This is a genomic window from Streptomyces sp. SAS_272 (assembly GCF_052543235.1).
Genome location: NZ_JBMNDR010000033.1, coordinates 1 through 57,242 on the forward strand (window position 1 = coordinate 1; position 57,242 = coordinate 57,242).

45 protein-coding genes, 2 tRNA genes and 2 pseudogenes (1 of these 49 running past the window's edge) are annotated in these 57,242 nt (G+C 72.4%); 26 read left to right on the forward strand and 23 right to left on the reverse strand.

Features of this window, described 5'->3' with window-relative positions:
• Positions 1 to 44: 44 nt before the first annotated feature.
• From clpX to ACN6LD_RS19765, 5 genes are all read right to left on the reverse strand, one after another.
• Positions 45 to 1,334, reverse strand: coding sequence for an ATP-dependent Clp protease ATP-binding subunit ClpX (gene clpX / locus ACN6LD_RS19745; RefSeq protein ID WP_057574661.1), 1,290 nt, complete (start codon positions 1,332 to 1,334; stop codon positions 45 to 47).
• Between the two features lie 182 nt (positions 1,335 to 1,516).
• Positions 1,517 to 2,197, reverse strand: coding sequence for an ATP-dependent Clp protease proteolytic subunit (locus ACN6LD_RS19750; protein WP_057574660.1), 681 nt, complete (start codon positions 2,195 to 2,197; stop codon positions 1,517 to 1,519).
• Between the two features lie 234 nt (positions 2,198 to 2,431).
• The gene (locus ACN6LD_RS19755) at positions 2,432 to 3,040 is read right to left on the reverse strand and encodes an ATP-dependent Clp protease proteolytic subunit (RefSeq protein ID WP_057574659.1); all 609 of its coding nucleotides are present in this window, start codon (positions 3,038 to 3,040) and stop codon (positions 2,432 to 2,434) included.
• Between the two features lie 318 nt (positions 3,041 to 3,358).
• Entirely contained in the window at positions 3,359 to 4,750 is a 1,392-nt protein-coding gene (gene tig, locus ACN6LD_RS19760) for a trigger factor (RefSeq protein WP_319195788.1), read from the reverse strand.
• A 200-nt stretch (positions 4,751 to 4,950) separates the two neighbouring features.
• Positions 4,951 to 5,027 (reverse strand) — tRNA-Pro (locus tag ACN6LD_RS19765).
• A 166-nt stretch (positions 5,028 to 5,193) separates the two neighbouring features.
• On the opposite strand from ACN6LD_RS19765, the gene ACN6LD_RS19770 reads away from it, so the two are divergent.
• Positions 5,194 to 5,264 (forward strand) — tRNA-Gly (locus ACN6LD_RS19770).
• Between the two features lie 98 nt (positions 5,265 to 5,362).
• On the opposite strand, the gene ACN6LD_RS19775 is transcribed toward ACN6LD_RS19770, so the two are convergent.
• Entirely contained in the window at positions 5,363 to 5,557 is a 195-nt protein-coding gene (locus ACN6LD_RS19775) for a hypothetical protein (RefSeq protein ID WP_030779494.1), read from the reverse strand.
• Positions 5,558 to 5,968: 411 nt separating this feature from the next.
• On the opposite strand from ACN6LD_RS19775, the gene ACN6LD_RS19780 reads away from it, so the two are divergent.
• Entirely contained in the window at positions 5,969 to 7,225 is a 1,257-nt protein-coding gene (locus tag ACN6LD_RS19780) for an acyltransferase family protein (protein ID WP_445043869.1), read from the forward strand.
• A gap of 87 nt (positions 7,226 to 7,312) precedes the next feature.
• Here ACN6LD_RS19780 and ACN6LD_RS19785 read toward each other — a convergent pair whose 3' ends face one another.
• Both ACN6LD_RS19785 and ACN6LD_RS19790 read right to left on the reverse strand, forming a co-directional pair.
• Complete coding sequence (locus ACN6LD_RS19785) at positions 7,313 to 7,789, reverse strand: HD domain-containing protein (RefSeq protein ID WP_445043870.1); 477 nt, start codon at positions 7,787 to 7,789, stop codon at positions 7,313 to 7,315.
• A gap of 48 nt (positions 7,790 to 7,837) precedes the next feature.
• On the reverse strand, positions 7,838 to 9,022 hold the full coding sequence (locus ACN6LD_RS19790; protein WP_319195783.1) for a PP2C family protein-serine/threonine phosphatase: 1,185 nt from the start codon (positions 9,020 to 9,022) through the stop codon (positions 7,838 to 7,840).
• 163 nt (positions 9,023 to 9,185) lie between these two features.
• Between ACN6LD_RS19790 and ACN6LD_RS19795 the strand changes: the two genes are divergently transcribed.
• Entirely contained in the window at positions 9,186 to 10,454 is a 1,269-nt protein-coding gene (locus ACN6LD_RS19795; RefSeq protein ID WP_445043871.1) for a GNAT family N-acetyltransferase, read from the forward strand.
• Between the two features lie 233 nt (positions 10,455 to 10,687).
• Here the strand turns inward: ACN6LD_RS19795 and ACN6LD_RS19800 are convergent, their stop codons facing one another.
• Together ACN6LD_RS19800 and ACN6LD_RS19805 are read right to left on the reverse strand one after the other, a co-directional pair.
• Entirely contained in the window at positions 10,688 to 11,494 is an 807-nt protein-coding gene (locus tag ACN6LD_RS19800) for an Fpg/Nei family DNA glycosylase (RefSeq protein WP_319195780.1), read from the reverse strand.
• A gap of 98 nt (positions 11,495 to 11,592) precedes the next feature.
• Positions 11,593 to 12,078 carry a ribose-5-phosphate isomerase gene (locus ACN6LD_RS19805; RefSeq protein ID WP_445043872.1) on the reverse strand — a complete coding sequence of 162 codons (486 nt, stop codon included), beginning with the start codon at positions 12,076 to 12,078 and terminating at the stop codon, positions 11,593 to 11,595.
• A gap of 217 nt (positions 12,079 to 12,295) precedes the next feature.
• Here ACN6LD_RS19805 and ACN6LD_RS19810 point away from each other — a divergent pair, with 217 nt between their 5' ends.
• Positions 12,296 to 13,804, forward strand: a complete 1,509-nt coding sequence (locus tag ACN6LD_RS19810) for an amino acid permease (RefSeq protein WP_319198189.1) — start codon at positions 12,296 to 12,298, stop codon at positions 13,802 to 13,804.
• A gap of 194 nt (positions 13,805 to 13,998) precedes the next feature.
• Here ACN6LD_RS19810 and ACN6LD_RS19815 read toward each other — a convergent pair whose 3' ends face one another.
• A complete protein-coding gene (locus tag ACN6LD_RS19815; protein ID WP_445043893.1) occupies positions 13,999 to 15,720 on the reverse strand; it encodes a protein kinase domain-containing protein in 1,722 nt (573 codons plus the stop codon).
• A 338-nt stretch (positions 15,721 to 16,058) separates the two neighbouring features.
• Here ACN6LD_RS19815 and ACN6LD_RS19820 point away from each other — a divergent pair, with 338 nt between their 5' ends.
• Complete coding sequence (locus ACN6LD_RS19820; protein WP_319195711.1) at positions 16,059 to 16,781, forward strand: LPXTG cell wall anchor domain-containing protein; 723 nt, start codon at positions 16,059 to 16,061, stop codon at positions 16,779 to 16,781.
• Between the two features lie 118 nt (positions 16,782 to 16,899).
• Here ACN6LD_RS19820 and ACN6LD_RS19825 read toward each other — a convergent pair whose 3' ends face one another.
• Positions 16,900 to 17,478, reverse strand: a complete 579-nt coding sequence (locus ACN6LD_RS19825) for a biotin transporter BioY (protein ID WP_319195713.1) — start codon at positions 17,476 to 17,478, stop codon at positions 16,900 to 16,902.
• Between the two features lie 428 nt (positions 17,479 to 17,906).
• Between ACN6LD_RS19825 and ACN6LD_RS19830 the strand changes: the two genes are divergently transcribed.
• The 7 genes from ACN6LD_RS19830 (at position 17,907) to ACN6LD_RS19860 (ending at position 24,926) form a co-directional block, all read left to right on the forward strand.
• On the forward strand, positions 17,907 to 19,106 hold the full coding sequence (locus tag ACN6LD_RS19830) for an ROK family protein (protein WP_319195715.1): 1,200 nt from the start codon (positions 17,907 to 17,909) through the stop codon (positions 19,104 to 19,106).
• A 227-nt stretch (positions 19,107 to 19,333) separates the two neighbouring features.
• Positions 19,334 to 20,425: an ABC transporter substrate-binding protein gene (locus ACN6LD_RS19835; RefSeq protein ID WP_319195717.1), complete on the forward strand. Its 1,092-nt coding sequence runs from the start codon at positions 19,334 to 19,336 to the stop codon at positions 20,423 to 20,425.
• Between the two features lie 5 nt (positions 20,426 to 20,430).
• Positions 20,431 to 21,273, forward strand: coding sequence for an ABC transporter permease (locus tag ACN6LD_RS19840; RefSeq protein WP_319195718.1), 843 nt, complete (start codon positions 20,431 to 20,433; stop codon positions 21,271 to 21,273).
• Complete coding sequence (locus ACN6LD_RS19845; RefSeq protein ID WP_319195719.1) at positions 21,249 to 21,986, forward strand: ABC transporter ATP-binding protein; 738 nt, start codon at positions 21,249 to 21,251, stop codon at positions 21,984 to 21,986. The genes ACN6LD_RS19840 and ACN6LD_RS19845 overlap by 25 nt, the downstream gene beginning before the upstream one ends.
• A 162-nt stretch (positions 21,987 to 22,148) precedes the next feature.
• Positions 22,149 to 23,489, forward strand: a complete 1,341-nt coding sequence (locus ACN6LD_RS19850) for an LLM class flavin-dependent oxidoreductase (protein WP_319195721.1) — start codon at positions 22,149 to 22,151, stop codon at positions 23,487 to 23,489.
• A gap of 74 nt (positions 23,490 to 23,563) precedes the next feature.
• Positions 23,564 to 24,454, forward strand: coding sequence for a TauD/TfdA dioxygenase family protein (locus ACN6LD_RS19855; RefSeq protein ID WP_319195722.1), 891 nt, complete (start codon positions 23,564 to 23,566; stop codon positions 24,452 to 24,454).
• Between the two features lie 244 nt (positions 24,455 to 24,698).
• A complete protein-coding gene (locus ACN6LD_RS19860) occupies positions 24,699 to 24,926 on the forward strand; it encodes a hypothetical protein (RefSeq protein ID WP_319195723.1) in 228 nt (75 codons plus the stop codon).
• Positions 24,927 to 24,955: 29 nt separating this feature from the next.
• Here the strand turns inward: ACN6LD_RS19860 and ACN6LD_RS19865 are convergent, their stop codons facing one another.
• On the reverse strand, positions 24,956 to 25,600 hold the full coding sequence (locus tag ACN6LD_RS19865) for a DsbA family protein (protein ID WP_319195724.1): 645 nt from the start codon (positions 25,598 to 25,600) through the stop codon (positions 24,956 to 24,958).
• 150 nt (positions 25,601 to 25,750) lie between these two features.
• Here ACN6LD_RS19865 and pepN (ACN6LD_RS19870) point away from each other — a divergent pair, with 150 nt between their 5' ends.
• The gene (gene pepN, locus ACN6LD_RS19870; protein WP_445043873.1) at positions 25,751 to 28,342 is read left to right on the forward strand and encodes an aminopeptidase N; all 2,592 of its coding nucleotides are present in this window, start codon (positions 25,751 to 25,753) and stop codon (positions 28,340 to 28,342) included.
• 234 nt (positions 28,343 to 28,576) lie between these two features.
• The gene (locus ACN6LD_RS19875) at positions 28,577 to 29,635 is read left to right on the forward strand and encodes a hypothetical protein (RefSeq protein WP_445043874.1); all 1,059 of its coding nucleotides are present in this window, start codon (positions 28,577 to 28,579) and stop codon (positions 29,633 to 29,635) included.
• A 478-nt stretch (positions 29,636 to 30,113) separates the two neighbouring features.
• On the opposite strand, the pseudogene ACN6LD_RS19880 reads toward ACN6LD_RS19875, so the two are convergent.
• Positions 30,114 to 30,566: pseudogene (locus ACN6LD_RS19880) on the reverse strand (NUDIX hydrolase); the annotation flags it as partial.
• 250 nt (positions 30,567 to 30,816) lie between these two features.
• Here ACN6LD_RS19880 and ACN6LD_RS19885 point away from each other — a divergent pair.
• Positions 30,817 to 34,131, forward strand: coding sequence for a S8 family serine peptidase (locus ACN6LD_RS19885; RefSeq protein WP_445043875.1), 3,315 nt, complete (start codon positions 30,817 to 30,819; stop codon positions 34,129 to 34,131).
• 245 nt (positions 34,132 to 34,376) lie between these two features.
• Here ACN6LD_RS19885 and ACN6LD_RS19890 read toward each other — a convergent pair whose 3' ends face one another.
• Positions 34,377 to 35,210: a hypothetical protein gene (locus ACN6LD_RS19890; protein ID WP_319195940.1), complete on the reverse strand. Its 834-nt coding sequence runs from the start codon at positions 35,208 to 35,210 to the stop codon at positions 34,377 to 34,379.
• A 1-nt stretch (position 35,211) separates the two neighbouring features.
• Complete coding sequence (locus tag ACN6LD_RS19895; protein ID WP_307042973.1) at positions 35,212 to 35,754, reverse strand: sigma-70 family RNA polymerase sigma factor; 543 nt, start codon at positions 35,752 to 35,754, stop codon at positions 35,212 to 35,214.
• Between the two features lie 315 nt (positions 35,755 to 36,069).
• Between ACN6LD_RS19895 and ACN6LD_RS19900 the strand changes: the two genes are divergently transcribed.
• Positions 36,070 to 37,089 (forward strand): aspartate-semialdehyde dehydrogenase, encoded by a 1,020-nt coding sequence (locus ACN6LD_RS19900; protein WP_445043876.1) that lies wholly within the window; start codon positions 36,070 to 36,072, stop codon positions 37,087 to 37,089.
• On the opposite strand, the gene ACN6LD_RS19905 is transcribed toward ACN6LD_RS19900, so the two are convergent.
• Positions 37,076 to 37,672 (reverse strand): DUF1203 domain-containing protein, encoded by a 597-nt coding sequence (locus ACN6LD_RS19905; RefSeq protein ID WP_445043877.1) that lies wholly within the window; start codon positions 37,670 to 37,672, stop codon positions 37,076 to 37,078. The genes ACN6LD_RS19900 and ACN6LD_RS19905 overlap by 14 nt on opposite strands.
• A gap of 189 nt (positions 37,673 to 37,861) precedes the next feature.
• Here ACN6LD_RS19905 and pepN (ACN6LD_RS19910) point away from each other — a divergent pair, with 189 nt between their 5' ends.
• The gene (pepN, locus tag ACN6LD_RS19910) at positions 37,862 to 40,429 is read left to right on the forward strand and encodes an aminopeptidase N (protein ID WP_319195933.1); all 2,568 of its coding nucleotides are present in this window, start codon (positions 37,862 to 37,864) and stop codon (positions 40,427 to 40,429) included.
• A gap of 118 nt (positions 40,430 to 40,547) precedes the next feature.
• On the opposite strand, the gene ACN6LD_RS19915 is transcribed toward pepN (ACN6LD_RS19910), so the two are convergent.
• Positions 40,548 to 41,558, reverse strand: coding sequence for an EamA family transporter (locus tag ACN6LD_RS19915; protein WP_319195931.1), 1,011 nt, complete (start codon positions 41,556 to 41,558; stop codon positions 40,548 to 40,550).
• A 108-nt stretch (positions 41,559 to 41,666) separates the two neighbouring features.
• On the opposite strand from ACN6LD_RS19915, the gene ACN6LD_RS19920 reads away from it, so the two are divergent.
• On the forward strand, positions 41,667 to 42,218 hold the full coding sequence (locus ACN6LD_RS19920) for a MarR family winged helix-turn-helix transcriptional regulator (RefSeq protein WP_319195930.1): 552 nt from the start codon (positions 41,667 to 41,669) through the stop codon (positions 42,216 to 42,218).
• Positions 42,219 to 42,233: 15 nt separating this feature from the next.
• Here ACN6LD_RS19920 and ACN6LD_RS19925 read toward each other — a convergent pair whose 3' ends face one another.
• The 4 genes from ACN6LD_RS19925 to ACN6LD_RS19940 all read right to left on the reverse strand — a co-directional run bounded on the left by ACN6LD_RS19925 (position 42,234) and on the right by ACN6LD_RS19940 (position 47,104).
• Positions 42,234 to 44,159 carry a hypothetical protein gene (locus ACN6LD_RS19925; protein WP_445043878.1) on the reverse strand — a complete coding sequence of 642 codons (1,926 nt, stop codon included), beginning with the start codon at positions 44,157 to 44,159 and terminating at the stop codon, positions 42,234 to 42,236.
• Between the two features lie 200 nt (positions 44,160 to 44,359).
• Positions 44,360 to 44,644, reverse strand: coding sequence for a hypothetical protein (locus ACN6LD_RS19930; RefSeq protein WP_319195927.1), 285 nt, complete (start codon positions 44,642 to 44,644; stop codon positions 44,360 to 44,362).
• A gap of 69 nt (positions 44,645 to 44,713) precedes the next feature.
• Complete coding sequence (gene malQ / locus ACN6LD_RS19935; protein WP_445043879.1) at positions 44,714 to 46,912, reverse strand: 4-alpha-glucanotransferase; 2,199 nt, start codon at positions 46,910 to 46,912, stop codon at positions 44,714 to 44,716.
• Complete coding sequence (locus tag ACN6LD_RS19940; RefSeq protein WP_057574850.1) at positions 46,913 to 47,104, reverse strand: hypothetical protein; 192 nt, start codon at positions 47,102 to 47,104, stop codon at positions 46,913 to 46,915.
• Positions 47,105 to 47,472: 368 nt separating this feature from the next.
• Here ACN6LD_RS19940 and ACN6LD_RS19945 point away from each other — a divergent pair.
• From ACN6LD_RS19945 to ACN6LD_RS19965, 5 genes and pseudogenes are all read left to right on the forward strand, one after another.
• A pseudogene (locus ACN6LD_RS19945) lies at positions 47,473 to 48,045 on the forward strand (RNA polymerase sigma factor); the annotation flags it as partial.
• 236 nt (positions 48,046 to 48,281) lie between these two features.
• Entirely contained in the window at positions 48,282 to 49,232 is a 951-nt protein-coding gene (locus tag ACN6LD_RS19950; RefSeq protein WP_445043880.1) for a zf-HC2 domain-containing protein, read from the forward strand.
• A gap of 89 nt (positions 49,233 to 49,321) precedes the next feature.
• Positions 49,322 to 50,134 (forward strand): ABC transporter ATP-binding protein, encoded by an 813-nt coding sequence (locus ACN6LD_RS19955; protein ID WP_415925015.1) that lies wholly within the window; start codon positions 49,322 to 49,324, stop codon positions 50,132 to 50,134.
• Positions 50,131 to 51,471, forward strand: coding sequence for a hypothetical protein (locus ACN6LD_RS19960; protein ID WP_319197249.1), 1,341 nt, complete (start codon positions 50,131 to 50,133; stop codon positions 51,469 to 51,471). The genes ACN6LD_RS19955 and ACN6LD_RS19960 overlap by 4 nt, the downstream gene beginning before the upstream one ends.
• On the forward strand, positions 51,468 to 52,154 hold the full coding sequence (locus ACN6LD_RS19965) for a hypothetical protein (protein WP_319197247.1): 687 nt from the start codon (positions 51,468 to 51,470) through the stop codon (positions 52,152 to 52,154). The genes ACN6LD_RS19960 and ACN6LD_RS19965 overlap by 4 nt, the downstream gene beginning before the upstream one ends.
• Before the next feature lie 296 nt (positions 52,155 to 52,450).
• Here ACN6LD_RS19965 and ACN6LD_RS19970 read toward each other — a convergent pair whose 3' ends face one another.
• Positions 52,451 to 52,987, reverse strand: a complete 537-nt coding sequence (locus tag ACN6LD_RS19970) for an HNH endonuclease (protein WP_057574627.1) — start codon at positions 52,985 to 52,987, stop codon at positions 52,451 to 52,453.
• A gap of 325 nt (positions 52,988 to 53,312) precedes the next feature.
• On the opposite strand from ACN6LD_RS19970, the gene ACN6LD_RS19975 reads away from it, so the two are divergent.
• From ACN6LD_RS19975 to ACN6LD_RS19985, 3 genes are all read left to right on the forward strand, one after another.
• Positions 53,313 to 54,425 carry a mechanosensitive ion channel family protein gene (locus ACN6LD_RS19975; protein WP_319197246.1) on the forward strand — a complete coding sequence of 371 codons (1,113 nt, stop codon included), beginning with the start codon at positions 53,313 to 53,315 and terminating at the stop codon, positions 54,423 to 54,425.
• A 213-nt stretch (positions 54,426 to 54,638) separates the two neighbouring features.
• Positions 54,639 to 55,850 carry an ROK family transcriptional regulator gene (locus tag ACN6LD_RS19980; protein ID WP_445043881.1) on the forward strand — a complete coding sequence of 404 codons (1,212 nt, stop codon included), beginning with the start codon at positions 54,639 to 54,641 and terminating at the stop codon, positions 55,848 to 55,850.
• Positions 55,851 to 55,976: 126 nt separating this feature from the next.
• A protein-coding gene (locus ACN6LD_RS19985) for an ABC transporter substrate-binding protein (RefSeq protein ID WP_319194950.1) crosses the window boundary here: on the forward strand, positions 55,977 to 57,242 show its 5' portion. The gene runs 84 nt beyond the window's last position; 1,266 of the gene's 1,350 nt are visible here — the first part of the coding sequence; it begins with the start codon at positions 55,977 to 55,979; its stop codon lies off the right edge, out of view.

Here is a 57,242-nt window from a genome sequence, read left to right on the forward strand (position 1 = left end):
GCCCCGGTCGATCGACCGGGGCCCCTCCGTCGTACAGGTGCGGATCAGGCGGTCTTCTGCTCGCCCGGGCCACGACCGCCGCGGGCGTCCCGCGGGATCAGGGTCGGGTTGACGTTGGAGAGGACCACGTCCGCCGTGATGACCACACGGGCCACGTCCTTGCGGGAGGGCACCTCGTACATGACCGCCTGGAGGACTTCCTCCATGATGGCGCGCAGGCCGCGGGCGCCGGTCTGGCGCAGGATGGCCTGATCGGCGATGGCCTCCAGCGCCTCACGCTCGAAGTCCAGCTCCACGCCGTCGAGTTCGAAGAGCCGCTGGTACTGCTTCACCAGGGCGTTGCGCGGCTCGATCAGGATCTGCAGGAGCGCCTCACGGTCCAGGTTGTGGACCGAGGTGATCACGGGCAGACGGCCGATGAACTCGGGGATCATGCCGAACTTGACCAGGTCCTCGGGCATGACGGCCTCGAACTGGTCCTTGGACTCCAGCTCGCGCTTGGAGCGGATCGTCGCGCCGAAGCCGATGCCCTTGGCGCCGGCCCGGGTCTCGATGATCTTCTCCAGCCCCGAGAACGCGCCGCCCACGATGAACAGCACGTTGGTGGTGTCGATCTGGATGAACTCCTGGTGCGGGTGCTTGCGGCCGCCCTGCGGCGGCACCGAGGCGGTGGTGCCCTCCAGGATCTTCAGCAGGGCCTGCTGCACGCCCTCGCCCGACACGTCGCGCGTGATGGAGGGGTTTTCACTCTTGCGCGCGACCTTGTCGATCTCGTCGATGTAGATGATCCCGGTCTCGGCCTTCTTGACGTCGTAGTCGGCCGCCTGGATCAGCTTGAGCAGGATGTTCTCGACGTCCTCGCCGACGTATCCCGCCTCGGTCAGCGCCGTCGCGTCGGCGATGGCGAACGGGACGTTCAGCATGCGGGCGAGGGTCTGCGCGAGGAGCGTCTTGCCCGAGCCGGTGGGGCCGAGCAGGAGGATGTTGGACTTCGCCAACTCGATGGCGTCCTCACGGCCTTGGCCGCCGCCGTTCTCGCCGGCCTGGACGCGCTTGTAGTGGTTGTACACCGCGACCGACAGGGCCTTCTTCGCGGGCTCCTGGCCCACCACATAGCCCTCGAGGAACTCGTAGATCTCGCGAGGCTTGGGGAGTTCCTCCCAGCGGACCTCGCTCGTCTCGGCGAGCTCCTCCTCGATGATCTCGTTGCAGAGGTCGATGCACTCGTCGCAGATGTACACACCGGGCCCTGCGATGAGCTTCTTGACCTGCTTCTGGCTCTTGCCGCAGAACGAGCACTTGAGCAGATCGCCGCCGTCACCGATGCGTGCCACGGTGTGCTTCCCCTTCGCCTGGGAGACGACTGGACGCTTACGAATCCAGCGGCTCCTGGTGCTGCCTTATTCCGACGGTACCTTGCCTGGCCCCCCGTTCGGGCCCCCCTTGGCACGGTTCACTGCGACGTGGACCGTGTCACACCGTACCGAGGGGGGTCCGAACCGGACGACCTCGTGCGTCAACGCAGGTTGTCGTTGTTCATCTTCCGGGTGGAGATGATCTGGTCGATCAGGCCGTACGACAGCGCGTCCTCGGCCGTGAGGATCTTGTCGCGCTCGATGTCCTCGCGGATCTTCTCGATCGGCGTGGTCGAGTGCTTGGCCAGCATGTCCTCCAGCTGACCGCGCATCCGGAGGATCTCGTTGGCCGCGATCTCCAGGTCCGAGACCTGGCCGCGGCCGGTCTCGCTGTACGGCTGGTGGATCAGCACGCGCGCGTTCGGCAGCGCCATGCGCTTGCCCGGCGTGCCGGCGGCCAGCAGGATCGCGGCGGCGGAGGCCGCCTGGCCCATGCAGACCGTCTGGATGTCGGGCTTCACGAACTGCATGGTGTCGTAGATCGCGGTCAGCGCCGTGAAGGAGCCGCCGGGGCTGTTGATGTAGACGGAGATGTCCCGGTCCGGGTCCATCGACTCCAGGCACAGCAGCTGCGCCATGACGTCGTTGGCGGACGCGTCGTCGATCTGCACGCCGAGGAAGATCACGCGCTCCTCGAAGAGCTTCGCGTAAGGGTCGTACTCGCGGATGCCCTGGGAGGTGCGCTCGACGAAGCGCGGGATGACGTAGCGGGACTCGGCGCGGGGGCCGGTGTATTCGGCCTCGGTGCGGGCGTAGATGCCGCTGCCGGGGAAGTCGTTCACGGTGTCTCCTGGAGAGAGGGCTGGGGCGGTGGACTGAAGGGGCTGGAGAGGGGCGCCGACGGCTTCCGAGGGGCCCCGGGCCCCCGCTGGGAGGCTCCGGGTGGCCCGGGGGCCCCGAAGGGCTTCCCGGGCCTCCGGGAGGCCTCAGCGGGCTCCTGGAGCCTCGGAGGGGTCAGGGACTCAGGGGGCTCCGGGGAGCGCCCTGGACGGCCCTGCCGCCGTCAGCGGCGACCCTCAGGCCGCCCCGGTACCGCCGCCGCCCGGCATGCCGGCGGCCGTGGGGATGACGTCGTCGATGAGGCCGTACTCCTTGGCCTCGAAGGCGTCGAACCAGCGGTCGCGGTCCGAGTCGCGGGTGACCTGCTCGACCGTCTGGCCGGTGTGCTGCGAGGTCAGCTCGGCCATGCGCTTCTTGGTGTGCAGCAGCCGCTCGGCGTGGATCTTGATGTCCGAGGCCGACCCGGCCAGGCCCGCGGAGGGCTGGTGGATCAGGATCTCGGCGTTCGGCAGCGCGAAGCGCTTGCCGGGGGTGCCCGCACTGAGCAGGAACTGGCCCATCGAGGCGGCCAGGCCCATGGCGATGGTCACCACGTCGTTCTTGATGAACTGCATGGTGTCGTAGATCGCCATACCGGCCGTGATGGAGCCGCCGGGGCTGTTGATGTAGAGGTAGATGTCCTTGTCCGGGTCGGCGGCAAGGAGCAGAAGCTGTGCGGTGATCTTGTTGGCGATGTCGTCGTCGACCGGCTGGCCGAGGAAGATGATCCGCTCGCCGAGCAGCCGGTTGTAGACCTGGTCGCCGAGGCCACCACCGATGGAAGGCTCGCCGGCGGCGGAGGGCATCAGATTCGTCACGTATCCACCTGCTCGTCTTACGACGGCGCCGGGCCGTCTCACGTGTACTGCCGGGGGCAACGGGGACTCCCCTGCCCTCGTATTCATGGACCCTAACGCGCGGGTCCCTTCGGGGAATCCCGGAGAGCTGGGTGTTCGCCGGGGGCGTAGCCCGACGGCTTCGGCCACGAGGCGGGCACCGGTCGTGTTCCGGCCGCGCGCGGGCGTCGGGCGCTCGCGCGCTTCCCTCGCCCCCCGGGGAGGACGACGGGCCCCGGGACAGAAGTCCCGGGGCCCGTCGTGCCTGCTTCAGGAACGGCTCGAGGCTCAGGCCTCGGGCTTCTCCTCGGTCTCGGCAGCGGCCTCGACGGCCTCCGCGGTCTCCGGGGCGTCCTCGGCCTCGTCCTCGTCGTCCAGGTCGATGACCTCGCCGTTGGTGTCCTTCACCGTGGCGGACTCGACGACCGTGGCCAGCGCCTTGCCGCGGGCGACCTCGCCGACGAGGAGCGGAACCTGGCCGCCCTCGACGACCGCCTGCGCGAACTGGTCGGGCGACATGCCGGAGGAGGCGGCACGGCGCATGAGGTGCTCGGTGAGCTCCTCCTGGTTGACGTTCAGCTTCTCGCGCTTGACGAGCTCGTCGAGCACGAACTGGGTCTTGATGCCCTTGACCGCGGCCTCACGGGTCTCGGTCTCGAACTCCTCGGCGGTCTTGCCCTGGATCTCCAGGTACTTGTCGAGGTCGAGGCCCATCTGGCCGAGCTGGTGGTGCTCCAGGTTGTGCTTGCGGGTGTTGACCTCGTCCTCGAGCAGCTTCTCGGGGACGGGCACCTCGACGAGCTCCAGCAGCTTCTCGAGGACGCGCTCCTGGGCCTGCGTGGCCTGGTCGTACTGCTTCATGTTCTCGAGGCGCTTGCGGCTGTCCGCCTTGAGCTCGTCGAGGGTGTCGAACTCGGAGGCGAGCTGCGCGAACTCGTCGTCCAGCTCGGGGAGCTCGCGGGCGGCGACCTGGGTGACCTTGACGGTGACCTCGGCCTCCTTGCCGGCCGCCGAGCCGCCCTTCAGCTCGGAGGTGAAGGTGGTCTCGCCACCGGCCTCCAGGCCCTTGACGGCCTCGTCGATGCCTTCCAGCAGCTCGCCGGAGCCGATGGTGTACGAGACGCCGCTGGCGACGCCGTCCTCGAGGACCTCGCCGTCGACCTTGGCCTCGAGGTCGACGGTCACGACGTCGCCGTCCTCGGCGGCACGCTCGACCGGGGAGGTCGAGGCGAAGCGCTCGCGGAGCTGCTCGACCGACTTGTCGATGTCCTCGTCCGTCACCTCGACGGCGTCGACCTCGACCTCGATGGAGGAGAAGTCCTCGGGGAGCTCGAGGGCGGGACGGACGTCGACCTCGGCGGTGAAGTTCAGCGTCTCGCCGTCCTTCAGCTCCGTGATGTCGACCTCGGGCTGACCGAGGACGTCGATCTCGGCCTCGTTGACCGCCTCGGTGTAGAACTTCGGAAGCGCGTCGTTGACGGCCTCCTCCAGCACGGCGCCACGGCCGAAGCGCTGGTCGATGACCCGGGCGGGAATCTTGCCCTTGCGGAAGCCCTTCACCGTGACCTGCTGGTTGATCTTCTTGTACGCCGCGTCGAGGCTGTCCTTGAGCTCCTCGAAGGGCACCTCGATGCTGAGCCGAACCCGAGTCGGGTTCAGGGTCTCCACGGCGCTCTTCACGGTTCGGTCTCCTTGGGGGCTGACATCTTGGTTTCCGCCGGAGCCAGACCGGCTCCCGCAAATTCGCCGCCCGGAGGACTTCAGGAAGAGACACACGGGCGTGCAGCTTGCATAGTAACGGCAGCAGGGACACGCCCCAAAGGCGATCAAGCGAGGTGGCCGCGAATACGGCCTGCGAGGGCGGACGAGAACCGCGGTACTGGTCGGGGTGGCGGGATTTGAACCCACGGCCTTCCGCTCCCAAAGCGGACGCGCTACCAAGCTGCGCCACACCCCGTCTGGTGCGACACGTAGGGTACATGCCCGCAGGCCGTCCGACCGCCGCATTTACCGGGCGTCGGGGCGGCCCGCGACGCGGCGTGGAAAGGCGGTGTGCGACAGGGGGCGCGGACCCGCTACGATGCCTGCAGTGCCGCGGTCGGCTGACCTGCGGCGCGTCGTGTGCGGGCGTAGCTCAATGGTAGAGCACTAGTCTTCCAAACTAGCTACGCGGGTTCGATTCCCGTCGCCCGCTCTGTACGACGAAGGCCCGGGTGAGAGGTCGGTTTCCCTCTCCCCGGGCCTTCGTCGTTCCCGGGGGCCGCTCCCGCCCCTCGCGCCCGGTCGCCGGGCTCAGAAACTGATCGAGTTGATCGTGTCGGCGAGGGAGTCGAGGAAGCGGTTGATCGACGGGGCCATGCCGGTCGAGGCGAGGAAGAAGCCGAACAGGATGGCGACGATCGCCGGGCCCGCCTTGATCGACCCGCCCCTGATCAGAACCACCAGGATGATCGCCAACAGCAGCACCACTGACAGTGAGATGGCCACAACTGATCACACACCCTCGGTCGGTCCGCACTCCCGAGACCATCGTGCCACCAACCCGGCCCACCTATGCGGTCCGTGACGCATCATCGCGCGGCGGGTCGGCCGCCGTAGCGCCGCGGGTCATTCGGATCACATGCCGACGCATGTGTCGGCAGCGGGAATTGGGGAACTCCGTTTCCGTGTCCACACAATGCCTGCGCAGTTATTTCGAATTGCGGCCGCAACTGCGACACCTTGCGTCAACTACCGGCCCACAACCGGCGTTATGCACCTTTTAGTCGGGATGAAGTGTGACATCACGGACGACCCTGTGCTCTGTCCCGCTCCGCCGGCCGTTCCGCCGAAGAGCAATATCGAGGAATGACCAGGGGCGTTTTACGAATAGCCGCGCACGACGCTAGGGTGCCTCAAATGTTCCACGCCGCCTCGTCTCTCGTTCCGAGCACGCGCTCGTCCCCGAACCAGAACGACCAGCACGACCAGGAGGGTCGGCGCGGTCCGCACGACCGGTCCCGGGACAGATCCGCCGCGCGGCCGGCCCCGAGGCCTCCCGCGCGGCGCGACGCGTTCTTCGACAACGCCAAGTACCTGGCGATCGTGCTGGTGGCCGTGGGGCACGCCTGGGAGCCGCTCAAGGGCGACAGCCGCGTGCTGCAGGCGGCGTACATGTTCGTGTACACGTTCCACATGCCGGCGTTCATCGTCATCTCCGGCTTCTTCTCCCGGAGCTTCGACGGCAGCCCCGACCGGCTCAAGCGCCTGATCACGGGCGTCGCCGTGCCGTACGTCGTCTTCGAGACCGCATATCCGGTCTTCCGGCGCTACGTCGACCACAACCCGGCCCAGGAGATCAGCCTTCTCGACCCCTGGTACCTCACCTGGTTCCTGGTGGCGCTGTTCGTCTGGCGGCTCACCACACCCGTGTGGAAGCTGGTCCGGCATCCGCTGCCGCTGGCGCTGGGCCTCGCGATGCTGGCGACCGTCACCCCCGCCATCGGCGACGACCTGGATCTCCAGCGCGTCCTGCAGTTCCTGCCGTTCTTCGTGCTGGGCCTGTGCCTCAAGCCCGAGCACTTCCGTCTGGTGCGCCGGCGCCGGGTGCGCATCGCGGCCGTGCCGGTGTTCGCGTTCGCGCTGGCCTTCGCCTACTGGGCGGTGCCGAGGATGAACGTGTCCTGGCTCTACCACCGCGACTCCGCCCAGGAGCTGGGCGCCCCCTGGTGGGCCGGGCCCCTCATGCAGCTCGCCCTGTTCGGCTGCTCGCTGCTGCTGACGGCGTGTTTCCTCTCCTGGGTCCCGGGCCGCACGATGTGGTTCACGGTCCTCGGCGCGGGCACGCTGTACGGCTACCTGCTGCACGGCTTCCTCATCAAGACCGCCGACTACCGCGGCTGGTTCGAGCACCCCGCGCTGCACCGGCCGCTCGGGGAGATCGCCGTCAGTGTCGCCGTGGCCGTTGCCGTCACCCTGTTGTGCACCCCGCCGGTACGACGGGTCTTCCGGTTCGTGATGGAGCCGAAGATGGAGTGGGCGTTCAAGCGGGACGCCGCCCAGCTCGCCCGCGAGCGCGAGAAGGGCGAGCGCGGGAAGGGCGTGGAGGGCGAGCGGCCCGAGGCGGGCCGGGTGCGCGAGGAGGACCAGAAGGTCGCGGGCGGCGTCGGGGGCTGAACAGCCGCAGGTCCGTCCCGGCCGCCGGGTACGGCACGACCGTCCCGAGCCGCCGGGTCGCCGTCCGCCGGGGCTCATCCCGGGGGCTCATCCCGGGGTGATGTTCCGGGGAGGTCTTTGGGCAGGCGTGGCGAGGCCGAGGAGTGCGCGCATGCGCGCGTACTTCTCCGTCAGCCGTGCGCGGGTGGGGGCGTCCAGGGCCGCCAGCCGGGCGGGGTCCGCGTTGTGGGCCAGGTCCGCCTCCTTCACCAGCAGGGCGCCCGGCGTGGCCAGGACGCGCGCCGCGTACGCCTCGGGCGTCTCCCCCGCCCTTTTGGTCAGGGCGAGGACGACGGCCTTCGTGCGGTCGCTCAGCGCGGCCGCCGCCAGCCAGGCCTCGGTCAGGGCGTCGTCCTCGACGGCGTCGTGCAGCCAGGCGGCCGCGATCTGCTCGGCGTCGCCGCCACGCGCGCGTACCCCCTCCGCGACCGCCTGGAGGTGTTCGGCGTAGGGGCGGCCCGCCTTGTCGGTCTGCCCCTCGTGGGCGGCGCGGGCGACGGCCTCGACCTCGGACTCGGTCAGCACGGCGTTCCCCTCTCGGGAGAGCTCACCGTTTCAGGGGAGCTCGCGGGTTCAGGACAGCGCCGCGGACTGGGTCGTCGGGCCCTCGTGGCAGATCAGCAGCAGGGCGCGGTCGTCGTTGACGTCCTTCGCGACGGCCTCGATCAGGTGCCAGGCGGCGCCCTGGAAACCGCCGGCGACATAGCGGTCGGCCGCGCCGGTGAGACGGTCGATGCCCTCGACGATGTCCCGGTCGGAGGTCTCCACCAGGCCGTCGGTGAAGAGCATCAGCACGTCGCCGGGGCGCAGCGAGCCCTTCACCGGGTCGAACTGCGCGCCGTCGTACACCCCGAGGAGGGGCCCCTCGGCGGCCTTCTCCTCCCAGCGGCCGCTGCCCGCGCTGAGCTGGAGGCCCGGCGGGTGACCGGCCGAGTAGAGCTCGTAGTCGCCGGAGTCGAGGTCGAGGACGAGGTGGATGGAGGTCGCGAAGCCCTCGTCCCAGTCCTGGCGCAGCAGATAGCCGTTGGCGGCCGGGAGGAAGGCGTGCGGGGGCAGGGAGCCGAGCAGGCCGCCGAAGGCCCCCGACAGCAGCAGCGCGCGCGAACCGGCGTCCATGCCCTTGCCGGAGACGTCGGTGAGGACGACCTCCAGCGTGCGGCCGCCGTTGGTGCGCGCCGCGACGACGAAGTCCCCGGAGAACGACTGGCCGCCCGCGGGCCGCAGCGCCATCTCGTGGTGCCAGCCCTGCGGCAGGCCCGGCAGCTTGCTCTGCACGCGAATGCGTTCCCGCAGGTCGAACAGCATGGTTCCGCCGCGCCGCCAGGGCACGCCGACCCGGCTGCGGAACTGGGCGATGAGCAGCCCGAAGAAACCGCATGCGGCGACCACGAGCACCACGCCGGGCGTGACCCGGGAGGGGCCCTCCGTGTACGGGCCCAGCCGCACCGACTCCACGATGAGGGCCGTCGCGGCCGCCGCGTACAGCCCGAGCAGACTCGACGGGCGCAGCAGCAGGCCGCCGGTGACGATCGGCAGGACGAGCGCGGCCGGGGAGCACCACACCGAGTTGGCGAGCGTGGTGGCGGCGATCAGCGGGACGGTGAGCAGCAGGAAGGCGAGCGCGATCCAGTCCGAGCCGTCACCGCGGAAGTAGTCGACGGCGCTTCTGCGCACGCCGGTGCGGACCCGGTGCATCAAGTGCTTCAACCGGGCCGTCAACGTCTCGGCTTCCGCGCGCCGCTGTCGTCCTGCTGCCATTAGTTCGGGACCCTATCCATCCAACCCGCCGCTTGGCACGGGAGGTCCCACTTGTCCCCCGTCCGAGGTTCGCCTTCACAGTGAACGTCACGGAAAGCGCTCCCGCCGCGAAGAGGGCGAAATTGCCTGGCCCGACCCCCACCGGAATGCTACGCATGAGCCCATGACGAGTGAGGCGGATCACGGCGCGGCGGCACGGGCGGCGACGACCGACATGCGGGTGCTGCGGCAGGACGAATGGGACACGTGGTACGACGCTCTGGTGCGCGCCTTCGGCGGGGTCCCCGAGTCGCTCGAGGAGCGGGAGCTTTACCGGGCGCTCACCCCGTACGACCGCTGCCTCGGCGTGTGGGACGGCGCCGTGTGCGTGGCGACGGCGGGAGCGTACGACTTCCGGCTGACGGTGCCCGGCGGGGCGTCGACGCCGGTGGCGGGCGTGACGATGGTCGGGGTGAGCGCGACGCACCGGCGGCGCGGGATCCTGACGTCGATGATGCGGCGGCTGCTGGACGACACGCGCGCGGAGGGGCGACCGCTCGCCGTGCTCACCGCCTCCGAACCGGACATCTACGGACGGTTCGGGTATGCCGCGGCGACCTTCGGGCTGCATGCGGAGATCGACACCAGCCGGGTGCGGCTGGCCGTCCCGGACGGCGCGGACGAGGTCCGGCTGCGGTACGCCGACCCCGCTGCGGAACTCATGGTGTGCGAGGCGGTGTACGCGCGGACGGTGCCCGGCCGGGCCGGGATGCTGGCGCGGCGGCCCGGCTGGGAACGGCTGGGCCTCCTCGATCCGGAGAGCGAGCGGGGCGGGGCGTCGCCGCTGCAGTGCGTGCTCGCCGAACGGGACGGCGAGGTCACCGGTTACGCCCGGTTCCGGGTGCGCCCCGAGTGGCGGCACAGCGGGCAGAACGGGCGGGTGCTGCTCCAGGATCTGACCGCGGTCGACGCGCCGTCGCAGGCCGCGTTGTGGCGGTTCCTGTTCGGGATCGACCTCACCGCCTCGCTGGAGGTGCGGGGGCGGCCGGTGGACGAGGGGTGGCGGCATCTCGTGTCCGACGTGCGGCGGTGCGAACTGCGGGTGCGCGACGCGTTGTACGTGCGGCTCGTGGAGGTGGGCGCGGCGCTGGAGGCACGGACGTACCAGGCGCCGGTGGATGTGGTGCTGGACGTCGAGGACGCGTTCTGCCCCTGGAACTCGGGGCGTTGGCGCCTCTCCGGGGACGTCAAGGGCGCGGTGTGCTCGCGGACGACCGATGAGGCGGACCTCGCGCTGTCCGTAAGGGAGTTGGGGGCTTCCTACCTCGGCGGGGTGAGTCTGGCGGCGCTGGGCGCGGCCGGACGGGTGCGGGAGATCAGGCGAGGGGCGCTGGCGGAGGCGGCACTGGGGTTCGGAACGGTCACGGCGCCGTGGCTGCCGCACGGGTTCTAGCCCTGACGGCCGCCCAGCACCGCGGCTTCCCGTACCGCGGCTTCCGTACCGCGCGGCTTCCCGTACCGCGGCTTCCCGTACCGCGCGGCTGACCGTGCTGCGGCTTCCCGTACCGCGCGGCTGACCGTGCTGCGGCTTCCCGCACCGCTGCTTCCCGCACTGCGACGGCGCCGAGGGGCGGGCAGCCCTCGGGTCCCGGCGGGTTCAGGTGTCCGGCGCCGCCTGGGGGACGGTCAGCCCTTCTGGCAGGTCGGGCACCAGAAGAGGTTGCGGGCGGCGAGGTCGGCGGTGCGGACGGCGTCACCGCACAGGTGGCACGGCTGGTGCGCACGGCGGTACACGTACACCTCGCCGCCGTGGTCGTCGACGCGCGGCGGGCGGCCCATCGCCTCCGGGGTGTGCTCCGGGCGGACGGTGTCGATGCGGTTGTCGCGGACGCCCTGCCGCATGAGGGCGACCAGGTCGGACCAGATCGCGTCCCATTCGGCGGGGGTGATCGTCCGGCCGGCGCGGTAGGGGTCGACGCGGTGCCGGAAGAGAACCTCGGCGCGGTAGACGTTGCCCACGCCGGCGATGACCTTCTGGTCCATGAGGAGCGCGGCGATCGTCGTACGGCTGCGGGAGACGCGGGCGTACGCGGCCTGCGGGTCGGCGTCGGCGCGCAGCGGGTCGGGGCCGAGCCGGGCGTGCACGGCCTGCTTCTCCTCGTCCCCGATGAGGGCGCAGGTCGTGGGGCCCCGCAGGTCGACGTAGGAGGCCGGGGCGGCGAGGCGGAGCCGGACGGTGTCCGTGGGCGGCGGCGCGGGGGCCGGACCGAAGGTGACCTTGCCGAACAGGCCCAGGTGTATGTGGACCCACCGGTCGGCGGTGAAGCCGAGGAAGAGGTGCTTCCCGTGGGCCTCGGTGCGGGTCAGGGCGGCGTCGGCGAGGAGGGCCGCCGACGCGGCGAACTTGCCCTGGGGACTGCTCACTTGCAGGGGCCGACCGGTGAAGCGGGCGTAGTCCTGCGCCAGTCGGTGGATCGTGTGGCCTTCCGGCACCGGTGTGTTCCTTCCCCGCCCCGGGCTCCCCGGGATCGGTCTCGCCCACCCGCCGGGTCCGGTCGGGTGGGCGGCGCCTTCCGCCTGCGGCCGGAGGGTTACTGCTGGGGGTGGTGGGGCGGGACGGGGGGCAGGTCGCCCGTGGTCTCGTAGTCCGCCAGCATGTCGATGCGGCGGATGTGACGCTCGTCCTCGGAGAACGGGGTGGCCAGGAAGGTCTCGACGAACTTCGTCACCTCGTCCTGGGTGTGCATGCGCGCGCCGACGGCGACGACGTTGGCGTCGTTGTGCTGGCGGCCGAGGGACGCGGTCTCCTCGCTCCAGGCCAGCGCCGCACGGACGCCCTTCACCTTGTTGGCGGCGATCTGCTCGCCGTTGCCGGAGCCGCCGATCACGATGCCGAGGGAGTCGGGGTCCGCGGCCGTCTTCTCCGCCGCGCGGAGGCAGAAGGGCGGGTAGTCGTCCTGGGCGTCGTAGATGTGGGGCCCGCAGTCGACCGGGTCGTGACCCGCCGCCTTGAGCCATTCGACGAGGTGGTTCTTGAGTTCGAAGCCGGCATGGTCCGAGCCGAGATACACGCGCATGGGACGAGTGTGACATGGGGGCCGCGGGGTAGCAGCCCCGGGTGCCGCGTCTGGAAACGCACATCAATGCCGTGGAAGCTCAGGAAAACCTCAAGTAACAATCTGGAATCAAAGGTTCCTGAATTCATTTGCCTCGGATTCACTGGACCGGCTCGTAAGCCCCCCACCACACGATCCCCCTGATTCCCCTCACGCGGCGCAAAGGAAAGACATCCCCATGACTTCGCAGCCGACCCTCGCCAAGGCCGGACCCGGCCCCGGAGGCACCGGAGAACCCGGTGCCGGACTTCAGGCAGGTCTCAAGAACCGGCATCTGTCGATGATCGCCATCGGCGGCGTCATCGGCGCCGGGCTGTTCGTCGGTTCCAGCTCCGGCATCGCCACCGCCGGGCCGGGCATCCTGCTCTCCTACGCGCTCGTCGGCACGCTCGTGGTGCTGGTGATGCGCATGCTGGGCGAGATGTCCGCGGCCAATCCGACCTCCGGTTCCTTCTCCGCGCACGCCGACCGCGCGCTCGGACGCTGGGCGGGGTTCTCCATCGGCTGGCTGTACTGGTTCTTCTGGGTCGTCGTGCTGGCCGTGGAGGCGACCGCCGGGGCCAAGATCCTCGAGGGGTGGATGCCCGCCGTTCCCCAGTGGGGGTGGGCGCTCATCGTGATGGTCGTGCTGACCGCCACCAACCTCGTCTCCGTCGGCTCCTACGGCGAGTTCGAGTTCTGGTTCGCCGGCATCAAGGTCGTCGCCATCGGCGCGTTCATCGTGGTGGGCGGGCTCGCCGTGTTCGGCGTGCTCCCCGGCGCCGACAGCGACAAGGCCGGCCTGGGCAACCTCACCGGGCACGGCGGCTTCCTGCCCAACGGACCCGGCGCGATCCTCACCGGCGTCCTGCTCGTCGTCTTCTCCTTCATGGGCAGCGAGATCGCGACCCTCGCGGCGGGCGAGTCGGAGAACCCGCAGCGGGCCGTCACCAAGTCCACGAACAGCATCATCTGGCGGATCGGCGTCTTCTACCTCGGCTCGATCTTCGTCGTCGTCACGCTCCTGCCCTGGGACGACCCGTCCATCAAGGAGCAGGGCTCCTACGTCGCCGCCCTCGACTCGCTCGGCATCGCGCACGCCGGCCAGATCATGAACTTCATCGTCCTGACGTCCGTGCTGTCCTGCCTCAACTCCGGGCTCTACACGGCTTCCCGCATGGCCTACTCGCTCGGTGAGCGGGGCGACGCGCCGAAGGCCTTCGCCCGGACGACGCGCCGTGGCGTCCCCCTGGCCGCGATCGTCTCCTCCGTGGTCTTCGGCTTCGTCGCCGTCTTCTTCAACTACCGGTTCCCGGACTCCGTCTTCCTCTTCCTGGTGAACTCCAGCGGCGCCGTGGCGCTGTTCGTCTGGCTGGTGATCTGCTTCTCGCAGCTGCGGATGCGGAAGATCATCCAGGCCGAGGCGCCCGAGAAGCTGGTCGTGAAGATGTGGCTCTACCCGTATCTGACCTGGGCGACCGCCGCACTCATCGTCTTCGTGCTCGGCTACATGCTGACCGACACCGAGGGCGAGAGCAGCGGGCGGACGACGGTGCTGCTGTCGCTGCTCGTCGCCGCGGTCGTGGTCGCCATCGCCGTGGTGAAGGAGCGGGGCGCGGGGGCGCGGACCGGCCGCTCCCCCGCCGGCCACGCCGACTCCGCGGCCGGCTCCTCCGCCTCCGCCGGCTCGCGGGCCGACAAGGTCTAGCGGGCCCCGAGCGGCCATGACAGGGGGTTCGCTCCGGCGGCCCCCTGTTCGTCGCGTTCGGGCTGCGTTCAGCGCCGACCCGTCCGCTCCGTCCCGCCCGCTCCGACCCGCCCGCTCCGACCCGCCCTCGCCGCACTGATCCGTCCTGCCCGCTCCGCTCTGCCCTGTCCCCTTCCGCCCGCTCCGCTGCCCTCTCACATCAGCGTGAAGCTGTCCTTGACGGTCTCGTACGTCTGCAGGGCCTCCGCCTCCGCCCCGGGCCGGTACCAGGTGTTGATCTGGTAGGACTTCCCGCTCTCGTCGAAGCCCAGCAGCCGGGCGTGCCAGGGGTCTCCCCGGAGGGTGAAGGCGTACTCCCAGACCACCGCCGGCCGGCCGCGGAACGTCGTCTCCTCCAGACGGATCTTGCGGTAGTCCCGGCCCTGGCGGGCGTTCTCCTCGGAGGTGCGCCAGGCGTCCATCAGGTCGCCGTGGGCCAGCGAGGACTTCGCGACGAGTTCCTGGGCGCCGTCGGGCGACGTGTAGTGCACCTCCGAGCCCGTCTTCACGTCCCGCCGCCAGCCCTTGGGCGTCGCCCATGCGTAGCCTCCCGCCTCCGCGTGCGTGCCCGGCGGCAGGCTCGGCGGCCGGAACGTCCCCTGCACCGTGGGGGACGCCGTTCCCGAGCCGGACGGCGAGTGGGCCGCGGAGCCGGTGGCGCGCGCGGTGGCGGTGACGGTGGTGGTGACGGCTGGTGGGCCGGACGACTTGCCGCCGGCCCGGACCGCGCCGTCCCGTGCACCGGGGATCGTCGCCAGCACGACCGCGACGACCGCACCGACGGCGGCGACGCCGAGGGCGGCGAACAGGCCGGCACGCCGACGGCCCGCCCGTCCGTGCGGCCCCTGTCGGTGCTCCTGCCCGTGCCCCCGCGCCGGTGTCCGTGCCGGTGCGGGTTCGCGTGTCCGCCGCCGAAGCCGTTCCCGTGTCCGCTCCGGCGCGCGTGCCGCGCGAGGTTCCTCGGGCGCCGGGGAGACGCTCCCGTCCGGGAAGGACCTGTGTTCCGTGACCGCCTGGGAACGGGCTAGGGAGACTCCGGAACGCGGCGGCGGGGCGCCGGCCGCCATCGTCGGCGTGGGGCGGGGGACGGCGATGGGGACGAGGAGGGATTCCAGGGCGGGGAGAGTGGGACGGGCCGCCGGGTCCTTCTCCAGCAGGGCGGCGAGGACGGCTCGCAACGGACCTGCTCCGGCGGGGAGTTCGGGCTCCTCGTAGAGCACCGCGTGCAGCGTTGCCAGTGTGGTGTCGCGGGCGAAGGGGGAGTGGCCGGCCAGCGCCGCACAGAGCGTCGCGCCCAGGGACCACACGTCGGACGGCGGACCCTGCGGCCGGCCGGAGATGCGCTCGGGGGCCATGTAGTCGGGGGAGCCGACCAGCATGCCGACCATGGTCAGCGCCTTCGCGTCCTGGACGGCGGCGATGCCGAAGTCCGTGAGGACGACCCGCCCGCCGCCGGGGTCCCCCCGCTCCCGCGCCTGTCCGCCCCCGCCGGCCGCCCCGCTCTCCACCAGGACGTTGCCCGGTTTGATGTCCCGGTGCAGGACACCCCTGCCGTGCACCTGACTCAGGGCGGTGACCAGGCCCAGGCCGATGCGGGCGGCGGCGAGGGGGCTCAGCGGGCCCTCCTCGGCCGTGATCCTCTCGAGCGAGCGCCCGACGACCAGCTCCATGACGATCCACAGCCGGTCGCCCTCGTCGACGACGTCATAGACGCGGACCACGTTGGGGTGGTCGATGCGCGCGGTGGCCCGGGCCTCGCGCAGGGTGCGTTCGCGGCGGGTGCGGGTGTCCTCGGAGCCGAGGCCGTCGATACGCATCTCCTTCACCGCGACCTGCCGGTCGAGCACTTCGTCGACGGCCCGCCACACCCGCCCCATTCCCCCCTGGCCGATACTCTCGGCCAGCCGATAACGCCCGGCCACCAGCAGCCCCGGGAAACCACCGCTCCCCGCACTCCCGGCATTCTCCCCACCCCCTGGAATCCCTGGCTCTCCTGAATTCCTCCCATTCCCCGGACCCCCCGCGCCTCCCGAATCTCCCGCGCTTCCCGAATCCCCCGCGCTTCCCGAATTCCCCGGCAATCCGCTGCACCCCCTCCCTGGCCCGGCCCCTGAAACGCAATAGTCACACTTAGCGCCGTACCAGCATAGTGCGGAGAAATATTGTGGTACCTCTTCAAGTACTGCGAATTCAGGCGCAGCCAAGGGGGGCGAACATGAGTTCTCGTCGTGCGACGACCGCCGTCGGATCGCTGGTCGTGGCATCCGTCTCGGTCGTGCTGACCCTGTCCTTCCCCGCCGGGGCGGACGACCCGGGGCCCGGGAGCGGCAAGGGGGGAAAAGTCGTCGACGTGGCGCCCGCGGGCGTGCGGACGACGACGTCGCTGCCGGAGAGGATCTCGGTCGACAACAGTTCCGGGAAAACGTCCATCACCGCCACGGTGAAGAACGAGGGGACCCAGGACGGCGATCAGATAAGGCTTTTGGTCGTCGGTTTCGACGGCCTCACGGTCAAAAGCGTTCAGGGCTGTGACGCGATCGCAGCGAAAGACCTGCCGGAAGGATCCAACAGCGGTTTCTCCTGCCCCATCGGCCATCTCGCGGCCGGCGCGTCGAAGTCCTATGCCGTCGACGCGACCTTCGACCTCAAGAAGACCGGAAAGATCTGTCTTCCCGTCCAGACGGGCGACGGCAAGAAGACGTACTGGCAGCAGGGCCCGGTGCCGTTCGGCACGACGAACCCGTCGCCGAACGCGCCCGCCACCCCCCTGCTTCTCGGCACCGACAACGCACCCGTGGGCCCGGGCGGCGACGAACTGCCGAAGACCGGCGTCGGACGGGACCTGCTGCCGCTCGGCGCGGCCGGGTTGTCGCTGCTCATGGCGGGTGCGGCCGGACTGTGGTGGTCCCGGCGGCCGGCCGGGGCGAGGGCTGACTGAACGCCGAAGGGTCGCAGAAAAAGCAGAAGAGGTCCGCCGGGGCCGTCGTGGGACGACCCGGGCGGACCTCTTCCGCACCGCACCGGCCGGAATCGCCGGCCGGAATCGCTTGCAGGGTCTACCGCTTGACGAGCTTCCACGCCGTCGGCAGCAGTCCCATCGCCAGGGCCGCCTTGAGCGCGTCCCCGATCAGGAAGGGGGTGAGGCCAGCCGCGATCGCCTGGGAGGCGGAGAGGTCGGCCGCGTAGGCCAGGTACGGGACGCCGACGGCGTAGACGACGGCCTCGCCCAGCAGCATCGCGCCTGCCGTGCGCAGCACGGAGCGGTCGGCGCCGCGGCGGGCGAGGGCGCCCACGACGGCCGTCGCGACGATCATGCCGAGGATGTAGCCGAAGGAGACGCCGATGCCGGAGGCGCCGTCGGCGAACCACGGCACGCCGGCCAGGCCGGCCAGCGCGTAGACGGCGAGCGAGGAGACTCCGCGACGGGCGCCGAGGGTCGTGCCGACGAGCAGCGCGGCGAAGGTCTGGCCGGTCACCGGAACGGGACTGCCGGGGACCGGAACCGCGATCTGGGCGGCGAGTCCGGTCAGCGCGGCGCCGCCGAGTACGAGCGCGATGTCCCGGACACGGGAGGCCGGGAGCAGGTCGGCGAGGACCTGTCCGGGGCGTGCGGGGGTGGCGGCGGCGGTGCTCATGGGGACTCCGCGGTGATCGGGGGCGGATCGGGACACGGCGACGCTATCCCAGCCCTGTTGAGCCGCTCACCGTCAACGCTCGACAAAGCGGGCGACCACGGCTTGGTGGGCTCCACACAAAGGATGCCGCTTACACCGGGTTCGAGGTGACGCCGATCACTGAGGTGGGGATGTTTCGCTCACCTTTCCGCCTGCGACGGGATTGTGAACTCCCGCCAACGAAATCCTAGTGGTCTGGTGGGATTCACGGTCTCTGCCCTACGATTTCAGCCATGCTCGCCCTCGCCCAGTCCAGAAACCTCACGTCGCGTCGCTATGTCGACCTGCGACGCCAGGGCACGGCCACCTGTCGTCGGCCGGTCTGAGGCGCGGTCGCTGCGCGCCTCGGCTCCCGAGACGTGTCAGCCCCGTTCCCGAGGACGGCCACCATGCCCGCTTCCCCCGCCCTTCTTCCCGCCTCCCCCGTGTCCCGGGTCGCCGACAGCGACCGGCGGCGCACCAGCGCCAGCGTGATCCTGCGCTCCGTTCTGGAGCACGGGCCGGTGGCGCGTTCCGCCATCGCCCGGCTGACGGGACTGTCTCCGGCCGCCGTCACCGACCACTGCTCCCGGCTCACCGCACTCGGGCTGCTGCGGGAGTCGGCCGCGCCCCGGACGTCGAACGGGGTCGGCCGGCCGCACGTCCCCGTCGATCTGGACGACTCGCGGTTCGTCGTCGGCGCCGTGCACGTCGCGGTGCCGTACACCACGGTCGCGCTGCTCGACCTGCGTGGACGGGTGCTGGCGCGACGGGAGTCGAAGCACCGGGGCGTCGGCCCGCACCAGGTGCTGAGGCGGGCGGGCGAACTGCTCGCGACGCTCCTCGCCGACGCCCCGGACAGTCGCCCGCTGGGCGTCGGGGTGGCCGCAGGCGGCTGGGTCGACCGGGACTGCGGGACCGTCGTCGAGCACGCGCTGCTCGGCTGGCGCGACGTGCCGGTGCGGGAACTCCTCGAGGCGCACACCGGGTTGCCGGTCCACGTGGACGGGCACGCACGGGCGCTGGTCAACGCGGAGCGGCTGTTCGGGCGGGCCCGCGGCAGCCGCAGCCTGCTGCATCTGTTCGTGGGGAACGTGGTCGACGCCGCGTTCGCCACCCATGACGAGGTGCACCACGGGCCGCGTTCGCAGGCGGGCGCCATCGCGCATCTGCCGCTGGCCGGCGGCGCTCAGCCGTGCGACTGCGGACGGACCGGCTGCCTCCAGGCGGAGCTGAGCGAACGGACGTTGTGCCGGCGGGCCCGTGCCGCGGGGATCACCGACGGCACGAACCCGATGCATGTGGTCGCGGCGGCGCAGGCCGGGAACCCGGCGGCCGTCGGGCTGCTGCGCGAGCGGTCGCGGATGACGGGGCGGGCGGCGGCGCTGCTGCTCGACGTCCTCAACCCGGAGCGGGTAGTGGTCACCGAGGTGGGCGCGCTGTACCGGGCGGACTGCCTCGCCGCGCTGCGCGAGGAGGTGGGGGCACACCGGGCGGCGTGCGTCGCGCCCAGCAGCTTCCCGGACTCCGTGCTCGCCGTGGCCGGCGGCGCGGTGGTCCTGGACGTGCTCTACCGGGACCCTTTCGTCCTGCCGTCACAAGCGACTTAATTCAGAAACTCCGAATATTGACACCCTTCACCGAGGGACGGGAAAATCATTCCATGAGCTGTCGCACTCTCTGTTGCTGACGCCCCCGGCGCGCCGGGCGCGCCCTTTCCCGCCCTTCCCTCCGGCGTTTCCACCCGCCGTTCCGCGCACCGTCCGCGCATCGCCCGTCCCATGAATACGTCCCCTCGAGCGGGACGGCCTTTTCGGGACGGCTCCCTGAATTCCGCATGCCTTTCCGCTGCTTTCCCCTTGGGGGTCCTGCTGTGCCTGCCACCTATGACCGACGCGTCTTCCTCACCTCTCTGCTCGGCGCCGCCGCCGGTGTCGCGGGGCTCAGCGGCTGCGCCGAGAGCAGTGCCGCAGCGAGCGGGAAGGGCGCCTCCGCGGCCCCGCTCGCGGCCAAGGTGCCCGCCGGCACGAGCCTGAAAATCGCCTCCTTCCAGAACGTCCAGCAGTTGCAGTTCAAGCTGGCGAAACTGCCGGCGCTGCCGTTCGAGGTGTCGGACTGGCTCAATATCGGGGCCGGCCCCGATGTCATCAACGCATTCCGCGCGAAGTCACTGGACCTCGCCAACAACGCGGGAATCCCGCCGATCCAGGCGCATTTCCAGGGATTCGACGCGAAGATCGTCGCGATCAACATCACGCGCAAGCCGAACTATCTCTTCGCCACCAAGCCCGGCAGCGACATCCGCACCGTGGCGGACTTCCGCGACAAGAAGCTGGCGTTCTCGCAGGGGCAGGCACAGGGCGTGGTCCTGCTGCGGGCGCTGAAGGAGGCCGGCCTGAAGCACGACGACGTGAAGCTCGTCCCGCTGACCAGCAACCAGTTCCTCACCGCGCTGCAGTCCGGTCAGGTCGACGTCGCCCCGCTCGGCAACAACCAGGCGCCCGCCTACCTCCAGCAGTACGCGTCCAAGGGCGCCCGCACCGTCACCACCGACGTCGTCGACCTGCTCAACCTGCTGTGGGCGCCGGTGTCGGTGCTGAACGACAGCGCGAAGGCGGCCGCGGTCGCCGCGTACATCCCGCAGTGGGCGCAGGGCCAGGTGTGGCAGTACGAGCACCCGGACGTGTGGAACGAGGAGTTCTTCGTCAAGACGCAGAACCTGAGCCTCGGCCAGGCCCGCGCGATCACCGCGCTCGCCAACAAGCCGCTGTTCCCGCCCAGTTGGACCGAGGCCATCCGGTGGGAGCAGGAGACCGCCGATCTGCTCGCGGAGGGCGGCTTCGTGAAGAAGTTCGACGTCTCCTCGCTCTTCGACCACCGCTTCGAGGGCATCGCCGCGAAGTCAGTAGCCGCCGAGTACCGGAAGTGACCGCCATGACCACCACCACGCTGAGCACGGCCCCCGTCGCCGCCGCCGAACCGGCGCCCCGCCGCCGCCGGCGCCGCAGCCTCTCCCCCGGCAAACGCCTGCCGGCCGCCCGTATGGTCGGACCGCTCGTCGTCCTCGCCCTGTGGGCCGCCGCCTCCGCCGCCGGTCGGCTCGACCCCGCGGCGATCCCCGCGCCCTGGACGGTGGTGGAGACCGGCGCCCGGCTGTGGAGCGACGGCACGCTCACCACCGACGTCCTCACCTCGCTGGAGCGCGCCGGATACGGCTTCGCGATCGGCCTGACCGCCGGCGTGGCGCTCGCCCTGGCGTCCGGGCTGTCCCGGACCGGGGAGGCGCTGATCGACGGGACCGTGCAGCTCAACCGGGCGATCCCGACCCTCGGCCTGATCCCGCTGTTCATCCTCTGGCTGGGCATCGGCGAGACCTTCAAGATCGCGATCATCGCGATCGTCGTCTACATCCCGATCTACCTCAACACGCATGCCGCGCTGTCCGGCATCGACCACCGGTTCGTCGAACTCGCCGAGGTGCAGGGGCTGTCGAGGGTGCGGTTCATCCGGGAGATCGTGATCCCCGGCGCACTGCCCGGATTCTTCGTGGGACTCCGGCTCGGCGTCACCGGCTCCTGGCTGGGGCTGGTCGTCCTGGAACAGATCAACGCCACCAGCGGCCTCGGCTACATGATGTTCCAGGCGCAGAACTACGGCCAGTCGGACGTCATCCTGGTCGGCCTCCTCATCTACGGCGTCTTCGGTCTGATCTCCGACAGCGCGGTCCGTCTCGTCGAACGGAGGGTGCTGTCATGGCGCCGCACACTGAGCAGCTGACCCGTATCGCCGCCGTCCGGCTGCGCGGTCTGACCCGGTCGTTCGACGGACGCACGGTCCTCGACGCCGTCGATCTGGACATCCCCGCCGGACAGTTCGTGGCCCTGCTCGGGCACAGCGGCTCCGGCAAGAGCACCCTGCTGCGGGCCGTCGCGGGCCTGGACCACTCGGTCACCGGGAGCGGAGAACTGACGGCTCCGGAGCGGGTCTCCGTCGTCTTCCAGGACTCGCGACTGCTGCCCTGGCGGCGGGTGCTGGAGAACGTGCTGCTGGGCCTCGACGGCAGGGAGGCCGAGCGCAAGGGGCGGGAGGCGCTCGCCGAGGTCGGGCTGAAGGGACGCGAGCGGGCCTGGCCCAACGAACTGTCCGGCGGCGAGGCGCAACGTGCCGCCCTGGCCCGCTCCCTGGTCCGCGAGCCCGAACTCCTTCTGGCCGACGAGCCGTTCGGGGCGCTCGACGCGCTCACCCGGATCAGGATGCACACCCTGTTGCGTGAACTCTGGGAGCGCCACCGGCCCTCCGTGCTGCTCGTCACGCACGACGTGGACGAGGCGATCGTGCTCGCCGACCGTGTCCTGGTCCTCGAGCACGGCCGGATCGGGCTCGACCTCGCCATCGAGCGGCCGCATCCGCGCTCGTACCGGGATCCGCTGCTCGGCGAGTACCGCGAGCGGTTGCTGGCGGCGCTGGGTGTGACGGCGGACGTCGGATGAGTCCGGCCGGCGCCCCGCCGGCGCCCGGCCGGCCGGTCCGCCTCCCGGGGGCTGCCGCCCCCGGACCCCAGCTTCGGCCCTGAACGGGCCTCGTCCTCGAACGCCGGACCGGCTGAGTCCTCCCGGCGTCCACTCCTCCTCAGACCGTCCGAAGGACACGCCATGCCCCGCCAGCTCCATCTCAACGCGTTTCTCATGAACACCGGTCATCACGAGGCCTCGTGGCGGCTGCCCGAGAGCGATCCGTACGCCCATGTCGAGCTGAGCCACTACGTCCATCTGGCCCGGATCGCCGAACGCGGCGCTTTCGACTCGCTGTTCCTCGCCGACGGGCCGCAGCTCTGGGGCGACCTGGCACAGCGGCCGGCCGGCTCACTTGAGCCGCTCACCCTGCTCACCGCGCTCGCGACGGCGACCGAGCACATCGGCCTGATCGCGACCGCGTCGACCTCCTACAACTCCCCCTACAACCTGGCCCGCAAGTTCGCCTCACTGGACATCATCAGCGGCGGCCGGGCCGGCTGGAACATCGTCACCACGGCCGGCGCGGAGGCCGCCCGCAACTTCGGCCTCGACGCCGAGCCCGCGCACGCCGAGCGGTACGCGCGGGCCGCCGAGTTCCTCGATGTGGCGCTGAAGCTCTGGGACAGCTGGGAGGACGACGCGATCGTCGCCGACAAGGCGTCCGGCGTCTGGGGCGACGACCGCAAGATCCACCCGCCCCGGCACCGGGGGACGTACTTCAGCGTCGAGGGCGCGCTCAACGTGCCTCGTTCGCCGCAGGGCTACCCGCTGCTGGTGCAGGCCGGCTCGAGCGAGGACGGCAAGGTGTTCGCCGCCCGGTACGCGGAGGCGGTGTTCACGGCCCAGCAGACCCTCGCCGACGCGCAGGCCTTCTACACCGACCTGAAGGCCCGTGCGGCGGCGGCCGGACGCGATCCGGACCACATCAAGGTGCTGCCCGGGATCGTGCCGGTGATCGGCTCCACGGAGGCGGAGGCGCGTGCGCACGAACGTGTCCTCGAGGACCACATCGTGTACGCGCACGGCGTCGGGCGGCTGGAGTCACTGCTTCAACTGGAGCCGGGCACACTGGAGTTGGACGCCGAGCTGCCCGCCGTCCTGCCGCCCGAGGAAGCCATCGAGGGCGCGAAGAGCCGCTACACGCTCGTGGTGGAGCTGGCCCGGCGCGAACGCCTCACCGTGCGGCAGCTGATCGGGCGGCTCGGCGGCGGCCGCGGGCATCTCACCTTCGCGGGGACGCCCGAACAGGTCGCCGACAAGATCGAGACCTGGTTCGGGCAGGGCGCAGCCGACGGTTTCAACATCATGCCCGCCGTCCTCCCCTCGGGCCTCGACGCCTTCGTCGACCACGTCGTCCCGATCCTGCGCGCCCGGGGACTGCTGCGCACCGAGTACGGCCCGCGCACGACCCTGCGCGAGCGGTACGGCCTGCCGCGTCCCGCCAACCAGTACACCGGCCCCGCACTCGCCGCCGTCTGACCAGCCGCCGTCCGACTCGCCACCGTCCGACTCACCGCCGTCCGACTCACCGCCGTCTGAAAGGACCCCCTCCCATGTCCCTCCACCTGCGCAAGCTCTCCGCGAACATCGGCGCCCACGTCAGCGGCGTCGACGTCGCGGGGCCCCTCGACGAGGAGACCCGCGCCGCCCTGCGCGAGGCGCTCAACGTCCACAAGGCACTGGTCTTCGACGACGTGAACCTCGACGACGAGAGCCAGCAGGCCTTCGTCCGTCACTTCGGCGACGTCACCACCGCCCACCCGACCGTGCCCGCCGTCGACGGCGCTCCGAACGTGCTGCCCGTCGACAGCGAGCGGGGCGTCGCCAACCACTGGCACACCGACGTCACGTTCGTCCTCAACCCGCCGCAGGCCAGCACCCTGCGCAGCATCACGATCCCGCCGTACGGCGGCGAGACCCTGATCGCCAGCTCGGCCGCCGCCTACCGTCAGCTGCCCGAACCGCTGCGCGCGCTGGCCGACACGCTGTGGGCGGAGCACACCAACGACTACGACTACGCGGTTCCCGCGGAGGACATCGACGAGGAACAGGACGCCCAGCGCGCCCAGTTCACCTCCATCAAGTTCCGCACCGCCCACCCCGTGGTCCGGGTCCATCCGCTGACCGGTGAACGCGGTCTGTTCATCGGCGGGTTCGCACAGCGGATCGTGGGGCTGTCGGTGGGTGAGTCGCGCAGGATCCTCGACCTGCTCCAGGCGTACGTCGTCCGGCCGGAGAACGTCCTGCGCCACCGCTGGTCGGAGAACCAGCTGGTGCTGTTCGACAACCGCATCACCCAGCACTACGCCGTCGACAACTACGACAAGCAGCAGCGCCGGCTGCACCGGGTGACCGCCGCCGGCGACATCCCGGTCGGCATCGAGGGCAAGGAGAGCTACGCGATCGAGGGGAACGCGGCGCACTACACGTCCGTCGCGGCCTGACCGCGCCGCGCACCCGGCGGCCGCGTCCCGTCGGAGGCTGATCCGGTTCCCGCCGAAGAAGGCCCTCACGGTGTACCCGTGAGGGCCTTCTTCGGCATGCCGGAGCGGCCCCGCGAGGACAGGACTCGCGGAGCCGCTCTCATGCCGTCCTCGTGCCGCGACGCAGTGGCGACGGTGGGCGTCTCGACGCCCGGACGGCGCGGGGGGTTCCCGCAGGACGCCGTCACGGGCGACAGTGGCCCGCATGGGTCTTCCGAAGAGGCGTTGCCCCAACTGCGGGGACACCGAGCAGCACTTCCGGCACCTGCACGACGCCGAGCGCGTCTACGCCCTCGGGCAGGTGCACCGCGCGGACGTCGACAAGTACCGGCGCTGCACCCGCCAGGGCTGTGTGCGGGTGCAGTCCTACTTCAACTGGAGGGCCGGCTTCGACCTCCCGGAGGAGTTCCGGACGCCGCCGCAGCCGGCCTAGTCACAGGGCCCGGACGCGGGCCCGGAGGCTCACAGGTTGCTGAAGTCGGGGCCCTTGGTGCGGGTGCGCTTGATCTCGTAGAAACCGGGGACCGAGGCCACCGCGAGGGTGCCGTCCCACAGGCGGGCGGCCTCCTCGCCCTGAGGGGCGGGGGTGACGACGGGGCCGAAGAAGGCGATCTGCTCGCCGTCGGGTCCGGGCACGGCGATGACGGGGGTGCCGACGTCCTGGCCGACCTTCTCGATGCCCTCCTTGTGGGAGGCGCGCAGCTGGGCGTCGAACTCGAAGTCCGACTGCTCGGCGTAGTCGATCAGGGAGGCGGGCAGGCCGACGTCCTTCAGCGCACCGGCGATGGCCTCCACGGTCGGGCCCTCGCCGTTGTTGTGTATGCGGGTGCCGAGAGCGGTGTAGAGCGGGCCGAGGACGTCCTCGCCGTGCAGCTGCCATGCGGCGGTGACCACGCGCACCGGCTGCCAGGCCTTGACCGCCAGCATCTCGCGGTACTCCTCGGGCAGCTCGTCGAGCTTGTTCTCGTTGAGGACGGCGAGGCTCATCAGATGCCAGCGGACCTCGATGTCACGGACCTTCTCCACTTCCAGCACCCACCGGGAGGTCATCCAGGCCCACGGGCACAGCGGGTCGAACCAGAAGTCGACGGGGGTCTTCTCCGACATGTCTCTCCCTAGAGATCCTCAGCAGGCACAGCTCTTCCGTCCAACACCGCGGCCGTGGCGCACATTCCCTGCTGCCCCGTGTCAGGGGCGCATGGCAGGATCGCTCCTGTCCGCCAGACCCATGCGCCACGCAGTGAGGGAGTACCGCCTGTGCCCGGTGAGAACCTGTCCCGCGACGAGGCCCGGGAGCGGGCCGCCCTGCTGTCCGTCGACGGGTACGACGTGTCCCTCGACGTCCGTTCGGCGGTCGACGACCGGTCCGGGGAGGCGCCGCGCACCTTCAGGTCGGTCACCACGGTCCGGTTCCGCTGCAACGAGCCCGGCGCGTCGAGCTTCGCCGACCTGATCGCGCCGAGTGTGACGTCCGTCTCCCTCAACGGCCGCGACCTCGACCCCGGCGAGGTCTTCGACGGCGCCCGGATCCTGCTGGAGGACCTGGCGGCGGAGAACGAGCTGGTGGTGGACGCCCTGTGCGCCTACTCCCGCACCGGCGAGGGCCTGCACCGCTTCGTCGACCCGGAGGACGGCGAGGTCTACCTCTACACGCAGTACGAGCCCGCCGACGCGCGCCGGGTGTTCGTCACCTTCGAGCAGCCCGACCTCAAGGCCCCCTTCCGCTTCGAGGTGCGCGCGCCCGAGGAGTGGACGGTGTGGAGCAACGGCGCCGGCGAGCGCGCGGACGGGGTCTGGCGGTTCGCGGAGACGAAGCCGATCTCGACGTACATCACCTGTGTCGTGGCGGGTCCGTACCACTACGTGACGGACACGTACACGCGCGACCTGGGCGACGGCACGACGCTGGAGATCCCGCTCGGCGCGATGTGCCGCAAGGGGCTGGCCCCCTACTTCGAGGCCGACGACGTCTTCCTGATCACGCGGCAGGGCCTGGACTTCTTCCACGACCACTTCGACTACCCGTACCCCTTCGGCAAGTACGACCAGGCGTTCGTGCCCGAGTACAACCTCGGCGCGATGGAGAACCCGGGCCTGGTGACCTTCCGCGAGGAGTACATCTTCCGCGGGAAGGTGACACAGGCCTCCTACGAGGCGCGGGCCAACGTCATCCTGCACGAGATGGCCCACATGTGGTTCGGCGACCTCGTCACCATGGTGTGGTGGGACGATCTGTGGCTGAAGGAGTCCTTCGCCGACTTCATGGGCACCTTCGCGAATGTCGGCGCGACGCGCTTCTCGGACGCCTGGATCACCTTCGCCAACCGCCGCAAGGCCTGGGCCTACCGCGCGGACCAGCTGCCCTCCACGCACCCGATCACCGCCGACATCCGCGACCTGCAGGACGCCAAGCTCAACTTCGACGGCATCACCTACGCCAAGGGCGCAAGCGTGCTCAAGCAGCTGGTGGCCTACGTCGGCCAGGACGCGTTCCTGGAGGGCGCCCGCCGCTACTTCAAGCGGCACGCGTACGGCAACACCGGCCTCGGCGACCTGCTGTCGGTGCTCGGCGAGACCAGCGGCCGGGACATGGGCGCATGGGCGCGGTCCTGGCTGCAGACGGCGGGCGTGAACTCGCTGACCCCGCAGGTGCTGCTGGACGCGGCGGGACGGGTCGCCGAGCTGGCGGTGCTCCAGGAGGCCCCGGAGTCCCACCCGGAGCTGCGTCCGCACCGGGTGGCCGTCGGCCTGTACCGCCGGGAGGACGGCCGTCTGGTGCGGTACGCGCGCGCCGAGGCGGACGTCGACGGTCCGCGCACGATCGTGCCGGACATGGCCGGCCAGGAGGCCCCGGAGCTGGTCCTGGTCAACGACGACGACCTGACGTACTGCAAGACCCGCTTCGACGAGACCTCGCTGGACGCGCTGCGCTCCTCCCTGGGCGACATCAGCGACCCGCTGGCCCGCGCGCTGTGCTGGTCGGCGCTGTGGAACATGACGCGGGACGCGCTGCTGCCCGCCCGGGACTTCATCGGGCTGGTGCTGCGCTTCGCGGGGCGCGAGTCGGACATCGGGGTGCTGCAGATGCTGCACGCGTGGGCGGAGTCGGCGCTGGTGCACTACGTGGCGCCGCCGCTGCGGGAGACCGGCGCGCGGCTGCTGGCCGAGGGCGCCGAGCGCGAGCTGTACGCCGCCGAGCCGGGCAGCGAGCACCAGCTGGCCTGGGCGCGGTTCTTCGCCGGCACGGCCGAGAGCCCGGCCGGCTTCGAGCTGCTGCAGGGTCTGCTGGACGGCACGACGGCCATCGAGGGGCTGGAGGTCGACCAGGAACTGCGCTGGGTGTTCCTGGAGCCGCTGGCCGCGCACGGGTACGCGGACGAGAAGGCGCTGGAGGCCGAACTGGCCCGCGACGACACCGCGTCCGGCCGCCGCCACCAGGTCCGCTGCCTCGCCGCCCGCCCCTCGGCGGCGGTCAAGGCGCAGGCGTGGGCGCAGGTGGTGGAGTCCGACGGCCTGTCCAACGCCCTGGTGGAGGCGACGATCGCCGGGTTCGGCCAGCCCTCGCAGCGGGAGCTGCTGGCGCCGTACCGGGACAAGTACTTCGCGGCGATCGAGCGGGTCTGGTCCGAGCGTTCCATCCAGATCGCGATGACCATCGTCAAGGGCCTGTTCCCGTCCCTGCAGGACTCCCCGCAGACGTTGGTGGAGACGGACGTCTGGCTGGCCGCGCACGACTCGGCGCCCCCGGCACTTCGCCGGCTGGTCCTCGAGGCGTGGGACGACCACGCGCGGGGCCTGCGCGGACAGGCGTGCGACGCGCGGGCCGAAGCGGGGACCGCGGCCGACTAGGACTTCGCCGGGCGCTTCCCCAGGCCCTACCTTTGGCCATGAATTCTGCCGACGGTCACCGTTACGGAATTCAGCCAATCCGACCCGTAACCCCTGGCCGCCTCATTCGGGACCAGGGGTTTTCGGCGCCTACTCGGCATCCGAACATCCGTCCTTTAGTGCGGACTTGTCCGGGTTTGTCGACAGGCGTGTAACAGCGGTTAATCGGCCCGCAGAGTGCGGAATCCCGGCTGCATGACCCACAACACCCCGCTCCCCCGCGTCCCCTCGGCCTCCCCCCGCCCCGTCCGCCGCCTCTCCGACGTCCACCGCCGGGTCGCCACCGCCGCCCGCCTGCGCTCGCAGGGCGTGGCGTCGGCCGAGGCCGACGAGCAGTGCCGTCCCGGCGGGCCCTGGCAGCAGGTGCTGCCCGGCGTGTACCTGCTCCACCCGGGTCCGCCCACCAGCGAGGAGCGGCTGCACGCGGTGCTGATGTACGCGGCCCGCGAGACGTCGGCGCCCGGTGTGCCGTCCCAGCCCGCCTCGGGGGACCCGCACCGGCCGGTGTACAGGGACGCGATGATCACCGGTCTGGCGGCCCTGAACCTGCACGGGCTGGCGTCCGCCCCGCCGCTGATGTCGCTGGAGCACGTCGACGTCCTGGTGCCGCGGCTGCGCCGGCTGCGCTCTACGGGCTGCGCGCACGTCGTCCGCACGGCCTCGCTGCCGGCTCCGGAGCAGGCGACCGGCGTCCCGGTGGCGCCGGTGCCGCGCGCCCTGGCGGACGCGGTGGCCGGACTGACCGACGCGAGCGTGGTGCGGCGGCTGCTGTCGGAGGCGGTGCGAGGCGGCCACTGCGAACCGACGGCCGTGGTGCGGGAGTTGACGGACGCCAAGCTGCTGAGCCGGCCGCACGTGGTGGACGCCGTGGACGCGTTGCTCGCGGAGGGACGCGCGATCGCGGAGGACCGCCTGTACGCGATGGTGCGCGAGCACGGCCTGCCCGACCCGGTCTGGAACGTGGACCTGCGTCTGCCGGGCGGCCCCCACCTCGGCGGCCTGGACGCCTACTGGCCGGAACAGGCGGTGGCGGTGGAGCTGGACACCCGGGCCCCGCGCCAGGACGAGGACGCGCTGTGGTCCGAGTACGCGCGCAAGCGGGAACACCTGGAGCGTCTGGGCATCACCGTCGTGCACGTCACCCCGAAGAAGCTGCGGGACGCGAGCGAACAGCAGGCGGCGGTGGTCCGCACGGCCCTGATGGCGTCGGGCGACCGCGACCCGGCCGCGTATGTCGTGGTGCTTCCCCGGTAGGAGATCCTCCCCTTCGCGAACGAGGGGCTTCCTGGTTCGGACAGCCTGGCGGAACAGCGTTCCGCCAGGTCCGGCGCCGTCGATGACGCAGCTCGCCCGCGAGGACGTACAGCCACTCGGAGCCGCCGTGGGTCGCGAGGCGCGACTTTCGGGGGCGCCGGCGCCCGCGGGAAGACCTGCACCCGGCACGGACACCGCGTCGGACGGATACCGCGTCAGCGGCACGAGGACGCTGCCGTGCGCCCTGCGCAGCGGCTCGAGGCCACCCGGGGGTCGCCGCCGGCCGGAGCGGCGACCGGCCGGCCGAGGGCGACGCGGTGCGCGCGGGCCCACAGGACGGCAGGTCGGGGGTCTCTCATCCCGCGGGCGGCACGGCTCCTTCCTCGGACGGCACGGCCCGCCCGGGCGGCAGAGATTCCCCGGACGCCGTGGCCTCCCCGCGTTCCATGACCTCCCCGGACGGCACGGCCTCCCCGGACGGCACGACCCGCCGGCCGGTCATCGGGCGTTCCCGCCACAGTGCGAGCGCGGTGTCGACCAGGCGGATCCGGGTGAGGGAGGCGACCGCGTCCAGGTCGTGCCAGGCGGCCATGTCGGTGGAGCCGTTCACCTCGTGGCGCAGCTCCCCGCCGACGACCCGCCCCTCGTAGAGGACGCGGACGGCGTGATGGTCCACGGGGCCCCGCAGGCCCGCGCGGCGGAAGGTGCGGCGGGCGGAGTCGATGCCGAGCAGACCGGTCACCTCGACGCGGTAGCCGGTCTCCTCGTCGAGCTCGCGCACGACGGTGTCGAGGGGGTCCTCGCCGTGCTCCATCCCGCCGCCGGGGAGCACCCACTCGGGGGTGCCGTCGGGAGCCGGCGAGCGGGCGAGCAGCAACCGGCCTTCGCGGACACAGACGGCGTAGGCCGCCACCCTCAACCTCTTGCGCATACCGGGACGGTAGCCGGACCCGTCCGCCCGGACAGGGGATTTCCGGCCCCACAGCAGTCGGACAGCACGCACACAGTCGGCTCGTAGAGGGTTTTCCCCATGCATCCATATCGATTCGGTCAACTCTCCCCAAACAACTGACTCTTAGGCAAAGCTTTGCGGTCATCCGGGAGCGCATTCCGGAGGACCGTGATCAGGCAGGAACGGCCTGATCACGCGTCGCTCGTTCCTTTACCTACAAGGGATGCCGATGACCCTCACCCCCGAGCGTGAACCGATATCGGGCGCAAGACGCGTGGCCCGGACAGCCGTGGCCGCCGGTCTCGTGGCCGCGCTGTCCGCGGCCGGACCGATACCCATGGCCTTCTCCGCCGACGCCGGCCAGACCTCGGCCGCGGCCGACCCGGGCGTGAAGTCCGCCCACGACAAGCTCGGCGCCGACGACGCCGACCTCCTCGCCGAGGCCAAGGCCGCCGGCGACAAGAACGTCACCCTGATGGTCGCCACCGCCCCCGGCCAGACCGAGCAGGTCGCCGAGGAGCTGGACGCGGTCAAGGGCGGCTCCGTGGGCCAGTCCTACGACAAGCTCGGTTACGTCCGCGCCACCGTCCCGACCGGCAAGGCCGACTCCGCGATCGCCGCGGCCGCCAAGCTGTCCTCGGTGCACGCCATCGACCTGCGCCAGAACATCGTCCTCGACGACCCGGCGCCCGGCGCGGACACCGCCAAGGCCGGCAGGTCCGCCGCGAAGACGAAGACCTACCCGGCGCCGAGCAGGAAGACGCCCGCCGAGAACCCGTACAACCCGTCCTTCGAGACGGGCGCCGTCGACTTCGTGAAGAAGAACCCGAAGGCGGACGGCCGCGGCGTCACCATCGGCATCCTCGACTCGGGCGTGGACCTCGGCCACCCCGCGCTGCAGAAGACCACCACCGGCGAGCGCAAGATCGTCGACTGGGTGACGGCCACCGACCCGATCCTCGACAGCGACGCCTCCTGGCGCCCGATGACGACCTCCGTGTCCGGGCCCAGCTTCACCTTCGGCGGCCGCACCTGGACCGCGAAGCCCGGCTCGTACCAGGTCAACCTGTTCCGCGAGTCCGCCACCGCCGGCGGCGACGCCAAGGGCGACGTCAACCGCGACGGCGACACCACCGACGTGTGGGGCGTCCTGTACGACGCGGCCGCCGGCACCGTCACCGTCGACGTCAACAACAACGGCGACTTCGGCGACGACACCGCGATGAAGCCGTACAAGGACGGTTACCAGGTCGGATACTTCGGCACCGACAACCCGGCGACCGACGTCGTCGAGCGCCAGCCGTTCGTCGTGCAGATCCGCAAGGACGTGCCGATGGACCCGTTCGGCGGCGACTGGGTCGGCAAGAAGGCCGACTTCGCCAACATCGGTCTCATCGCCAGCGAGCACGGCACCCACGTCGCCGGCATCACCGCCGCGAACGGCCTGTTCGGCGGCAGCATGAACGGCGCCGCGCCCGGCGCGAAGCTCGTCTCCTCCCGCGCCTGCGTCTTCGGCCCGGGCTGCACCAACGTGGCCCTCACCGAGGGCATGATCGACCTGGTCGTCAACCGCGGCGTCGACATCGTCAACATGTCGATCGGCGGACTGCCGGGTCTGAACGACGGCAACAACGCGCGCGCCGAGCTGTACACGCGCCTCATCGACACCTACGGCGTCCAGCTCGTGATCTCCGCGGGCAACGAGGGCCCCGGCGCGAACACCATCGGCGACCCCGGTCTGGCCGACAAGGTGATCTCGGTCGGCGCGGCCATCTCCAAGGAGACCTGGGCCTCGAACTACGGCTCGCAGGTGACGAAGAAGTACGCGCTGCTGCCGTTCTCGTCGCGCGGCCCGCGTGAGGACGGCGGCTTCACGCCGACGCTCGTCGCGCCCGGCGCCTCGATCAACACCACCCAGACCTGGCTGCCGGGCTCCCCGGTCGCCGACGCGGGCTACCCGCTGCCGGCCGGCTACTCCATGCTGCAGGGCACCTCGATGGCCTCCCCGCAGGCCGCGGGCGCCTCGGCGCTGTTGATCTCGGCCGCCAAGCAGCACAAGGTCGCGCTCACCCCGGCGATCCTGCGCACGGCGCTGACCTCGACCGCCCACCACATCAAGGGTGTGCAGGCGTACGAGGAGGGCGCGGGCGCCATCGACATCGTGGACGCCTGGAAGTCCATCAGGAAGGGCGCCACCGCCCACGACTACACCGTCAAGGCCCCGGTCGACACCGCGCTCGACCAGGCCCTGAAGACCCCGGGCTTCGGCACCGGCGTCTACGACCGCGAGAGCGGTCTGAAGGCCGGACAGAAGAAGACCTACGACGTCACCGTCACCCGCACGTCGGGCCCCGACAAGGCGGTCCGCCACGAGCTGGAGCTCGCGAACAACGCGGCCGGCGCCTTCCGGATCCTCGGCGACGACGAGGTGAAGCTGCCGCTGAACAAGCCGGTGACCGTCAGGATCCAGGCCACGCCGAAGGCCGCGGGCATCGCCAGCGCCATCCTGGAGGTCGACGACCCGAAGACCGAGGGCGTCGACAAGCAGATCCTCAACACGGTCGTCGTCTCGACGCCGGTGAAGCACACGTTCTCCGTGTCGAACACCGTGCAGCGCAACAGCTTCCAGTCGTACTTCCTGACCGTGCCCGAGGGCGCCAAGTCCTTCGAGGTCGCGATCAGCGGGCTGAAGGACAAGAGCCAGACCCGGTTCATCTCGATCCACCCGTACGGCGTCGCGGTCGAGGACAGCTCCACGATCTACTGCTACAGCAACTACCCCGACACCAACGGCTGCCGGCCGGACGCCCGTTCGTACCAGAACCCGCAGGCCGGTGTCTGGGAGATCGAGGTCGAGTCGCGCCGCACGTCGCCGCTGCTGGACAACCCGTACAAGCTGGACGCGACCGTCTACGGCGCCGTCTTCGACCCGGCGACCGTGACCGTGCCCGAGGCGAAGGTCGGCACCCCGGCCGCCGTCTCCTGGAAGGTCACGAACAACTTCGCCGCGATCGACGGCAAGCTGGTCGGCGGTCCGCTCGGCTCGTCCAAGGCGACCCGTCCGACCATCGCGAACGGCGCGACCCAGACCACCACGGTCGAGGTCCCGGCCGGCGCCAAGTCGCTCGACGTCTCCATCGGCAACGTCTCGGACGCCTCCGCCGACCTGGACCTCACGGTCTTCGACGCGGCCGGCAAGCAGGTCGCGCAGCAGGCCGACGGTGACGCGGAGGAGGCCGTCTCCATCCCGTCGCCGGCCGCCGGCACATACACCATCGAGGTCGCCGGGTACTCCGTCCCGGCCGGCACGACGGCGTACGACTACCTGGACGTGTTCTTCTCGTCCACCCTGGGCACCGTCGCCGTCGACGCGTCGACGCCGGTGAAGCTCGGCACGGGCGCCTCGGCGTCGGTCAAGGCGACCGTCACCGCCGCGGCCGCCGCGCCCGAGGGCCGGGCCTTCTTCGGCCAGGTCCAGCTGGTGAACGCGCGGGGCACCGTCGCGGGCTCCGGCAGCGTGGCGATCGAGAAGGTCACCCCGTAACACCCTGCACGGCAGTGGGGGGGGGGGTCCGAAAGGGCGCCCGCCCCCCACCGTTCCCGCCCCTCCCCGTTCCCTCAGGGCACACGCCATGCCCCGGTGCCCGCACGGCGACCCGGCAGTCGGCCGCCGGTCCGCCCGACCGTCCGCCGCCCGCCGTTCACCGCCCTCCGCCCGGGCACGCGCCGCGCGACCCGGGAACCCCGTCCCGGCGGTCCGACGGCCCGGCCGTCCGGCCGGTCAGCCGGTCAGCCGGGCGGGGCTCCGTCGCAGGCGAGGCCGTCCGTCTCGGGCAGCGCCCGGGCGAGCGCGGTCCGCTCGGGCGCGATGTCGGCCTCTCCGACCGCCCAGACGTCGGGTGTGGCCGACGCCCGCCCCAGCGCGACCAGCACGTGGTCGCCCGCCGCCAGCAGCGGGTCCATGTCGTGCTCCATCTCGAAGGCCGCCTCCGGCGTGCTCACGGCCGGCCGGTACGCGTGCGTGACGCGCAGCGTGACGCGCTCGCGGGTCGTGCCGGGCAGCGGGCGGACGTCCGTCACCTCGCCCTCCACCACGAGCCGGGTGCAGACGAGGTACCCGGGGTCGGCGAGGGGACTGCCCGAGTTCTCGGCGCCCTTGGCCCCCGACCCGTCGGCGCCCGCGCCCGCGTCGCTCGCGGCGCTGGCCTTCGCGTCGGCGTCGTCGGACGCCCCGTGCTGCACCTGGACGACCGCCCACCCGGCCCCGAAGACCATCGCGCCGGCGGCGGCGACGCCCGCGGCACGCAGCACGAGAGGCCGCAGCCGGGCCGTCGGCGTGGGCCGGGACGGCGAGGGGAACCGGGACGCGCGCGGCCGGGGACGCCGAAATCGCCCGGGCCGGTGCGCCGGGGCGGTCCGCTGCTCCGTCCGGGCCGCCGGTTGCGCCGTGAGGGCGTCCGCGAGGAGGCCGAGCTGTTCGCGCAGCAGCGCGAGGTCGGCCGTGGCCGAGCGGTGCTCCGCCATGAAGGCGTCGTCCGCGCGGCTCTCGTCCGGCAGCGGCTCGTCGGCGATCGCCGCCATCAGGGCGTCCAGACCGGCGCGGCCGTCGTGTTCCGCGGTCACGTCACACCACCTCGTCCTCGTGCAGGCGGGCGCGCAGGGCCCGGACCGCCGTGTGCAGACGGCTCTTGACGGTGCCCTCCGGAACGCCCAGCTCCCGGGCTATCGAGCGCACCGGCAGGTCGGCGTAGAAGCGCAGGACGAGAACCTGGCGCTGGGCGTCGGGCAGCTCGTCCAGGCCCTGGGCGACGGCGAGGGAGAGCACGCTGGTGTCCTCGCCCGAGGCGGGCTCGTGCTGGCGCAGCGAGGCCAGCCGCTCCCCCAGCCGCTCCTGACGGCGCTTGGCGCGATGCCAGTCCATGGCCAGGTTGGAGGCCACGACCGCGGCCCACGCGGAGACGTCGCGCGGCGCCTCGTAGCCCTTCGCCGCCCGTTCCAGCAGCCGTAGGCGGACCTGCTGCACCCCGTCCGGCAGGTCCGCCTGCGGCACCCCGCCCAGCGCGAGCACCGCCCGCACCCGGCGTTCCTGCGCCGCGTCCAGAGGGTCGTCGCCGGACACGGTCCCGTCCCCCTGGACGCGGTGGGCTCTTCTGCGCAGCACAGCCACCCCTCCCTACCGCGTTTCCTTTACGACGCCGTGGGCCGCGGAAACGTTCGGCCGAGTCGTGGGGGATCTCGCAGAGGCGTACGTCACACCGGTGCGCGCGGCAGCACAGCTTGCGGTGCGGGGCGGCCGCTGGGCGAATTCCTCCAGCTCAGCGGGGTGCGGGAGGGAGTTCCGTAACCGGCGGGCCCGGCGAGGCGTCCCAGCCCTCGGGCATGGGGGGCAAAGAATTGGACAGGCGGGCCGGGGTCGGCCGCATCATGGAACGGCCTCGGCCAGGCAACACGCACGTAAATGGGACGGACAGAGGGAGTCGCCGTGAGGGTCGGAATCGTCGGAGCCACCGGTCAGGTCGGCACGGTCATGCGCAGGATCCTCAAGGAGCGGGACTTCCCGGTCACGCAGCTGCGCCTGTTCGCGTCGGCCCGCTCGGCGGGGACGGTCCTGGACGGCGTGACGGTGGAGGACGCGGCGACGGCCGACTACGCGGACCTGGACATCGTCCTGTTCTCGGCGGGCGGCGCGACGTCGAAGGCGCTCGCGGAGAAGGTCGCCTCGCAGGGCGCGGTCGTGATCGACAACTCCTCCGCCTGGCGCAAGGACCCCGAGGTCCCGCTGGTCGTCTCCGAGGTGAACCCGCACGCGATCGCGAACCGCCCCAAGGGCATCATCGCCAACCCCAACTGCACCACGATGGCCGCGATGCCGGTCCTGAAGCCGCTGCACGCGGAGGCCGGTCTGGAGGCGCTGGTGGTCGCCACGTACCAGGCGGTGTCCGGATCGGGCGTGGCCGGCGTGGCGGAGCTGCACGGCCAGGCGCAGAAGGTGGTGCCGGACGCGGACAAGCTGACCCACGACGGCGGGTCGGTCGACTTCCCCGAGCCGCAGGTCTACAAGCGTCCCATCGCCTTCAACGTCGTCCCGCTCGCCGGCTCGATCGTCGAGGACGGCCTGGGCGAGACGGACGAGGAGCAGAAGCTCCGCAACGAGTCCCGCAAGATCCTGGAGATCCCGGACCTCAAGGTCTCCGGCACCTGTGTCCGCGTCCCGGTGTTCTCGGGGCACTCCCTCCAGGTCAACGCCCGCTTCGCCCGCCCGCTGTCCGCGGAGCGCGCGACCGAGCTGCTGTCCGAGGCCGCCGGCGTGGTCCTCACCGACATCCCGACGCCGCTCGAGGCGGCCGGCCAGGACCCGTCCTTCGTGGGCCGCATCCGCCGGGACGAGACCGTGGAGCACGGCCTCGCCCTGTTCATCTCCAACGACAACCTGCGCAAGGGCGCGGCGCTGAACGCGGTGCAGATCGCGGAGCTGGTGGCGGACGAGCTCAGGTCCGCCTGACCTCGTAGAGGTAGCAGCCGTACTCGACGGCCCGGACGTGGACGAACGCCACGGCCGGGTCGTCGAACGCTTCCCGCAACGCCGCGTCGAGCCCGCCCGCTCCGACGAGCGCGCCGCCCAGGATGCGGCCCTCCCCGGAGTACCGCCGCACGGTCCGGTGGGCTTCGCCGAAGGGGTGAGCGGACCCGGCTGACGAGGCGCCGTCCCCGATGAAGCCGTCTCCCGGGGCGCCGTCTCCGATGAAGCCGTCTCCGATGAAGCCGTCTCCCGGGGCGCCGTCTCCGGTGAAGCCGGGGCAGGCGTCGGCGTGCACGAACACCGGCCCCTGTTCGTCGTAGGCCCCGGGCTCGGCCCCCGTCTCGGCCGCCCAGCGCCGCAGCGGCGCGTACGACACGAGCGCGATGCGCTCCCCCACGGCGCTGCGCCGCAGACAGCACCGCAGCGGCGCGCCCCCCTCGACGTCCGCGAACGGCGCCGCCGGCCGGCCCGCGTCGTCCCGGCCCCGTATCTCACTCAGCGCCGCCGCGGACATCGCCCGCACCGCGAACGCCCGTACCGCCCGAATCTCCGTCGTCGTCTCCATGCCTTCACCCTCCTCCGGCGCGCGGAGCCGGACCGGCGGAATCCGGACATCGAGGTGGGCGGGGACCGCGACGACGGGCCGTCGGCGGGGGGCGGCGACAGCGGGCGCCGTCCGTCCGGAAGGCCGTCGCCCGGGGCGGCCGTCCCGTGGAAGGATGACGCAACCGACACATATCGAGGAGATGACCGCGTGCCTGGCACAAACCTGACTCGCGAAGAGGCGCAGCAGCGGGCGAAACTGCTCAGCGTCGACTCTTACGAGGTCGATCTCGACCTCTCCGGCGCGCGGGAGGGCGGCACCTACCGGTCCGTGACCACGGTGCGCTTCGACGTGGCCGAAAACGGCTCCCCGTCCTTCATCGACCTGGTGGCCCCGACCGTCCACGAGGTGACGCTCAACGGGGAGGAGCTGGCCCCGGAGGAGGTGTTCCAGGACTCCAGGATCGCGCTGCCGGGCCTGCTGCAGGGCCGTAACGTCCTGCGGGTCGTGGCGGACTGCGCCTACACCAACACCGGCGAGGGCCTGCACCGGTTCGTCGACCCGGTCGACGAACAGACCTATCTCTACACCCAGTTCGAGGTGCCGGACGCCCGTCGTGTGTTCGCGTCCTTCGAGCAGCCCGACCTCAAGGCGACCTTCCAGTTCACCGTGAAGGCGCCGACCGGCTGGACCGTCGTCTCCAACTCCCCGACGCCGGAGCCCAAGGACGACGTCTGGGTGTTCGAGCCAACCCCGCGGATCTCCAGCTACATCACCGCGCTCGTGGTCGGCCCGTACCACAGCGTCCACAGCGTGTACGAGAAGGACGGGCAGTCGGTGCCGCTCGGCATCTACTGCCGGCCCTCCCTGGCCGAGTTCCTCGACTCGGACGCGATCTTCGAGGTCACCCGCCAGGGCTTCGACTGGTTCCAGGAGAAGTTCGACTACGCGTACCCGTTCAAGAAGTACGACCAGCTGTTCGTGCCGGAGTTCAACGCGGGCGCGATGGAGAACGCGGGCGCGGTCACCATCCGCGACCAGTACGTGTTCCGGTCCAAGGTGACCGACGCCGCGTACGAGCTGCGCGCGGAGACGATCCTGCACGAGCTGGCCCACATGTGGTTCGGCGACCTGGTCACCATGGAGTGGTGGAACGACCTGTGGCTGAACGAGTCGTTCGCCACCTACACCTCGATCGCCTGCCAGGCGTACGCGCCGGACTCGCGCTGGCCGCACTCGTGGACCACGTTCGCCAACTCCATGAAGACCTGGGCCTACCGGCAGGACCAGCTGCCCTCGACGCACCCGATCATGGCCGAGATCGGCGACCTGGACGACGTCCTGGTCAACTTCGACGGCATCACCTACGCCAAGGGCGCGTCCGTCCTGAAGCAGCTCGTGGCGTACGTCGGCATGGACGAGTTCTTCGCGGGCGTGCAGGCGTACTTCAAGCGGCACGCCTTCGGCAACACGCGGCTGTCCGACCTGCTCGGCGCGCTGGAGGAGACCTCCGGCCGCGACCTCGCCACCTGGTCCCGGAAGTGGCTGCAGACGGCCGGCATCAACGTCCTGCGCCCCGAGATCGAGACGGACGCCGAGGGCGTCATCACCTCGTTCGCCGTCCGCCAGGAGGCCCCGGCGCTCCCGGCCGGCGCGAAGGGCGAGCCGACCCTGCGTCCGCACCGGATCGCCGTCGGCCTGTACGGCCTCGACGGCGACAGCGGCAAGCTGCTGCGCGACGAGCGCGTGGAGCTGGACATCGACGGCGAGCTGACGGCCGTTCCGCAGCTGGTCGGCAAGCGCCGTCCGGACGTCGTCCTGCTCAACGACGACGACCTGTCGTACGCCAAGGTCCGCCTGGACGAGCAGTCGCTCGCCTTCGTCACCGAGCACCTGGGCGACTTCGAGGCGTCGCTGCCGCGCGCGCTGTGCTGGGCGTCGGCCTGGGACATGACCCGGGACGCCGAACTGCCCGCCCGCGACTACCTGTCCCTGGTGCTGTCCGGCATCGGCAAGGAGTCGGACATCGGCGTGGTCCAGTCGCTGCACCGTCAGGTCAAGCTCGCCGTCGACCTGTACGCCGACCCGACGGCCCGCGAGGCCCTGCTGACACGCTGGACGGACGCCACGCTCGCCCATCTGCGGTCCGCCGCCGCGGGCAGCGACCACCAGCTGGCCTGGGCGCGCGCGTTCGCGGCCACCGCCCGCACGCCCGAGCAGCTGGACCTCCTGGACTCCCTGCTGGACGGTTCGCAGACGATCGAGGGCCTGGCCGTCGACACCGAGCTGCGCTGGGCGTTCGTGCAGCGGCTCGCGGCGGTCGGCCGGTTCGACGAGGCGGAGATCGCCGCCGAGTACGAGCGCGACCGCACGGCTGCCGGCGAGCGGCACGCGGCGAGCGCGCGCGCCGCGCGTCCGACGCCGGAGGCCAAGGCGGAGGCGTGGTCGCAGGTCGTCGAGGACGACAAGCTGCCCAACGCCCTGCAGGAGGCGGTCATCGGCGGTTTCGTCCAGACGGACCAGCGTGAGCTGCTCGCGCCGTACACCGACCGCTACTTCGAGGTCGTCAAGGACATCTGGGAGTCCCGTTCTCACGAGATCGCCCAGCAGATCGCGGTCGGCCTCTACCCGGCGGTCCAGGTCTCCCGGGAGACCCTGGACAGCACGGACGCCTGGCTGGCCTCGGCCGAGCCGAACGCGGCTCTGCGCCGCCTGGTCTCCGAGTCCCGCTCGGGCGTGGAGCGCGCGCTGAAGGCCCAGGCGGCCGACGCGCGGTAGCCGGCTAGCGGAACGCGGCGCGTACCGAACACGGCACGTTCCGAACGCGGCGCGTGCGTCCGCGCCAGGACGACGGCGAGGGCGCCCGGTGATCACACCGGGCGCCCTCGCCGTCTGCTCACCTCCTCGCGGCCGTCCGCGCGGGAGGGCTGTCGGCGGCGGCTTCGCGGGTCTCGGGGTCCTCACGGGTCTCGGGGTCCTCGCCGTGGTCGCGGTCCTCGCCGTGGTCGCGGTCCTCGAGGTTCTCGCGGGGGCCGGGCGCGGTCCGCACGGCCGGCCGCTCCGGCCGCAGCTGTCCCGCGACCGTCGCGGCGAACGCCAGCGCCATGCCCGTCAGCTGCACGGGGGTCAGCGACTGGCCGAGCGCGGCCCAGCCGACGACGGCCGCGGTCAGCGGCGAGAGCGGGGCGAGGAAGGTGACCTGGGTGGCGCTGAGGCGGCCGATGCCGCGGAACCAGAGCCAGTAGGAGACGGCCGTGTTCGCCAGGGCGAGGTAGAGGTAGCCGCCCAGGGCGCGGCCGTCCAGCGCGGGCGGGGCGCCTTCGACGAGCAGGGCGAGCGGGGCGATGAGCAGACCGCCCGCGGTCAGCTGCCAGCCGGTCAGGGCGAGCGGGCCGACGCCTTCCGGGCGGCCCCACTTCTTCGTCAGGACCGTCCCGGCCGACATCGACGCCGTGGAGGCGAGGGCGGCGACCACCCCGAGCGCGTCCGGCGCCCCGGCCGCCTTCAGCACGACGAGGCTGACGCCGAACACGGCCGCCACCCCGGTGAGCAGGGTCCGTGCGGTGGGCCGCTGTCGCAGCAGCACCGCCGAGAGGCCGACGACGAACAGGGGGCCGACCGAGCTGACGATGGCCGCCATGCCGCCGGGCAGCCGGTAGGCGGCGAGGAAGAGGAGGGGGAAGAAGGCGCCGATGTTCAGCGCGCCGAGCACCGCGGCCCTGCCCCACCACATGCCGCGCGGCAGCACCCGGCCGAGCGCGAGCAGCAGCAGCCCGGCGGGCAGCGCCCGCATCAGGCCGGTGAACAGGGGCCGGTCGGCCGGGAGGAACTCGGAGGTGACGGCGTAGGTGGTGCCCCAGGAGACCGGGGCGAGGGCGGTGAGCAGGACGGTCGCTGACCTCTTCATAGAAGTAGCTTAGCGCTAAGTTACTTACTTGCAAGCCGCTTGCCTGTCATCCGCTAGTTCGCGAGCCACTTTCTTGCGGGTCACCGAAGCCGGGCGGATACTCGCCCCATGAGCAGCCGGCGCCCCACACCCGCAGACCCCTCGCGCAAGGACCCCTCGCGCAGGGACCCCGTCGACGCGATCGCGGAGCAGTGGGCGACGGTGAGGCCGGATCTCGACACCGCCGCCATGGAGGTGTTCGGCCGCATCGGCCGGATCGCCCGCGCGATGGGCGACCGCATGGAGCAGGCGTACGCGGCACTCGGCATCGCCCGCGGCGAGTTCGACGTCCTCGCCACTCTGCGCCGCTCCGGCGAGCCCTACACCCTCTCGCCGCGCCAGTTGTCGGCCACGCTGATGCTGACCACCGGCGGCATGACCGGCCGCCTCGACAAGCTGGAACGGGCCGGGCTGCTGCGCCGCTCCCCCGACCCGCACGACCGCCGCGGCCTCCAGGTCACGCTGACGGAGCGCGGGCTGGAGCTCGCCGACCGTGCGGTCGGCGCGGGTCTCGCCGTCCAGACGGACGCCCTCGCCGCAGCCCTGAACGCCGAGCAGGCCGACCGACTGGCCGACCTGCTGAGAGAGTTGCTGCTCTCCACGGAGACCCCCCGAAGCTGACGACGCCCGATCCGGTCAGGTGTCGAAGGGCCAGGCGAAGCCGAGTTCCTCGGCCCGCTCGCGGGTGCCGCCGCTGACCCGGCCGTAGCGCTTCGGGTCCTCCTCGGCCAGCCGGCGCAGGGCTGCCGCGGCCTGCTCCTCCGGTGGCGCGCCGTCGTCCGCGACAGCCCACTGGAACACCAGGGGGTCCCCTTCCGGGCGCCCGGCGGCGAGGCCCGGCTGGTACAGAAAGTTCACCTTGACGGTGTCCGGGTCGTCGAAGCCCGTGCCGACCCAGCCCCGGCGCGCGTCCCACCGGGCGAGCAGTTCCGGACGTGCCGTCAGCCCGGCCTTGACCAGCCGGGCCGTCCTGCGAGCCCGCCAGGACCAGTCGCCGTCGGTCTCCGCCCGGATGATCTCGGCGTCGTAGGCGGCCGCGTCGAAGCGGAGGGCGGGGACCGCGGGCGCGGGCCCACGGCTGCCCGGGAGGGTCGGACGCCGCCAGTCCTCCCACACCACCTCGTCGCCGTCACGGCGGACGGTGACGTGCAGCGCGCCGCAGCACCCCTCCGTGCACCAGGCCTCCGCGAGCTGCACCCGGCGAGGCTCGGAGTCCGCCCGCAGCATCCCCTCGTCCAGCAGGATCTCCGGACCGTGCGCCGGACCGAACGGGAACAGCGCCGGGACGAGCGGCCGTCCGTCCACGAGGATGCGGGTCTCCAGGCACGCCCGGTCGCCCTCCGGGTCGCCGGCCACGATCTCGATGCGCAGCCCGCCGCCGGCCGGGGCAGCACCGGTGAACGGCCGCCGTCCGGTACGCCGGATCCAGCCGGCCCGCCGCCGCCAGGCAGCAGCGGTGTCCGGATCCACGCCGGCCGCAACGGCCCGGGCGGCCTCAGGAGACCCGCCGGCTGGATCGGACGTGCTGCCGGGGTCCGTCACGGCGGTCCACGCCGGTCGGGCCAGCAGCCGGCCGAGGGCTGCCAGCAGGCCTTCGCGGCGGCCGGGCGGCCAGTCCAGCAGCACTCCGGTCCCGCTGCTCAGGCTCAGCGCGAGCGAAAGCAGCATGGCGTGGTGGTCGAGGGTCGGGGTCAGCAGACCGGCCCGGCCGACGACGGTCTCGTACACGCCCGGCGCGTCCCGGTAGTCGAGGAGTTCGCCCGGCGCGTCGCCCGCGCACGCGATCCGCACGAGCAGCAGACCCGCCCGGGCGAGCAACTCCGGGTCTGCGGGATGCGCGGCGAGCAGGTCGGGCAGCCGGGCGGCCTCCGCGACGCGCCGGGCGGTCCCGGCGCCGAGGAAGCGCGGACCGGCGGGGAAGGCCGTCAGCTCCCGGCGGACGGCCGCGTCGTCCGCCGCCGACGCAGATGCCGATGCCGATGCCGATGCCGATGCCGTCGCCAACGCCTGCACCAGCGGCCGGAGTTCGGGGCGGCCGACCGACGACAGCAGGCTGACAACGGCGCCGGCCCGGCGGTCGAGGACGTCCAGAGCCTGTATTGCCGCGCCGGTGAGGGAACGCACCAGACCGAGCACGAAGACGTGCGGGACGTCCTCGGGTTCGCCCACGCGGGCGAGCAGGGCGAGGCCGACGGTGACGGCGGGGACGGTGGTGCCGGTCCTGGTCAGCTGCCGGGCCAGCGAGCGGGCCGCCGGGCGCTGCTCGGCCGGCAGCGGCAGCGCGGCGACGGCGTACAGGACCGCCCTGCGGTGGCAGGCCCGGACGCCGAGTTCGGCGAACCGGCGGTGCAGGTCGGCCGCGTCCGCCGGCAGCGGGTCCAGTGCTCCCGGGACGACGACCGCCGCCTCCTTGTGGGACAGCGCGGACTCCCCCGCACCGGCTTCGGCCGGGGAGCCGGGGAGGTCGAAACCGCGGCCCGGCGGGAGGCCCTCAGGGGACTGTCGCCGCAGGCCCAGCGCCTGTTCGTACAGCGCGGGCGGGAGATCGTCCGGGGCGCTCACCGGGCGGTGGGGAACTCGATTCCGTAGGTCATGCGCACCAGCCTGCCCGCCGGGTTCTCGGCCTGTCGACGGATTTTCCGGACTGCGTCCCGCCGCCCTGCGGACCGGACGCACAGCGAGGGCGCCGGTCCCGCCGTGCACGGCCTGTGCGTACGTGCGGTGGGACCGGCGCCCTCGATGAGCGTGCCGAGAACGGGAGACTAGGCCTGGCCGGCCTCGGCCTTCCCCCGGACGGAGATGTTGGAGCTGGTGTCGTCGCCCCGGTCCTTCGACTTGTCCAGGACCCACACCAGTCCGGCGATCAGCGCGAACAGTGCGAGAGGGGCCACGACGTAGAGACCCAGCGTCTCGACGACGCTGAGACCCGGGCCGGGGTCGTCGCCGTCGTCGCGGGTCACCGCGAGCGCGGGGGACGACATGAGCAGCATCATCAGCGTCGTACCGGCAGCCAGGGCGCCGGCGCGCAGGGCGTTCTTCTTGTCCACGGTGCCCAAGTTAGCGAACGGCGTCGGGGCCCGCGCGTCCGGGGTGCCGTCCGAGGCGCGGGACGGCCCTCACGCGCCCTCCCGGGCGCCGCCGGACGGTTCGCCCCGCACGCCGCCCGACGGTTCGTCCCGCACGTCGCCGTACGGCTGGTCCACCGTGTCGCCGGGCGGCTCGCCGCCCGTGTCGACGGCCGCAGCTTCCTGGTCCCGCTCGCGCAGGACGTCCATCAGCGCGTGCAGTCTCGGCGAGGCCGCCAGTTGCTCCAGCGTGACCGGGCGGCCCTCGGCGTCCGCGATCGGCAGCCGCCAGTTCGGGTACTGGTCCCAGGTGCCGGGAAGGTTCTGCGGGCGGCGGTCGCCGACGCCGTCCGGCAGCCAGACGCCGATCATGCGGGCCGGGCTGCGCACCAGGAAGCGGTGGACGGCCTGGATCTCGGCCTCCTCCGAGGAGGCGTCGCCGCCGCCTCCGGTGCCGGCCAGGAGTCCGAGACGGCTCAGCTCGGCCAGCCATTCCGCGGTGTCGTTGGCGGCCGCGGTGCGCTCCTCCTCCAACGGGCGGGTCAGCAGGCCCAGCCGGTCGCGGAGTTCGACGTGCTCGCCGGTGAGCCGGGCTGCCGTGGACGGCAGGTCGTGGGTGGTCGCGGTGGCCAGGCAGTCGGCCCGCCAGCGGTCGGGGGAGAGCGGACGTCCGTCGCCCTCCCAGTCCCGTTCGAACCACAGGACGGACGTGCCGAGCACCCCGCGCTCGCGCAGCGCCTCCCGCACGCCCGGCTCGACCGTGCCGAGGTCCTCGCCGATCACCGCCGCGCCGGCCCGTGACGCCTCCAGCACGAGGACGGCGAGCATGGCGTCGGCGTCGTAGCGGACATAGGCGCCCTCGGTCGGCAGCTCGCCCTGCGGGACCCACCACAGGCGGAACAGGCCCATGACGTGGTCGATGCGCAGCGCGCCCGCGTAGCGGAACAGGGCCCGCAGCAGCCGTCGGTAGGGGGCGTAGCCGGAGGCGGCCAGCCGGTCGGGGCGCCAGGGCGGCAGGCCCCAGTCCTGGCCGCGGGCGTTGAAGGCGTCCGGCGGGGCGCCGACCGACATCCCGGCGGCGAAGTACTCCTGCTGCGCCCAGGCGTCGGCGCCCTCGGGGTGCACGCCGACCGCCAGGTCGTGCACGATCCCGACGGGCATGCCCGCCTCCCGCGCGGCGCGCTGGGCGGCGGTGAGCTGCTCGTCGGTGAGCCAGGCGAGCCGCGAGTGGAAGTCGACGCGGTCCATCAGCTCGCCCCGCGCGCGGGCGGTCTCGGCCGAGCGGGGATCGCGCAGTCCGGACGGCCACTGCCGCCACTGCGAGCCGTGCACCTCGGCGAGGGCGCACCAGGTGGCGTGGTCCTCCAGTGCCCGGCCCTGCTCGGCGAGGAAGTCGCAGTAGGCGGCGCGCCGGCCGGGGCCGAGCGGCACGCGGGCGACGAGTTCCAGAGCCTCCCGCTTGAGCTGCCACACCGCGTCCCGGTCGATCAGCCCGCCCTTGTCCAGGACGGCCTCGCGCAGTCGGCCGGCCCGCTCGAGCAGGGCGGCGCGCAGGGCGTCGTCCGGGACGTACGCGTATTCGGGGACGTCCTCGACGCGCAGGTGCACCGGATCGGGGAAGAGGCGGGAGGAGGGCCGGTAGGGGGAGGGATCGGTCGGGGAGCCGGGCACGGCCGCGTGCAGGGGGTTGACCTGCACGAATCCGGCGCCGAGTGTCCGTCCCGCCCAGCCGGTGAGTTCGCAGAGGTCGCCCAGGTCGCCCATGCCCCAGGAGCGGCGCGAGAGCAGCGAGTACAGCTGGACGAGGAGCCCGTACGACCGCCCCGCGGGCGTGGGCAGGCGGGCCGGTGCGACGACGAGGTGGGCGCAGCCCGTCCGCCCGTCCGGTGCGGTGGCCGTCAACCGGTGCACCCCCGGCGGAAGTTCTCCGACACCCTCCCGGCTCTCGCCGTGCTCGGTCTCGACGTGCAGCCGACTGCCCTCGGGGAGGGCCGCGAGCGCCTCGGGCGGGCTGCCGCTCCAGCACACCACGGTCGGCGGCAGGAGTCGCTCGCGCAGCTCCGCCTCCCGGGCGGCGAGCGCGGCGCGCACGGTCTGCGGCGCGCTCGCGTCGACGCCGAGGGCGGCCAGGACGCGGGTCACGGCGGCGGCGGATGCCGTGACCGTGCGGTCGGCGGAGGGCTGGTAGGAGGTGGCCACGCCGTGCAGCGCTGCGAGCCGGGCGAGCTCTTCCCCGGGGGGTGCGGTCATCTACGGCCTCGTGGAGTCGGAGTCCGCGGCGGCGAGCGGCGGCTCGCTGGTCAGGGGCTCGGCGTCGGGCAGAGGGGGTTCGCTGGTCAGCGGGGGTTCGGCGCAGGTTCCTTCGGCGCTGAAGGCGCACAGGCGGACGTCTTCGGTGGCGGCGGAGAGCTCCGCCGGGCGTTTGGACCGGGGCGGCGCGATCACGGTGGCCTCCTCATCGGATACGACATCGGTTACCGCAGCCCTACCCAGCGAACGCCGGGCCAGACGTCCCGCTGTCGCGCGCACTGCGTCACACGCTGCCACGGGACGCGGTGCGGGGGCGCCGTATGCCGACGGACACGCCGGGTCCGGGCGCCCACCCGCGGGGGCCCGGAGGGGGCACGGCGTCCCGCCCCGTGTCGTCCCGTCTCCCGTCCCCTGTCGCCCGTCTCCCGTCCCTGTCGCCCCGCACCCGGTGGCCCCGTCCCGCCCCTGGTCGTGCGTGTCTTCCCGTGTCGTGCTGTGCCGTGTCGTGAACCGAAGGGCTCGCTCGGAGCGATAGAAGGGGTGTGAAACTGTTCCGCCCCGTGAGGGGGCACCGGGAGGACGACTCGGACGCGGCGCTGCTGCGGGCCGTGGCGGGCGGGGACTCTGCGGCGCTGGCCACGCTGTACGACCGGCATGCCGGGTGGCTGCACGTGCGGCTGACCCGGCGCTGTGCCGACGCCGAGGTGGTGCGGGAGGTGCTGCAGGACACCTTCGTGACCGTGTGGCGGTCGGCGGCCGGGCACCGCGGCGGGGAGGCCGGGGGGTGGCTGTGGACCATCGCCGCCCGGCGGCTCGTCGACGCGCGGCGGGCGCAGGAGCGGGCCTCACGGCTCGAGACGACGCCCTTGGACGCCGACTCCCTCGAGGCGCCCTCCACCGAGGAACGGGTGCTCGCCGGGCTGGAGTTCGGTGACGTGGGCACCGCACTGGACCGGATCTCGCCCGAGTCGCGCGAGGTGCTGCGCGCCACCGTCGTCGACGGACTGACCACCCGGGAGGCGGCCGGTCTGCTGGGCATACCCGAAGGCACCGTCAAGAGCCGCGCCATGCGCGCCCGCGCCGAACTCCGCACGGTTCTCGCGCACTTGCACCCGTCGGCGCAGGCGGATCCGACAATGCGGACGAGTCGCACCGCCCAGCCGGGCCCGGCTCCGCGACCGGGCCCGGCAGCGCAGGCGAACCCGGCTCCCCGACCGGGCCGGACCCTCGGTCCGGGGCCCGGCCCGTCGGCTTTCCCGCGCCCCGGTCCGGGTCCCGGTCCCCGTCCCGGTCCTGGCCCCGGTCCTGGCTCGGGTTCCGGTCTGCGTCTTGGTCCGACTTCTCATCCGACTCCGGCGGGAGGCTCCGCATGAGCGCACATCCGTGGCACGTGTCCGACGACCTGGCCGTCCGTTACGCCGACGACGCCCTCCCGGAGCCCGAGGCCGGGCCCCTGGAGAAGCACCTGGAGCGGTGCGGAGCGTGCGCGGCGCGCGTCTCGGCCGCGGTGCGGGCGACTCCCGCGGCGGCGGCCGTCCTGGCGGACGTGCGGGCAGCGGTGCTGGAGGAGACCCGGACCGAAGTTCCGGTTCCGGTTCTGGTTCCGGCTCCGACCGCGGCCCCCGCTCCCGCCCCCGTGCCGGCTGCTGCGGCGGCGGCCCCGCCACCCCCTCGCCTCCGTCTGCGGTCGTCGTTCCTCACCCGCGCCCTGTGGGCCGCCGGTCCCGCCGTGCGCGGAGCCTGGTCACCGGCCGTGCTGCTGGTCGCGTCGGGGGCGGTGGGCCTGGCGCAGGGCGCCGGGGTCGACGGGGTACGGCCCCTGCTGCTGGCGCTCGCGCCCGTGGTGCCCGTCGCCGGGGTCGCCCTCTCCTACGGGGCGCACGCCGACCCGCTGCACGAGATCGCGGCGGCGACGCCCTCCGGGGGCCTGCGGCTGATGCTGACCCGGACGGCCGCCGTCCTCGCCGTCAGCCTGCCGCTGCTCACCCTCGCCGGACTGCTGCTGCCCGCGTCCGCGGCGCCGGGCGCGGCAACCTGGCTGCTGCCGGGCCTCGCCCTGACCCTGGCCACGCTGGCACTGGCCGGCTGGGTCGGCTGCCGGGCCGCCGCGGCGGTGACCGGCGGGGGCTGGCTGGGCGTGGTGCTCGTCCCGGCGCTGACCGCCTCCGGCGGGCCCGCGCTCACCGGGCTGACCGAGCAGCTCGACCGCTGTCTGAACGGCCCCCTCGCACAGGGCGCCTGGGGCGCGGCAGCCGTGCTGTGCGCCGCGCTGCTCGCCGCCCGCCGGGCCGCCTACGACCACCTGTCGGCCGGGCGATGAGCCCAGGTCCGCACCCCCGCTCTGCCGTGACCGGGGAAACCCCGCCGCGCGGTGGCGCGAGAAGTGGAGAAGACGTGAGCACGATACGAGTGAGCGGACTGCGCGTCCGGCACCGCGGAACCGTCGCCCTGGACGGCGTCGACCTCGGTCTCGGCGTGGGCGTGCACGGACTGCTCGGCCCGAACGGCGCCGGGAAGACCTCGCTGATCCGGGTGCTGGCGACGGTGGCGCGGCCGTCGGCCGGGCGGGTGGAGATCCTCGGCGAGGACGTCGGGGATCCCGCGAGGCGTGGCGCCGTCCGGTCCCGCCTCGGCTATCTGCCGCAGGAGTTCGGCTACTACCCGGGCTTCACCGTGCGCGAGTTCGTCGCGTATGTGGCCTGGTTGAAGGACATGCCCGCGGCGCAGGTGCCGGCCGCCGTCGAACGCGCCGTCGGCCGGGTCGGTCTGACCGACCGCGCCGACGCGAAGGTGAAGTCGCTGTCCGGCGGCATGATCCGCCGGGTCGGCATCGCGCAGGCCATCGTCAACGAACCCGACGTCCTGCTCCTCGACGAACCGACGGCCGGGCTCGACCCCGAGCAGCGGCTCGAGTTCCGCGGGCTGCTGCGCGATCTGGGCGCCCGCGCCACCGTCGTCGTCTCCACACATCTGGTGGAGGACGTGGCGGCGGCCTGCACGGAGGTCACGTTGCTGGAGGCGGGCCGGGTCGCCTACCGGGGCACCCCGGCGTCCCTGGCCGGCCTGGGCGAGGGGACCGGCGGCGCCGGCGACAACCCGACCGAGCGCGGTTACACCGCCGCCCTGCGCGCCCACCGGGCCGAGTCCGCGCCCGGTTCCGGGACCGGGACGGCCTCCCCGGTCACGGGCCGGACCCCGACCCATGAGGAGCAGACGCGATGACGGTCCTGGCAGAACGGACGGACGCCCCGCGGTCCGGGCGGGCGGCCGCGCATCCGTTGCGCGCCGAGGCGACCCGCGGCTTCGCCCCCTGGGCGGGCGTCGCGGCCTTCCTGACGCCCGCCGCGCTGCTGGCCGCCACGGCGGACCGCTGGCAGGGCGGCTGGGCCGAGACCCGCACCGAACTGCACGGCATGCTGCTCGTGCTGGTGCCGCTCGCGGCGGCCGCGGGCTGTCTGCAGGGCGGGCGGGAGCGGCGGCGCGGCACGGAGGAGCTGTGGCGGACGGCCGTCCGCGGGCCGCTCGCCCGGCTGCTCGCCGCCGCGCTGCCGGTCGCGCTGTGGACGGCGGCGGGATATCTGCTCGCCGCGGCCGGCGCGCTGCTCGCGACCTGGCCGTACGCCCGGGGCGACAGCCCGTACGGGAACCTGCTGCCGACGGACGCGCTGGTGCTCGTCGCCGCGGCGGTGACGGGGCATGTCCTGGGGCGGCTCGTCGCCTGGCGGCCGCTGGCGCCGCTGCTCGCGGTGGGCGGGTACGTCGGTCTGGCGCTGTCGGGCGAGGCGGACGCCGGCCCGGTCCGCCACCTCGACCCGGCGATGCCCGTCGGGGAGGGCCTGACGCCGGTGCCGTGGCAGCCGTGGGCGGTGGCCGCGTGGGCAGCCGGTCTGGCGGCGGCCGCGGTGCTGGCGTACGCGGCCCGGCGCCGGTCCACGGCGCTGCTGCCGCTGGCGGCGGCGACGGCGGCCGGGGCGCTGCTGGTGACGACCGGAAACGGCCTCTGGCAGCCGAACCCGGCCGATCGGGGCCGGGTCTGCGACACGTCGACGACCCCGCAGGTATGCGTGAACGCGCGCTACGGCGGCATGTTGCCGCAGGTCAAGGCGGCTCTGGCACGGACGACCGGCCGGCTTTCCGGAGTGCGGGGCCTGCCGGTGCGGTTCGTCGAGACGCCGGGTGCGACGGCCCGCGGCGAGAGCCGGCTGCCGATGCTGGCGCCACTCGGCTGGACGGTGGTGCGGGGGCGGCTCACCGATCCCGGGCAGTACGCGTGGGAGACCGTGACGATGCTCCAGAACCGTGCGGGCTGCGGCACGCAGGACGCCCGGACGCGCATCGCGGACGACGCCGTGTCGGCCTACCTGGCGCCGAGCCCCGCACAGGACTACTTCGACGACCGGGACGCGACGGGCGACGCCGCGGCGCGCGCCTCGCTGAAGCAGCGGCAGGCAGCCCGTGCCCGGCTGGCGTCGATGGACGCGCGGGAACGCCGGGACTGGCTGTCGGCGTACTTCGCGACGGCCGGCGACTGCGACACGAGGGGGGTGCCGGCCCTGTGAACACCGGCCTCCTGAACGACGCACCCGCGCAGGACGGCCCCGTGCCCGCCGGCCCTGTCGGAGCCCGCCCTCTTCCCCTGTCGGGGGTGCGGCTGTACGCCCGCTCGCGGGGGCTGCGACTGACGCTCGTCTCGCTGGCCGGGACAGCGGCGTTCGCCCTCTGGACGTCTTTCACGGGTGACGGCGCCCCGCCGGAACCGGGGTGGGCGTCGCCGGTCGTCGCGCTGCTTCCGTCGCTGGCCGCCGTGGCGATCGGGGCGAGCCTGCACGCCCCGTCCGACGAACTGGACCGGACGGCGGTACGGGCCTGGTGGTCCCGGCGGCTGGTCCACCTGCTGGCCCTGACGGTGGTCGCGGGCGTGCTGCTGCTGATAACGGTCCGGGGCGACGGTCTCGGCTTCGGCCCCGCGGCGGTGATCCGCAACCTGCTGGGCGGCGTCGGCCTCACGGCTGCCGGGGCCGCGCTGCTCGGAGCCCGGCTGAGCTGGCTGCCCGCCTCCTGTCACGTCGGCGTGGCGTTCCTCGCCGCGGACTCCGCGCACGGACGGGCGGTCGCTGCGTGGGCGTGGCCGACGCCGCCGGGACAGTCGGCGGCGGCATGGTGGGCGGCCGGCACGGCGTTCGTCCTGGGCGCGGGGCTGTACGCGGTGCGGGGAGCGCGGCCGGAGGGCCCGAGCGCCTGAACTGCCACCGGCCCGGCCTTCGGCGAGCGCCCCGGACCACGGCGACGCCGGGTGGCGGCCGCGACGCAGGGAGCCGGCCGCTGCCCCGCGGACGCGACACCGTCGCGCGCGGGCCACGCGGCCTCGTCGGGCAGGCCCGGAGCCACCGCGGGGCGGGCGCCCCGGACCTCGGCGCGCCCCCCTTCGCACCGCTTCGTCCGCCGCACGCCCGGCGACTCTCGGCCGTTCCGCCCCGCCCGGCGACCCGCGGACCCGTCGAGGTGCCGCCCGGGCGGCGCCGGACGGAACGGAAGGAGCTAGGCGGAGATGCCGTCGATCCTGGCCAGGGCGTCGTCCGCGCCGTACGGCTGCAGGTACGGCAGCCAGCGAGGATCCCGGTGGCCGGTGCCGATGATGCGCCAGGCGAGTCCGGAGGGCGGGGCGGGCTTGTGGCGCAGTCGCCAGCCGATCTCGACGAGGTGCCGGTCGGCCTTGGTGTGGTTGCAGCGGCGGCAGGACGCCACGACGTTGTCCCACACGTGCTTGCCCCCGCGACTGCGCGGGACGACGTGGTCGACGCTGGTTGCGACGCCACCGCAGTACATGCACCGGCCCCCGTCCCGGGCGAACAGCGCCCGACGGGTCAGCGGGACGGGCCCACGGTAGGGAACCCGGACGAATCGCTTGAGCCGGACCACGCTGGGTGCGGGGACTGTGACGGTCGCGCTGTGCAGGAAGGCGCCGGATTCCTCGAGGGAGACCGCTTTGTTCTCCAGGACGAGGACGAGCGCGCGGCGGAGCGGTACGACGCCGAGTGGTTCGTACGACGCGTTGAGGACCAGGACGTGCGGCACGGATGCCTCCTTGGGCGTCGGCGGCGCGTGGCTCGCGCCGGGACGATCTGTGGTCAGTGTCCCCTCTCGCCCGCTGACCGCGCCACCATGTCCCGGTAACGGGCTGGGAGTGTTTTCGACCACACCCCTGCTGTCTCCCCGGGATCATGGCCTGTTCAAGCGCAGGTGAGGACCGCCTCTCCTTCACCGATCGCGCAGGACCACTCACAATGCCCCGTTAGTGTGGTGGTTCTGTCTGTCCGGTGACCTTTCCGTGACCTCGCTGAGCGCGTCACCCTCGACCGCCGTACCGGATGGAGCAGTGCAGCACCTGGAGGTACCTGCCGTGTCCTTGCCCGCCGTCCTACTGGCCGCCGACGCCTCGCCGACGCCGACTCCCTCGGAGTCGCCGTCGGCGGTGACGGTCCCGTCGCTCCAGGACGCCCAGGAGAGCGCGACGAACGCGGCCAGCTGGGTCGAGCAGAACTGGTCGACGTGGCTGGCGATCGGTCTGCGGGTGCTGCTGATCCTGGTGATCGCCGTGGTGCTGAGAGTGGTGGTGCAGCGGGCGATCACCAAGCTGATCGACCGGATGAACCGCACCGTCGCCTCGGTCGACGGCACGGCGCTGGGCGGGCTGCTGGTCAACAACGAGCGGCGGCGCCAGCGCTCGCAGGCGATCGGCTCGGTGCTGCGCTCGGTGGCGAGCTTCCTGATCCTCGGCACGGCCGCGCTGATGGTGCTGGGCACCTTCGAGATCAACCTGGCCCCGCTGCTGGCCTCGGCCGGAGTCGCGGGTGTCGCCATCGGTTTCGGCGCGCGCAACCTGGTCACCGACTTCCTCTCCGGCGTGTTCATGATCCTCGAGGACCAGTACGGCGTCGGCGACCAGATCGACGCGGGCGTGGCCTCCGGCGAGGTCATCGAGGTGGGTCTGCGGGTGACCAAGCTGCGCGGCGACAACGGGGAGATCTGGTACGTCCGCAACGGCGAGGTCAAGCGGATCGGCAACCTCTCGCAGGGCTGGGCGACGGCCGGCGTCGACGTGACCGTCAAGGCCTCCGAGGAGCTCGACCGGGTGAAGGCCACCCTGGACGAGGTCGCCGAGAAGATGAGCAAGGAAGAGCCCTGGAACGAGCTTCTGTGGAGCCCGATCGAGGTCCTCGGCCTGGACAGCGTCCTGCTCGACTCGATGGTGGTCCGCGTCTCCGCGAAGACGATGCCGGGCAAGTCCCTGGCGGTCGAGCGGGAGCTGCGCTGGCGGGTCAAGCGCGCCTTCGACGCGGCCGACATCCGCATCGTGGGCGGCGCGACCGCCCCCGCGACGGAGGACCCGGCGGACCCCTCGGCGGCGGTCGCGGCGCCCTCGGCGTTCTCCAACGCGGACTCCCCGCAGTCGGCGGCGGCGACGCCGATCACCCAGCCCCGCGCGGGGACGGGCACCCCCTCGCCGCGATAGGAACGGTGCAGCACACGCGTTCGCGGTTCGGCGCTCCCGGGTAACGACTCCGTTGCCCCGGGAGCGTTTGCCGTTTCGGCCCTTGACGTCCCCTTCTCGGCGGGTCTACGTTCCTGCCAGTCGATAGGAAACTTTCCTAACAGTGACCGGATGTGGACGTGCGTCCGGCGGACTTGAGAAGCTGGGCAGTTCAGAGAGGCAGGTGTCGATCCCATGGCAGGAACCGCCGGAACGCCGGGCACCCCGCGCGTCCTGCGCGCCATGAACGACCGCGCCGCGCTCGACCTCCTGTTGGCGCACGGCCCGCTGTCGCGCACCCGCATCGGCAAGCTCACCGGCCTGTCGAAGCCGACCGCCTCACAGCTCCTGGCCCGCCTGGAGGCGGCGGGGCTGGTCCTCGCGACCGGCACCACCGCCGGGCGGCCCGGCCCCAACGCCCAGCTCTACGCGGTCAACCCGGCCGCCGCGTACGCCGCGGGGCTCGACGTCACCCCCGAACGCGTCCTCGCCTCCGTCGCCGACGTCACCGGCCGGACCGTGGGCGCGCACGAGGTGCCCACACCCGGCAGGAACACCGCCGGAGCCGTCGTACGGCAGGTCACCGACGCCCTCGACGGCGCCGTCAAGGCCGCCGGTCTCACCCGGGACGACGTGCGCCGGCTCGTCGTCGCCACCCCCGGCGCCTTCGATCCCACCACCGGTCGGCTGCGCTACGCCTCCCACCTGCCCGGCTGGCATTCCCCCGCGCTGCTCGACGACCTCGCCGCAGCCCTGCCGATGCCGGTCGAGTACGAGAACGACGTCAACCTCGCCGCCGTCGCCGAACAGCAGCTCGGCGCGGCCCGCGGCCACGAGGACTTCGTCCTGCTGTGGAACGAGGGAGGACTCGGCGCCGCCCTGGTCCTCGGCGGCCGGCTGCACCGCGGCTGGACCGGCGGCGCGGGCGAGGTCGGCTTCCTGCCGGTCCCGGGCGCGCCCCTGGTCCGTCAGGTGACCAAGGCCAACAGCGGCGGATACCAGGAGCTCGCGGGCTCGCAGGCCGTACCCCGGCTGGCCCGGGAGCTCGGCATCGACGACGTCCCCGAGGGGCCGTACGCCGAGGTCGCCGCCGCGCTCGTCCGGCGGGCCGCCGCCGAGGACACCGCCCTGCACCGACTGCTGCTGCAGACGTACGCGACCCGGCTCGCGACCGGTCTCGCCTCGCTGGTCTCCGTGCTCGACCCCGAACTCGTCGTCCTCAGCGGCGCCTCCCTGACGGCCGGCGGCGAGGTCCTGCGCGCCCTCGTCCAGGACGAACTGGAGGAGCTGGCGGCGTCCAGGCCGAAGCTGGTCATGGGCGACGTCACCGAACAGCCCGTGCTGCGCGGCGCGCTGGAGAGCGCGCTGGCCGCCGCCCGCGACGAGGTCTTCGACACCTCGCGCTGAGCCGCACCCCGCACCCCCCGGCCCCGCACCCCTCAGCCCCGCACCCGTAACCCGCGGCAGACCCCTCTTCTCTTCCGCCCCGTCGCCTCACTCCCTCCTGCCCCGCTGTCCCTGGAAGGCTCCGCCATGCCCACACGCATACCCACGGTCGTCCGAAAAGCGGCTTTCGCCCTCACCGCTTCCACCGCCCTGCTGCTCAGCACGACCGCCTGTACCGGCCAGTCCGCCTCCGACGCCGGCGACGACGCGTCGAAGGAGACGACCCTCACCTTCTGGCACGCCTGGAGCGCGCCGAACGAGGTGAAGGCCGTGCAGGCGCTGGTCGCCGGGTTCGAGAAGACGCACCCGAACATCCACGTGAAGGTCGTCGGCAACATGACCGACGACAAGATCAACCAGGCGCTGCGAGCCGGCGGCAGCACGGCGCCCGACGTGATCTCGTCCTTCACCACCAACAACGTCGGCAAGTTCTGCTCGTCGGGCGCCCTGGTCGACCTCGACCCCTTCTTCAAGAAGGCGAACATCGACCCGCAGACGACGTTCCCCAAGGCGATGAACGAGTACACCCAGTTCGAGGGCGACCGTTGCGCCGTCCCGCTGCTGGGCGACGCCTACGGCCTCTACTACAACCGGACGGCCTTCGAGAAGGCCGGCATCACGGCTCCCCCGAAGACCTGGTCCGAGTTCGAGTCCGACGCCAAGAAGCTGACGATCACCCAGGGCGCCACGTACAAGCAGCTCGGCTTCATGCCGAACTACCACGGCTGGGAGACGACCACCGAGCACTACATGGGGCAGTTCGGTCCGACGTACTTCGACGCGTCCGGCAAGTCGACCATCGGCGCCGACCCGGCCGTCGCGGCGGCCTTCACCACCCAGAAGAAGCTGGTCGACGAGCTCGGCGGGTTCAGGAAGCTGGAGACCTTCCGCGCCGGCCTCGGCGACGAGTGGGGCCCCAAGCACCCCTTCCACACCGGCCAGGTGGCCATGCAGCTGGACGGCGAGTGGCGCCTGGGCATGGCCCTGGAGGCCAAGCCGTCCTTCGAGATCGGCGTCGCCCCGCTGCCCGTCCCGGACGACCAGGCGGACCGGTACGGCAGGGGGTACATCACCGGAACCATCGCGGGCATCGCCGCCACCAGCAAGAAGCAGAACGCGGCCTGGGAGCTGGTGAAGTACATGACCACCGACACGGGCGCGGTCGTCGCCTTCTCCAACGCCATCCACAACGTGCCCTCCACCCTGGCCGCCCTGAAGTCCCCGGACCTGAAGTACGACCCGCGGTTCAAGACGTTCCTGGACATCGCGGCGAACCCGAACTCCACCACCTCCCCGGCCTCCGTCAACGGCGGCGTCTACCTGACGACCGTCCAGCAGCTCGGCTACGACTAC

What these genes read in the sequence shown, in the direction of transcription:
- ACN6LD_RS19755 (WP_057574659.1), bottom strand. Translation starts at nt 3,040, where the DNA reads ATGCCCTCCGCCGCCGGCGAGCCTTCCATCGGTGGTGGCCTCGGCGAC.
- ACN6LD_RS19780 (WP_445043869.1), top strand. Translation starts at nt 5,969, where the DNA reads ATGTTCCACGCCGCCTCGTCTCTCGTTCCGAGCACGCGCTCGTCCCCG.
- ACN6LD_RS19790 (WP_319195783.1), bottom strand. Translation starts at nt 9,022, where the DNA reads ATGGCAGCAGGACGACAGCGGCGCGCGGAAGCCGAGACGTTGACGGCC.
- ACN6LD_RS19795 (WP_445043871.1), top strand. Translation starts at nt 9,186, where the DNA reads ATGACGAGTGAGGCGGATCACGGCGCGGCGGCACGGGCGGCGACGACC.
- ACN6LD_RS19805 (WP_445043872.1), bottom strand. Translation starts at nt 12,078, where the DNA reads ATGCGCGTGTATCTCGGCTCGGACCATGCCGGCTTCGAACTCAAGAAC.
- ACN6LD_RS19810 (WP_319198189.1), top strand. Translation starts at nt 12,296, where the DNA reads ATGACTTCGCAGCCGACCCTCGCCAAGGCCGGACCCGGCCCCGGAGGC.
- ACN6LD_RS19815 (WP_445043893.1), bottom strand. Translation starts at nt 15,720, where the DNA reads ATGGGGCGGGTGTGGCGGGCCGTCGACGAAGTGCTCGACCGGCAGGTC.
- ACN6LD_RS19820 (WP_319195711.1), top strand. Translation starts at nt 16,059, where the DNA reads ATGAGTTCTCGTCGTGCGACGACCGCCGTCGGATCGCTGGTCGTGGCA.
- ACN6LD_RS19825 (WP_319195713.1), bottom strand. Translation starts at nt 17,478, where the DNA reads ATGAGCACCGCCGCCGCCACCCCCGCACGCCCCGGACAGGTCCTCGCC.
- ACN6LD_RS19830 (WP_319195715.1), top strand. Translation starts at nt 17,907, where the DNA reads ATGCCCGCTTCCCCCGCCCTTCTTCCCGCCTCCCCCGTGTCCCGGGTC.
- ACN6LD_RS19835 (WP_319195717.1), top strand. Translation starts at nt 19,334, where the DNA reads ATGCCTTTCCGCTGCTTTCCCCTTGGGGGTCCTGCTGTGCCTGCCACC.
- ACN6LD_RS19840 (WP_319195718.1), top strand. Translation starts at nt 20,431, where the DNA reads ATGACCACCACCACGCTGAGCACGGCCCCCGTCGCCGCCGCCGAACCG.
- ACN6LD_RS19845 (WP_319195719.1), top strand. Translation starts at nt 21,249, where the DNA reads ATGGCGCCGCACACTGAGCAGCTGACCCGTATCGCCGCCGTCCGGCTG.
- ACN6LD_RS19850 (WP_319195721.1), top strand. Translation starts at nt 22,149, where the DNA reads ATGCCCCGCCAGCTCCATCTCAACGCGTTTCTCATGAACACCGGTCAT.
- ACN6LD_RS19855 (WP_319195722.1), top strand. Translation starts at nt 23,564, where the DNA reads ATGTCCCTCCACCTGCGCAAGCTCTCCGCGAACATCGGCGCCCACGTC.
- ACN6LD_RS19860 (WP_319195723.1), top strand. Translation starts at nt 24,699, where the DNA reads ATGGGTCTTCCGAAGAGGCGTTGCCCCAACTGCGGGGACACCGAGCAG.
- ACN6LD_RS19865 (WP_319195724.1), bottom strand. Translation starts at nt 25,600, where the DNA reads ATGTCGGAGAAGACCCCCGTCGACTTCTGGTTCGACCCGCTGTGCCCG.
- ACN6LD_RS19875 (WP_445043874.1), top strand. Translation starts at nt 28,577, where the DNA reads ATGACCCACAACACCCCGCTCCCCCGCGTCCCCTCGGCCTCCCCCCGC.
- ACN6LD_RS19885 (WP_445043875.1), top strand. Translation starts at nt 30,817, where the DNA reads ATGACCCTCACCCCCGAGCGTGAACCGATATCGGGCGCAAGACGCGTG.
- ACN6LD_RS19905 (WP_445043877.1), bottom strand. Translation starts at nt 37,672, where the DNA reads ATGGAGACGACGACGGAGATTCGGGCGGTACGGGCGTTCGCGGTGCGG.
- ACN6LD_RS19915 (WP_319195931.1), bottom strand. Translation starts at nt 41,558, where the DNA reads ATGAAGAGGTCAGCGACCGTCCTGCTCACCGCCCTCGCCCCGGTCTCC.
- ACN6LD_RS19920 (WP_319195930.1), top strand. Translation starts at nt 41,667, where the DNA reads ATGAGCAGCCGGCGCCCCACACCCGCAGACCCCTCGCGCAAGGACCCC.
- malQ (WP_445043879.1), bottom strand. Translation starts at nt 46,912, where the DNA reads ATGACCGCACCCCCCGGGGAAGAGCTCGCCCGGCTCGCAGCGCTGCAC.
- ACN6LD_RS19950 (WP_445043880.1), top strand. Translation starts at nt 48,282, where the DNA reads ATGAGCGCACATCCGTGGCACGTGTCCGACGACCTGGCCGTCCGTTAC.
- ACN6LD_RS19960 (WP_319197249.1), top strand. Translation starts at nt 50,131, where the DNA reads ATGACGGTCCTGGCAGAACGGACGGACGCCCCGCGGTCCGGGCGGGCG.
- ACN6LD_RS19980 (WP_445043881.1), top strand. Translation starts at nt 54,639, where the DNA reads ATGGCAGGAACCGCCGGAACGCCGGGCACCCCGCGCGTCCTGCGCGCC.